This window comes from Paenibacillus ginsengihumi DSM 21568 (assembly GCF_000380965.1).
Taxonomy (GTDB): domain Bacteria; phylum Bacillota; class Bacilli; order Paenibacillales; family NBRC-103111; genus Paenibacillus_G; species Paenibacillus_G ginsengihumi.
Genome location: NZ_KB905551.1, coordinates 1 through 57,671, shown reverse-complemented (window position 1 = coordinate 57,671; position 57,671 = coordinate 1). Strand labels below are relative to the sequence as shown.

45 protein-coding genes (1 of these 45 running past the window's edge) are annotated in these 57,671 nt (G+C 58.1%); 33 read left to right on the top strand and 12 right to left on the bottom strand.

All coding sequences use genetic code 11. The features are described from left to right. Nucleotides 1-11, bottom strand: partial view of a formate dehydrogenase accessory sulfurtransferase FdhD gene (gene fdhD / locus F591_RS0103510; RefSeq protein ID WP_019533200.1) — the 5' end (the start) only. 1,030 nt of this gene lie to the left of the window's left edge; only the first 11 of its 1,041 coding nucleotides appear in the window; it begins with the start codon at nt 9-11; its stop codon lies beyond the left edge, outside the window. Continuing rightward, nucleotides 1-2,352: an FdhF/YdeP family oxidoreductase gene (locus F591_RS0103505; RefSeq protein WP_019533199.1), complete on the bottom strand. Its 2,352-nt coding sequence runs from the start codon at nt 2,350-2,352 to the stop codon at nt 1-3. The genes fdhD and F591_RS0103505 overlap by 11 nt, the downstream gene beginning before the upstream one ends. Nucleotides 2,353-2,866: 514 nt before the next feature. Here F591_RS0103505 and F591_RS0103500 point away from each other — a divergent pair. Beyond that, complete coding sequence (locus F591_RS0103500) at nt 2,867-3,556, top strand: metal-dependent hydrolase (protein WP_019533198.1); 690 nt, start codon at nt 2,867-2,869, stop codon at nt 3,554-3,556. A gap of 52 nt (nt 3,557-3,608) precedes the next feature. Further along, nucleotides 3,609-4,049, top strand: a complete 441-nt coding sequence (locus F591_RS0103495; protein WP_019533197.1) for a GNAT family N-acetyltransferase — start codon at nt 3,609-3,611, stop codon at nt 4,047-4,049. A gap of 307 nt (nt 4,050-4,356) precedes the next feature. Here the strand turns inward: F591_RS0103495 and F591_RS0103490 are convergent, their stop codons facing one another. Further along, entirely contained in the window at nt 4,357-5,949 is a 1,593-nt protein-coding gene (locus tag F591_RS0103490) for an LTA synthase family protein (protein ID WP_019533196.1), read from the bottom strand. Between the two features lie 356 nt (nt 5,950-6,305). Between F591_RS0103490 and ndk the strand changes: the two genes are divergently transcribed. The 7 genes from ndk (at nt 6,306) to F591_RS0103455 (ending at nt 11,901) form a co-directional block, all read left to right on the top strand. After that, nucleotides 6,306-6,758 (top strand): nucleoside-diphosphate kinase, encoded by a 453-nt coding sequence (gene ndk / locus F591_RS0103485; protein ID WP_026326346.1) that lies wholly within the window; start codon nt 6,306-6,308, stop codon nt 6,756-6,758. A 950-nt stretch (nt 6,759-7,708) separates the two neighbouring features. Next, entirely contained in the window at nt 7,709-8,509 is an 801-nt protein-coding gene (locus tag F591_RS0103480; RefSeq protein ID WP_019533194.1) for a hypothetical protein, read from the top strand. A 1-nt stretch (nt 8,510) separates the two neighbouring features. Further along, nucleotides 8,511-9,305, top strand: a complete 795-nt coding sequence (locus F591_RS0103475) for a hypothetical protein (protein WP_019533193.1) — start codon at nt 8,511-8,513, stop codon at nt 9,303-9,305. 14 nt (nt 9,306-9,319) lie between these two features. Next, on the top strand, nt 9,320-10,099 hold the full coding sequence (locus F591_RS0103470) for a hypothetical protein (protein WP_156829433.1): 780 nt from the start codon (nt 9,320-9,322) through the stop codon (nt 10,097-10,099). An 11-nt stretch (nt 10,100-10,110) separates the two neighbouring features. Next, the gene (locus F591_RS0103465) at nt 10,111-10,761 is read left to right on the top strand and encodes an ATP-binding cassette domain-containing protein (RefSeq protein WP_040741045.1); all 651 of its coding nucleotides are present in this window, start codon (nt 10,111-10,113) and stop codon (nt 10,759-10,761) included. Then, a complete protein-coding gene (locus F591_RS0103460) occupies nt 10,758-11,351 on the top strand; it encodes a DUF4352 domain-containing protein (RefSeq protein WP_019533190.1) in 594 nt (197 codons plus the stop codon). Before F591_RS0103465 ends, F591_RS0103460 begins: the two co-directional genes overlap by 4 nt. 16 nt (nt 11,352-11,367) lie before the next feature. After that, nucleotides 11,368-11,901 (top strand): DUF4352 domain-containing protein, encoded by a 534-nt coding sequence (locus tag F591_RS0103455; protein ID WP_019533189.1) that lies wholly within the window; start codon nt 11,368-11,370, stop codon nt 11,899-11,901. A gap of 4 nt (nt 11,902-11,905) precedes the next feature. On the opposite strand, the gene F591_RS0103450 is transcribed toward F591_RS0103455, so the two are convergent. The 4 genes from F591_RS0103450 to F591_RS0103435 all read right to left on the bottom strand — a co-directional run bounded on the left by F591_RS0103450 (nt 11,906) and on the right by F591_RS0103435 (nt 17,838). Next, nucleotides 11,906-14,209, bottom strand: coding sequence for a helix-turn-helix domain-containing protein (locus F591_RS0103450; protein WP_169445826.1), 2,304 nt, complete (start codon nt 14,207-14,209; stop codon nt 11,906-11,908). Between the two features lie 78 nt (nt 14,210-14,287). Continuing rightward, nucleotides 14,288-15,166 (bottom strand): carbohydrate ABC transporter permease, encoded by an 879-nt coding sequence (locus tag F591_RS0103445; RefSeq protein ID WP_019533187.1) that lies wholly within the window; start codon nt 15,164-15,166, stop codon nt 14,288-14,290. A gap of 18 nt (nt 15,167-15,184) precedes the next feature. After that, entirely contained in the window at nt 15,185-16,150 is a 966-nt protein-coding gene (locus F591_RS0103440; protein ID WP_019533186.1) for an ABC transporter permease, read from the bottom strand. Between the two features lie 80 nt (nt 16,151-16,230). Then, the gene (locus F591_RS0103435) at nt 16,231-17,838 is read right to left on the bottom strand and encodes an extracellular solute-binding protein (protein ID WP_019533185.1); all 1,608 of its coding nucleotides are present in this window, start codon (nt 17,836-17,838) and stop codon (nt 16,231-16,233) included. 437 nt (nt 17,839-18,275) lie between these two features. Here F591_RS0103435 and F591_RS0103430 point away from each other — a divergent pair, with 437 nt between their 5' ends. Next, complete coding sequence (locus tag F591_RS0103430; protein ID WP_019533184.1) at nt 18,276-18,608, top strand: hypothetical protein; 333 nt, start codon at nt 18,276-18,278, stop codon at nt 18,606-18,608. A gap of 349 nt (nt 18,609-18,957) precedes the next feature. Continuing rightward, nucleotides 18,958-20,073, top strand: coding sequence for an aminopeptidase (locus tag F591_RS0103425; RefSeq protein WP_019533183.1), 1,116 nt, complete (start codon nt 18,958-18,960; stop codon nt 20,071-20,073). A 1-nt stretch (nt 20,074) separates the two neighbouring features. Here the strand turns inward: F591_RS0103425 and F591_RS27295 are convergent, their stop codons facing one another. Then, nucleotides 20,075-20,950, bottom strand: a complete 876-nt coding sequence (locus tag F591_RS27295) for a helix-turn-helix domain-containing protein (RefSeq protein WP_019533182.1) — start codon at nt 20,948-20,950, stop codon at nt 20,075-20,077. A 134-nt stretch (nt 20,951-21,084) separates the two neighbouring features. Here F591_RS27295 and F591_RS0103415 point away from each other — a divergent pair, with 134 nt between their 5' ends. Beyond that, nucleotides 21,085-22,371 carry a Gfo/Idh/MocA family protein gene (locus F591_RS0103415; RefSeq protein WP_019533181.1) on the top strand — a complete coding sequence of 429 codons (1,287 nt, stop codon included), beginning with the start codon at nt 21,085-21,087 and terminating at the stop codon, nt 22,369-22,371. 326 nt (nt 22,372-22,697) lie between these two features. Beyond that, nucleotides 22,698-23,786, top strand: a complete 1,089-nt coding sequence (locus F591_RS0103410; protein ID WP_019533180.1) for an AbrB family transcriptional regulator — start codon at nt 22,698-22,700, stop codon at nt 23,784-23,786. Between the two features lie 417 nt (nt 23,787-24,203). Here F591_RS0103410 and F591_RS0103405 read toward each other — a convergent pair whose 3' ends face one another. Continuing rightward, on the bottom strand, nt 24,204-25,166 hold the full coding sequence (locus F591_RS0103405) for an MraY family glycosyltransferase (RefSeq protein ID WP_026326343.1): 963 nt from the start codon (nt 25,164-25,166) through the stop codon (nt 24,204-24,206). Nucleotides 25,167-25,421: 255 nt separating this feature from the next. Further along, entirely contained in the window at nt 25,422-26,270 is an 849-nt protein-coding gene (locus tag F591_RS0103400) for an AraC family transcriptional regulator (RefSeq protein ID WP_019533178.1), read from the bottom strand. Between the two features lie 232 nt (nt 26,271-26,502). On the opposite strand from F591_RS0103400, the gene F591_RS0103395 reads away from it, so the two are divergent. Beyond that, entirely contained in the window at nt 26,503-27,993 is a 1,491-nt protein-coding gene (locus tag F591_RS0103395) for a tagaturonate epimerase family protein (RefSeq protein ID WP_019533177.1), read from the top strand. A 112-nt stretch (nt 27,994-28,105) separates the two neighbouring features. Continuing rightward, nucleotides 28,106-28,375, top strand: a complete 270-nt coding sequence (locus tag F591_RS0103390; RefSeq protein ID WP_083935297.1) for a YdcF family protein — start codon at nt 28,106-28,108, stop codon at nt 28,373-28,375. A 129-nt stretch (nt 28,376-28,504) separates the two neighbouring features. On the opposite strand, the gene F591_RS27290 is transcribed toward F591_RS0103390, so the two are convergent. Then, on the bottom strand, nt 28,505-29,266 hold the full coding sequence (locus F591_RS27290; RefSeq protein ID WP_019533175.1) for an MgtC/SapB family protein: 762 nt from the start codon (nt 29,264-29,266) through the stop codon (nt 28,505-28,507). Nucleotides 29,267-29,590: 324 nt separating this feature from the next. Here F591_RS27290 and F591_RS0103380 point away from each other — a divergent pair, with 324 nt between their 5' ends. The 9 genes from F591_RS0103380 to rarD all read left to right on the top strand — a co-directional run bounded on the left by F591_RS0103380 (nt 29,591) and on the right by rarD (nt 42,113). Further along, nucleotides 29,591-30,946, top strand: coding sequence for a dicarboxylate/amino acid:cation symporter (locus F591_RS0103380; protein ID WP_019533174.1), 1,356 nt, complete (start codon nt 29,591-29,593; stop codon nt 30,944-30,946). Between the two features lie 204 nt (nt 30,947-31,150). Then, nucleotides 31,151-32,479: a TrkH family potassium uptake protein gene (locus F591_RS0103375; RefSeq protein WP_019533173.1), complete on the top strand. Its 1,329-nt coding sequence runs from the start codon at nt 31,151-31,153 to the stop codon at nt 32,477-32,479. Nucleotides 32,480-32,765: 286 nt separating this feature from the next. Continuing rightward, nucleotides 32,766-34,373, top strand: a complete 1,608-nt coding sequence (locus tag F591_RS0103370; protein WP_040741040.1) for an ATP-binding protein — start codon at nt 32,766-32,768, stop codon at nt 34,371-34,373. A 23-nt stretch (nt 34,374-34,396) separates the two neighbouring features. Continuing rightward, the gene (locus F591_RS0103365; RefSeq protein ID WP_019533171.1) at nt 34,397-36,079 is read left to right on the top strand and encodes a thiamine pyrophosphate-binding protein; all 1,683 of its coding nucleotides are present in this window, start codon (nt 34,397-34,399) and stop codon (nt 36,077-36,079) included. A 148-nt stretch (nt 36,080-36,227) separates the two neighbouring features. Continuing rightward, nucleotides 36,228-36,620, top strand: coding sequence for a carboxymuconolactone decarboxylase family protein (locus F591_RS0103360; RefSeq protein ID WP_019533170.1), 393 nt, complete (start codon nt 36,228-36,230; stop codon nt 36,618-36,620). A 31-nt stretch (nt 36,621-36,651) separates the two neighbouring features. Then, complete coding sequence (locus tag F591_RS0103355; RefSeq protein WP_019533169.1) at nt 36,652-37,728, top strand: lactonase family protein; 1,077 nt, start codon at nt 36,652-36,654, stop codon at nt 37,726-37,728. Between the two features lie 456 nt (nt 37,729-38,184). Further along, complete coding sequence (locus tag F591_RS0103350; RefSeq protein WP_019533168.1) at nt 38,185-38,430, top strand: hypothetical protein; 246 nt, start codon at nt 38,185-38,187, stop codon at nt 38,428-38,430. Between the two features lie 1,549 nt (nt 38,431-39,979). Continuing rightward, complete coding sequence (locus F591_RS0103345) at nt 39,980-40,876, top strand: ABC transporter ATP-binding protein (RefSeq protein WP_019533167.1); 897 nt, start codon at nt 39,980-39,982, stop codon at nt 40,874-40,876. 331 nt (nt 40,877-41,207) lie between these two features. Further along, nucleotides 41,208-42,113 (top strand): EamA family transporter RarD, encoded by a 906-nt coding sequence (gene rarD, locus F591_RS0103340; protein ID WP_019533166.1) that lies wholly within the window; start codon nt 41,208-41,210, stop codon nt 42,111-42,113. A 72-nt stretch (nt 42,114-42,185) separates the two neighbouring features. Here the strand turns inward: rarD and F591_RS27285 are convergent, their stop codons facing one another. Beyond that, nucleotides 42,186-43,067: an AraC family transcriptional regulator gene (locus F591_RS27285; protein WP_019533165.1), complete on the bottom strand. Its 882-nt coding sequence runs from the start codon at nt 43,065-43,067 to the stop codon at nt 42,186-42,188. Nucleotides 43,068-43,296: 229 nt separating this feature from the next. Between F591_RS27285 and F591_RS0103330 the strand changes: the two genes are divergently transcribed. The 9 genes from F591_RS0103330 (at nt 43,297) to F591_RS0103285 (ending at nt 57,600) form a co-directional block, all read left to right on the top strand. Beyond that, complete coding sequence (locus tag F591_RS0103330; protein WP_019533164.1) at nt 43,297-45,363, top strand: glycoside hydrolase family 65 protein; 2,067 nt, start codon at nt 43,297-43,299, stop codon at nt 45,361-45,363. 64 nt (nt 45,364-45,427) lie between these two features. Further along, nucleotides 45,428-46,747: an ABC transporter substrate-binding protein gene (locus F591_RS0103325; RefSeq protein WP_019533163.1), complete on the top strand. Its 1,320-nt coding sequence runs from the start codon at nt 45,428-45,430 to the stop codon at nt 46,745-46,747. A gap of 20 nt (nt 46,748-46,767) precedes the next feature. After that, the gene (locus F591_RS27280) at nt 46,768-47,847 is read left to right on the top strand and encodes a Gfo/Idh/MocA family protein (protein WP_019533162.1); all 1,080 of its coding nucleotides are present in this window, start codon (nt 46,768-46,770) and stop codon (nt 47,845-47,847) included. Next, on the top strand, nt 47,844-48,731 hold the full coding sequence (locus F591_RS29405; protein ID WP_019533161.1) for a sugar phosphate isomerase/epimerase family protein: 888 nt from the start codon (nt 47,844-47,846) through the stop codon (nt 48,729-48,731). The genes F591_RS27280 and F591_RS29405 overlap by 4 nt, the downstream gene beginning before the upstream one ends. Before the next feature lie 101 nt (nt 48,732-48,832). Further along, a complete protein-coding gene (locus F591_RS27270; protein ID WP_019533160.1) occupies nt 48,833-49,963 on the top strand; it encodes a DUF6807 domain-containing protein in 1,131 nt (376 codons plus the stop codon). A gap of 18 nt (nt 49,964-49,981) precedes the next feature. Further along, on the top strand, nt 49,982-52,429 hold the full coding sequence (locus F591_RS0103305) for a glycosyl hydrolase family 95 catalytic domain-containing protein (RefSeq protein ID WP_019533159.1): 2,448 nt from the start codon (nt 49,982-49,984) through the stop codon (nt 52,427-52,429). Between the two features lie 46 nt (nt 52,430-52,475). Then, nucleotides 52,476-54,947, top strand: coding sequence for a glycosylhydrolase-like jelly roll fold domain-containing protein (locus F591_RS0103300; RefSeq protein WP_019533158.1), 2,472 nt, complete (start codon nt 52,476-52,478; stop codon nt 54,945-54,947). Between the two features lie 229 nt (nt 54,948-55,176). Then, nucleotides 55,177-56,490, top strand: coding sequence for an ABC transporter substrate-binding protein (locus F591_RS0103295; RefSeq protein ID WP_019533157.1), 1,314 nt, complete (start codon nt 55,177-55,179; stop codon nt 56,488-56,490). A 309-nt stretch (nt 56,491-56,799) separates the two neighbouring features. Next, nucleotides 56,800-57,600 (top strand): polysaccharide deacetylase family protein, encoded by an 801-nt coding sequence (locus F591_RS0103285; RefSeq protein WP_019533155.1) that lies wholly within the window; start codon nt 56,800-56,802, stop codon nt 57,598-57,600. Nucleotides 57,601-57,671: the final 71 nt, after the last annotated feature.

Genomic DNA, 57,671 nt, shown 5'->3' with positions numbered 1-57,671 from the left:
TCACCCTGCATCGGTTTCCAGCTCCTCGATCCGCTTTTCCGCATATCTCGTGTCCTTATGAGCGTGGAATGTCTCCGCTTTCTCGACAACGACGGCGGTGTTGTATTCGGGAATGCCGGCGTGCTCCTCGTAGACGCCTTTGGGCAGCAGCATATTGCCTTCGGGCCAATGCACCTCGATGTTGCCCGGCGCCACATCGGCGAACCGCGCCCGGCCATGGAAAATGCCGCAGCGATTATAAGCGACCACGGCGTCGCCCTCGCGGATGAACAAGGCGCCGGCGTCCCGCTCGTTGATCAAGAGGTCGTACCGGTCGGCGCCGTTGAACGGGTCCGTCTCGGCGTAAATCATCGAGTTGAACTGCTTGCCGCGGCGCGTCGTCACGTAGAAATGGCCCTCCGGCTTGCGCAACTCCGGCACCTCGATCGGCAGCAGCCGCCCGCGCCCGTCATCGGTCGGACAGATGCCGCCTTCGCACAGCCAGGCGCCGCCCCACTGGAAGAAATCGCCGCGCTGCTTCAAATGCTGAATGCCGTCGTAATTCGGCGCCGCCACCGCGATCTCCTCGCGAATATGCTGCGCATCCCGGAAGCGGATCAGCTCGGCCTGCTCCGGCCGCACGCGGGCCGCCAGGTCGACGTAGATTTGCCATTCCGGGCGCGCCTCGCCGATTCGCGGCCCTTCGATTTCGGGCGAAAAGTACACCATCCGCTCCGTCGAGGTCGAGGTGCCGCCCCCCGGCTGCTCGTAGCGCGTCATGGCAGGCAGCACGATGACCGCTTCCCGGGCGTCGGCCAGCGTCGATGTATTCAGGATGATATCCTGATGCACGCGAATATCGATCTGCTCCAGGCATTGGCGGACGAAGTCCGGGTCTGGCATCGTTTCCAGGAAATTGCCTCCCGACGTATAAAACACCTTCAGCTTGCGCTCGTGATCGTCCGGCAGCAGCGCGTTCTCCAGCGTGACGCCGACGATATCCCCCTGCCATCGGGGCAGGGGGAAGCCCCAAAGAGCTTCGATGCGCGAAATATCAGGCTCGCGAAATTCGCCGCCGGGAAGGCTGAACGGATCGGCGCCCATTTCGCCCGAGCCCTGCACGCCGCTGTGGCCGCGAATCGGCATGAGGCCGCAATGCTCCCGGCCGAGAAAGCCGCGCAGCAGGGCGAGATTGGCGACCTGCGATACATTGTCCGTGCCGAAGCGATGCTGCGTGAGCCCCATGCTCCATACGAACACGGCCGAGCGGGCACCAGCGAGCAGCTTCGCCAGCTCCCGCATCCGCTCGCGCCCAAGGCCGGAGGAGCGCTCCAGCACGTTCCAGTCCTGCCGCAGAACGTGCTCCCGCAGCGCCTCGAAGCCGGTTGTATGCTCGCGGACGAAGGCGTGGTCGATCGCGGAGCCGGGCCGCTCCTCCTCCATCTCGAACCAATGCTTCATGATGCCGTTCATGAAGGCGATATCTCCGCCGATGTTCACCTGATAGAAGTCGTCGGCCAGCTTCGTCCCGAACAGCGCCGATTCGGCTACGGACGGAATCCAGTAGCGGTCCATCGCCGGCTCGCGATACGGGTTGATGACGATGATCTTCGTTCCTTGCCGCTTGGCCGCGTACATATATTTCGTCGAGACGGGCTGATTGTTGGCCGCTACGCTGCCCCAGAAGACGAGCACGTCAGTGCCGATCCAGTCCTTGTAGCTGCAGCTCGAGGCGCCGATGCCGACGGAGCGCTTGAGCGCGGTCTTCGAAGGGGAGTGGCAGATGCGCGACGCGTTATCGATATTGTTCGTGCCGATAAAGCGCGCCGCTTTGGCCGCTGCGTAATACGATTCGTTCGTAATGCCGCGGGCGGTGAGATAGAACGCCAGCTGCTTCGGGTCGATCTCGCGGATGCGGCCGGCGATTATATCCAGCGCCTCGTCCCAACCGATGCGGGAGAAACGCCGCTCGCCCTGCCTGCGAATCATCGGGTAAGGGATGCGGCCAAGCTTGCGCAGCTGCGTGCTGTCCATCTCCCGCAGCCGCCCGATATCTCCGAACAGCAGATCGTCCGGAATCGCCGGCATCGTATTCAGCCGCAGCACGTTCAGGCGGGTCGTGCACAGATGCGGGCCGTCCAGCGTGCGGTCGCGCAGTCCGGAGACGCCAAGCGCGCACCCGTCGCAGACACCCTGGGTCAAAATGCGGTAAGCGTAGGGCAGGTTATCGCGGTTATCCCAGACGACCTTCATCGTATCGCGGATATGATGCGGCTTGATCTGACCGAGCCCGAACGGGATGGCGCTCACCCAGAGAGACGGGTCCGGCTTCGTCGGCAGCTTGACCGGCCCGGTATGCTTCGTTTGTCCCATAAAGCGCTCACTCCGAATCCATTATAGTCATCATCAGTATAACTTGAAAGCGGCAACACTGACAATGAATTGACGGAGGCGAGGCACCGCGTTTTGCGCGAAATCGTGCGCCGTCCAGGCGGCGCACGCGGAGGAGGAAGGAGCGGGCGAAGCTGCACTTCGGTCGAGCTGCTTTCGATCGAAGCTGCACTTCGCTCGAAGCCGCACTTCGGTCGAGCTGCATTTCGGTCGAAGCCGCATTTCGGTCGAAGGCTGCACTTCGCTCGAAGCCGCACTTCGGTCGAAGGCCGCACTTGACCGGCAATCGGCCGGCCATGCCCGCCACAGTGCCCGTCCTGCACGATGCCGCCCCGCACGCAACAGCCTCATATGCCTGCCGCGCCTTTCGCCAGACTCAGGCCCGGCCTGCGCGTCCGCCCCGGCGAACGGTTGACTTTCCTCGAACGGGATCTCTATAATATTTTGGAAGGGAATGGATTAACTAAAAATCGGACAAACCGCGGGGTGAATGAGAATGGACATTTTGTATCACGGGCATTCATGCGTGCAACTGTCGGCGGGAGGTCGTTCGCTGATCATCGATCCTTTTATTTCGGGCAACAGTCTGGCCGTGACGAAGCCGGAGGATATCAAGGCCGATTACGTGCTGCTGACGCACGGGCATACGGATCATATTCTGGATGCGCTCACCATCGCCAAAAACAACGACGCGACGATCATCGCCACCTTCGAGCTGGCCACGTATATGAGCTGGAAGGGAGCGAAGACGTTCGCCGTCAATCTCGGCGGCAGCACTTCGATCGGATTTGCCGAGATTCAGATGATTCAGGCGTTCCACAGCTCGAGCATCATCGATGAGGCGGAGCAAAAGATTATTTACGCCGGCATGCCGGGCGGCTTCGTCATCCGTTGGGACGGCCGGACCGTGCTGCATACGGGCGATACGGGGTTGTTCTCCGATATGAAGCTGATCGGCGAGCGCAATAAGATCGATCTGGCGTTCGTCCCGATTGGCGGCGTCTTTACGATGGGACCGGAGGATGCCGTGCAGGCGGCCGAGTGGCTGCAGGCCAAGACAGTCGTGCCGATCCATTACGATACGTTCCCGCCGATTCGCCAGAATCCGCACGATTTCGTCGGCTTGCTTGAGAAGAAAGGCATGAGGGGCCTTGTCCTGAAGCCGGGAGACAGCACGACGCTGTAACGGGGCCAGGGCAAATGCCGCGAACTGGAACAAGGAAAAGAGGCGCGCAGCGATGAAAGCAGTACTGGCCGATACGCAGGAGCGGCTCGCGCAATGTCTGGCTGTTCGCAGCAAAGTTTTTGTCGACGAGCAGCAGGTGCCGCCCGATCTGGAACTCGACGACTACGACGCTTCGCCGAAAGGCTGCCGGCATTGGCTCGTCCTAGGTGGCAGTGAGCCTGCGGCTGCAGGGCGCTGGATTCCGTACGGGGATGGACGGGCGAAGCTGCAGCGAATCGCAGTGCATAAGCATTACCGGGGGCAAGGCCTCGGCAAGCTGATTGTGGAAGCGATGGAGCGGGACGCGGCAGAGCGGGGCTATGTCGAAGCGATTCTTGACGCGCAGGTTCAGGCGGAGCCGTTTTACAAGAAGCTTGGGTACCGTACGATTTCCGAGGAGACGTTCCTCGATGCGGGCATCGAGCACGTCCGGATGAGCAAGCGCATCGGCTGAAATCTTTCGTCAGAGGAACTTGGCACTCCCGTCCTATATACGATCCTAATGTAAGCGACGGCTCTTGTCCGCAGGTGCGGAACAAGGGCCCTTTGCTTCCCAATCAGGCAAAACAAGAAACGGCCAGCGGCGCTTTTTTTCGTTTTCTGCCAGACTGAGCAAGGCATGATAGTGTCTGTCCGATATTAGATTCGCCGCAAGTACAATCCGGCAGGAGCAGCGGCGGTTAAGCTTCGGACAATTTGCGTTCGCCGCCGCAGGCGCGCTGCTGCTCCGCGAAGGCCGGCTGATCGGCACGGGCATGACGCTATTCGTTCGACGATCGCGGCGAATACGGCACGGCCTGCAGCGCATACGGCTCCGATTCGTGCAGTGTCCGATTCTCCGAATCGACGACGCGCACCTTGAGCTCGAGCGAAGCGGTATCGCCGGAGGCGGCCCGGGGCAGCGCCGCGGTCAGCGTGTCCTCCGCGACCCATTCGGTGGAAAGCGGCTCGCCATTGCAGACGATGACGCTGCCGAGTCCGAAGCGCCCGCCTTTGACCGTGACCTTCCGCGACGCTTGTTCATCCCCGGGCGCACCGGCCGATGCCCGTTCCTTGAACGCCCGCTCGATGCGCGGCTTGCCGTAGCCGAGCACGTACGGCCCGCCGCTGCTGCCGCTCGGCCCCGCGCCAGCCGCCGCCCGTTCGGCCGCCAGCCGTTCGCTTTGCCTGCGGCTGTATTCCTGCACCAGCGAGGCGTCGATTCCCATCGACTCGTAGTAGGCCGGCGGCGGGATGACCGGCGTCGTATTGTACAAGGCGAGCAAATAGTCGCTGAAGTTGCTGCTGGGCATCCCGGCCAAATGCAGCACATACGGGCCGAGAAACGACGGGCTCATATACAGCTCCCGTTCGGCCGGCTGCGGCGTGTTCGGCAGCTCGTAATTGCTCCAGACGACGAACGGGACGCGGTGCATTTTGTCCAGAAAATCCGGATCGTCCTCGCCGCTCAAATAGCCGCTTTCGCGATATACCTTGTAGTTTTCCTCCAAATAGGGCAGGTGGTCGCCGAAAAAGACGATGACCGTCGGCTCTTTCGTCTGCCTGTAATGAGCAACCAGCTCCTGAAGCATCCGGTCTGCGCCGCTTAAGCCTTGCGCCAACGTTTCGGCGATGCCGATGGCAGCCTCGGACATTTCCCCCTGAACCTTGATCGTATTGCGCTCGAACTTGCCCGGCCAGAAGTGGTAATGGTTCTCCATCGTGCTGGCAAAGATGAAGTCGGGCTTGTCCGTCCGCGCGCTTTCCTCGATAATTCGCTTGGCTACGGCGTGGTCGCCGATATACGGCCCGACATACTCGTCGGGATTGAAAAATTCGAGACTGATGAACCTCCCGAAGCCGAGATGCCGGTTCACCTCGGAGCTGCGGGAGAACCAATGGTGAAACGCGCTGATCGCGGTCGTATCATACCCTTGACCGGCCAGGATGGACGCCAGTGACTCGGTCGGCTGGTTGATCTCTGTATTGTACGGAATGGCCCCTTCCGGAAAGAAACGCATCGACAGCCCTGTCAGCACCTCGAGCTCGACGTTGGCCGTGCCGCCGCCGAACATCGGGGACAGCATGGTGCCGTGCGGATATTTTTTCGTCAAGGAGCGGAAGAACGGGATCGGGTCGCGGCTGAACTGCAGCTTGTCCATGCGGGTCGGGTCCCAGAACGATTCGCTCAGGACGACGATGATGTTCGGACTGCGCGCCAGCTGCTCAGGCGTCCAGTCGATGGGGGAAGGCTCGTCGATGACCGGAGGCTTCTCCGGCGGCAATACGGAATCCCCGGCAGACGAGCGGATGATGACGATCAGACAGCATACGGCGGCCGCGACCGCCCAACGAAACCATTGCGGCATGTGCATGCTAGACGTCTCCTCGTGATCGATTTCAGCTATTATATCATGAGTATTTCCGCGATGACAGCGTTTGCGCGGGCGCGTGTATTCTATGGGGAAAAAGGGTATAATTAGAAGTTAGACGTCGATGACGAACGAGAATTTCGTCATCGGTCGTCGCCTGCGGCCGTTGAAAATTTGTCGGCGACTACCGTCCAATTTTCAAGGTGGACACCTATGACGAGCGAATCTTTATGTCATCGGACGTCGCCTGCGGCTGCTGGCAAAATCATCAAATGGTCAGAATGGCGCCTCCCGTCAGGAGGGGGGACAAGCCGAAGGAAACGCGGTTTTTAAACAACGGGATGGAGGTCATGGCAATGATGCAAAGAACGTTCATGATGGTCAAGCCGGACGGAGTGCAGCGGGGATTGATCGGCAAAGTGCTGCAGCGCTTTGAGGAGAAGGGGTTTCAAGTGATCGGCGCCAAGCTGATGCATATTTCGCGGCAGCAGGCGGAAGTTCATTACGGGGAGCATAAAGAAAAGCCGTTTTACCAGGAGCTGGTCGATTTTATTACGTCGGGCCCGGTCTTCGCATTCGTGCTGCAGGGCGAGGACGTTGTCGCTATCTCGCGCCTGATGATGGGCAAGACCAAGCCGTGGGACGCCGCGCCGGGCACGATTCGCGGCGACTATGCGCTTCATCCGGGCAACAACGTCATCCACGGCTCCGATTCGCCGGAGAGCGCGGAGAGGGAGATTGCGAACTTCTTCCGGCCGGAGGAATTGCTTGACTACAGCATGACGATGGAGCCTTGGATTCGGGGACAGTAGCCCCAATCAAACGCCCAGCGGATATCAACCCGAAAGCAGGCAGGTTCGGGGCATAGCCGCTGAGGCGTTTTTTTAACGTTGCTGCCGGCGTTCGCGAGCGGCGGATCGGGCTGCCGGGAATGGACTGCTTGACTCGCTAGCTTTCAGTACAATAGACGCCTCTCTGCCGAGCGATTCGTTTCGTCATCGGACATCACCTTACGGGTGTTAGCAAATGTTGTATTTTGTACAACAAAAACGGGGAAACAGGCCGCACTTGCGGCTCATTGTTGTAGAAAGTGCAACATTTCGAGCGATATTCTTCGATTTGAAGCCAATCTCGCCCAAATTGTTGCACAAAATGCAACATTTCCCTCATCTTGCTACGAAGGATACAGAAAATGTTGTATTTTTTGCAGGATTCGTTGCCTCATACGCCTGGTGAGGGGCAAACGCCCTGGGGGAAGCGGATCGCCTCATGCGCCTGGTGAGGGGCAAACGCCCTGGGGGAAGCGGATCGCCTCATGCGCCTGGTGAGGGGCAAACGCCCTGGGGGAAGCGGATCGCCTCATACGCCTGGTGAGGGGCAAACGCCCTGGGGGAAGCGGATCGCCTCATGCGCCTGGGGAGGGAGTACGACCTGAGGGGAGCGTAACTGTCTCTTGCGCTCGGTGAGGGAGTACGCCCTGAGGGGAAGCGGATCGCCTCATGCGCCGGGGCGCAAGGGGAGGGGGATCGCCAACGTGAAGTGTGAACGCCAACGCGGAGGTTCGAACGCCAACGCGAAGTCTGAACGCGAATGCGCGAAGCCCGGGGGCCGCCGGCCGAGTATTCCCGATTGCAGCAAGTACAGGTTTGCACACTAAAAAGAACCTCGACGGAGCGAGCATTTTTTCATTCCGTGAACGGGAACGAAATTCGGGCTGCGTGCGTCTATATTGTAGCTTACGGATGTTAGGCGGAGTGCTTGGATGAACATACTGCGTTTTGAATTGAAGAGATCTTTTTCTAGTCCGTGGTTTCTGATGGTTATTCTTATCGGGATCGTGTACTCGATATTGCATTTCGTGTTTCGGATTTATCCGTATCTTCCAACGAACAGCGCGATGCCTCTATCCGCGTTTAATGCGTGGTTTCCTATGAGGCCGAACGAATATTTCTCGGTTTCGCTGTATTTGCTGATGCCGATTCTTGCCGCTATGCCTTATGCAGACAGCTATTATACCGATCTCCATGATCACTACATGCGTCTGGTGACAACAAGGGTATCGAAAGGGCGCTACTTGCTTGCCAAAACCGCTGCTGTATTTTTAACAGGCAGCACGTCGTTTACTTTTATTATCGTACTGAATTTTATCGTCGTTTCCAGCTTTCTTCCCTTGGTATTTCCGCAATTTACGGACGGTACTTATACCGTTGGGGCGAACAGCATGTGGGGAGAACTATTCTATGAATCCCCCTTTCGATATATCGTTTTGTATACCATACTTAACTTTATGTTTGCAGGATTGTTTGCTGTGTTTTCTTTAGCGGTCTCGGCATGGGCAACCCATCGTTTTATGGCGTTGCTTGCTCCTTTCGTTCTGAATCTGTTTATTTTATTTTTATGCGATTGGACGGAGAAACTCTATGCCGCGCCTTTTTACTTTTTGCCGCCTGGACAGGCAGCCATGTTTGTCAATATAAAAGTCATTGCGGCCGTATTTGCCGGTGTTGCCGTTGTTTCCGGCATGATGCTGTATGCGGGGGCTTATCGACGTGAGGCGACTTAACATGTTTCGATACGAGATGAGGCGGATGTCGGGCGCTTATGCGCTCATCTTCTTTTTGATCTTTGTTCTATGTTATTTCAGCGATAAAAGCCTGATGAGGCTTATCGAACCGTTCGACAAAGGAATAACGGATGCGATTTACCGTATGTTTCAGCCACCTTTCCTATCCATGATCATTGCGCCTATGTTTGCCGTCGTCAATCTTGGTCTTGCCCTAAGGGAGAAAGACGGCAGCTATATCACAAGATTTCGCAGCCGGGCAGATTATTGGGCCAAAATCGTCTTTCAATTGGTTCAGCATTCCTTCTTCTATGCCGTTGCAGTGGTAGCAGTTTGTTTATTGGCTGCCGCGCTTACGATCCCATGGACGAATGAATGGACGCGTGAATCCGGATTCGTATTCTACAATGTCCAAAATACGATGCTTGAAGAGGTATGGAAGAGCGAGTCTTGGCGATTTTCCGTTCCGGTTGTCGTCATCATGGCCATTTTGACAGGGTGGATGACCTTTTTGGCGGCAGGCATAACGGTTCATGTCATTTCCATGCTTCTGAACAGCAAAATTTTGGCCCTTGGTTTGCTTGTTCTCATTGCGATATGCGATACTTATTTATCTTTTGTGTCTATTATATTCCGCTATTCTTTTTTATCTTTAACGTATTGGTTCGATTGGGTTACTTATCTGATCAGCGTTATTTATTTGGTCGTTTTTAGCTTTATCATGTATCTGATAGGCGGTTATATCGTTAAAAGCAGAGATTATTTGGCGCTTCATAGGTGGAATGCGGAAGAATAACGAGGATCGCGAGGTTGCATGCTTTGCTCGATTTTTATCGAATTTGCCGATGCGACATCGCCTTATTTTGGCGAATCAATCGAAAGGTGTATGGGATATGGGCAGTCCTATTGATTCTAATCGTTGGCGGATTGAATACAGGAAGCGATCATCATGTTTGGAGCGGGGTATTGGCTTTATTCGGAGGTTTTGATCCAAACGCTAAAAAAATCGCTTTCCTATGGCTTGTTCCCCAGCTGCTGGCCGCGATTTTGTCGGCCAATTACTGGGGCTTTAAACTGTCGCCGATTCCGGTATTTCATCTTGTTCGGACAGGCAAGCGAAGCTATTGGTGGTTAGCAGCCGTAGTGTCTATGATTTTCCATACAGCGATTTACTATATGGGTTCATTTGCGGTATTAGTTGGTATGAGTCTGTTCGTACATAGCTTTTCGAACGTGGTATCTTTTGGGGCGCAAATTGTAGATGCGGGATACTTATGCTTTCATTTGTTCGGTATGTTTGCAACGACGACGATGATGATCGTTCTGTTCCAAAGCTGGGTCAGCTTGTTAGCAGGAGTCATCCCGGCTTATATGGCGACCGTTATGCTGTATGCTGCGGCATTCTATGTTCCCAGTCGTTGGATGCCCACGGCGCATTCCAATCCGCGGGTTTACGAGGCGTTTGCAGGAAGCGAGTTGACTTTTGCCTTCAGCTACACCTATAACGCTGTCATCATCTTTCTATGGATAGGGATCGGTATAATAACCGTAAGCAGAATCGACTTTCTCGAAAAGACGGGCCGAAAGTGAGCGAGGGCGACATGAGCGGGTATATCGAAATTCGCAATCTTAGCAAAAAAATAAAGGGCCAAGCGGTCCTCTCGAACATTCATTTGCAGCTTGATCGGGGCAAGATATATGGTTTTCAAGGAAGGAACGGTTCCGGCAAAACGATGCTTTTCCGCGCGATCTGCGGCTTGATCCTGCCGACTGAGGGAGAAATATCGGTGGGCGGTCAAAAAATTGGAGAGGACGTTTCATTCCCTCCAAGCTTGGGCGTGCTTATCGAACAGCCGGGATTTCTTGGCGGCTATACCGGTTTCCGAAATTTGCAATTGCTTGCATCGATAAAGGGGAAAATTGATGATCAGGCAATCCGGGAAGCTATTCGCAGGGTCGGGCTGGACCCTGAAGATCGCAGAAAATACAGGAAATATTCGCTTGGCATGAAGCAACGGCTGGGCATTGCCCAGGCGATCATGGAGGATCCGGACCTTATTGTGTTGGACGAGCCGACCAACGCGATCGATGAAGACGGCGTTCATCTCGTCAAAGAGCTGCTTTTTGAACTGCGCGATAAGGGGAAGACGATTTTAATTGCCAGCCATTTAAAAGAAGAGCTTGATTTGTTAGTTGACGAAAAGTTCATCATGAGCAACGGCACGATTGCGGAAGGGAGCGCCGAAAAATGAAAGGCATCGCAAAAATTGGCGGGCTGCTTATCGCTGTCGCTTTGCTCGGGATCTCGGTATGGCTTGTGAACACGCTCATTCTCCAAAGAGCAGGAACGCTGGCGCAATCTTTGGAGAAATCCAAACCTGCCATAACGGCAGGGATTGGGGAGCCAATCGTTTCCGGAAACGTCCAGGTTACAGTGAACAAGGTCGATCTGTACGAAAAGCTGGACGGTTTTAACAATGAGCAAGATTATGATAATAATCGCAATCAATGGTGTCTTGTCGCATTTGCGTTGAATAATCAAGGGACTCAACCTGTGGAATTCAACCTTGCGCAGTTTGCATTGGTACCGGAGGAAGGAAATGTAAGTTATGACCTTATGAAAGATGCAACAAATTTTATTATGAAACAAGAATTATTTGAAACTAATAAAAAACAGAAAACAATCATTTCTCTGGAACCAGGAAAGCACTGGGCAGCGACACTGGCTTTTCGTGTCAACAAAAACGATAAAAAGGTGTACCTTGAAATCCCGATTCAGGAATTTGAAGGAGACAATGCCGATACCAAGAAGCGAATTCTCGTGATCGATTCTTCGCAATGAGGGGTGGGACTGCATAATGAAAAGCCGTATTTGGATTATTGCCGGGTGCCTCATCGCAGCCGCCGCCCTCTATGGATATCGGCTTTACGAAGTGAACAAGCATTTCGTGATTCATCCGGAAACCAAGCTTTACGCCATGGGCGAGCCTGTGCCCACCGGCGATCTGGCAACGACGGTTCAGGGGGTCTCGTTGTTCAAGGAATATGAAGGATTGTCGGCTCAGCCGGGGTTTGTCTTTGCCATTTTTGACGTATCCATTCAGAACATAGGGGATCAATCGGCAGCATACCGGCTCACGGATTACGTCCTTTACCGAAAATTTGATGTTTATGTCCTGGATTATGACGCACAAATCCAATTGAAGAGCGAAGGCAACTTCGAGAAATCAAAGATTGAACCCGGAGAAACGGTTACAGGGAAGCTCGTATACCAAATACCGGAAAACACGAAATCGCTGGAATTCAAGTATCCTGCCCGCGAGATCGAGCAGGAACGGTTTCAATTTTTGAAAGAAACGACAGTCGATTTTATGCAACTTAGGAACATGTAATTACCTACAGCGATTCCCGGTACTTGCCGGGCGTCGTTCCCTCATATTTCTTGAATACGCGAATGAACCCGATATCGCTGGCGTATCCGACCTTGCTCGCGATCTGCGCGAACGTCAGCGTCTTGTCCTGCATCAGCCGCTTGGCCTGCTCGATGCGGAACTTTGCAATGTAGTCGGACAAATTCATTCCCGTCTGCTTCTTGAAGAACGCTGACAAATATTGCGGCGTCAGTTGAAAGTGCTCGGCGATCATCGTCAGGCTGAGCCGGTCGTCGCCGTAGTGCTGCCGGATGAAAAGCGCGATGCGCTCAGACAGCTGCCGGCTGTGTGGGCTGCGGCTCGCATTCAAGTAATTGCACAAGGTCAGGAACCATTCGCGGACGAGGATCTTCATGTTCTCCACCGTCGCGCAGGCGGACAAGCTCCCGATCGGGTCGAACCGCTCGCCGAACACCTCGCGGTACAGCGGGTCCATCGGGTTGATGATTTTCCACAGCGTGCTGACCATGTTGTGAAACAGGCTGCGGCCAAGCTCGGGCGTGATGCGCCGCTGCTCGAAATGCGCGTGAAAGATGCTGCCGATCAGCTGATCGACGTGTTCCACGTCGCCGCTTTTGGTGAAATTGATCAGCTGAATTTCCGTTTCGATCGGGTAGTAGTAGTGGCGGTCCGCGTCGGCGATTTCGGCGAAGCGGATAATCGCGTCCTGGCCCCGGTACATTTTGTAATCCAGGGCGCCGAGCGCCTCGAGGTAAGACTCGTAAGCGCCGCTCGCTCCTTCATGCACGTCGCCGATCGCGATGGCGATCACCGTCTTGAACCGCCCCTCGATCACCTGCTTGAGCCGTACAGCGATCTCGTCCAGATCGCGCAGCGCCTCCGGCAGCCGTCCTGCGTCGAAGTTGACCAGCAGGGCGACGCGGCTTTGGTCCAGCTCGACCGCATAGCCCCAATGCCGCTCGCGAAGCAGATCGCTGCCGACATTGGACACGATAAAGCGGATCAAGGTCCGCTGCCGTTCCGAAGGATCGCTGCTGAAGCGGCTGAAATCGGCGATGTCGATCAGGACGACGGCGAAGTGCTCCGAGATCAGGCGAACATTCATAAACTGCAGCGAATCGTCAGTGATCCGGCCAGGATCGACGTGTCCGCGGATGAAGCGCGACAGGAAGTTCGCCTGGATGACCGGCGTCTGGAGGGACAGCGTCGTCCGCAGCTCCCGTTCTTCGCGCATCGTCATCCGGATCGTTTCGCGGATAAACTCGTATTCGTTGGCCGTCCGCGCTTCCGCCGCCGGCTTGGCCCGCTGCAGCGCGCGCACCGTATCGCGCAGCGGGGCGTAATTGCGGTGCAGCCAGAAGCCGATCGCGGCGGCACCGCCGAAGAGGCCGATCAGAAGCAGGGACAGCGTCGTTTGCTCCAGCGTGCGGACCTTTGCGAAGTACACCTGCTTGGGCATCACCAAAATATATTTCCATCCGTTCTGCTCCGATACGGTATATGTCAGCATTCGCTGTTCGCCCTCATCCTCATACTCGTAAGGCATGCCCTGCGTCGGCGCGCCGCCGCGGATGCGGTCCCAGGGCAGCGCCAGCTCGCGGTCCCCGGCAATGAGCCGGTCCTGATGATCGAGGATCAGGACGGAGCTGTCGTAAGCCGCTTCGATGTTCTCCAGCATGCTGCGAATGTGGCCCATATCGAGCATCAGGACAAGCGCGCCGCGAATCTCGCTCAGTTCGCCCACAGGCAGCGTCTGAACGTAGGTGATCGTATCGACCGTGCCGGTCGGCGTCTCGTAGCTGGCGGGCGCATAATCCTTGTAGTGCGGGGATGCGGTCAATTCGCGGCGCCAGTCGCCGAAAGAGACGTGCAGCGGACGATACAAGCGATGGTACAGCACGTCCGCCGTCGTCTTGGCCTTCGGCAGCAGCACCGTATCGTTCTCCTTGATATAGACGTAATAGTCGCGCACCAGATCGCTCATGTTCTGGAAGCGCGCCAAGTGATCGGCCATGAACTCGACGAATTTGTACGCTTCCGGCGTCCCGGCGATGTCGGGGTTGCTCATCAGCCACTGCAGCCGGGAGTTGAAGGCGAGCTGCTCGGACATCCGCTCGACGTTGCGCAGCTTGCCATCCATCACATCGCGCAGCTGTTCCAGCATCGCGTAGTTGGCGCGGCTGGCATGCTCCGTCATGATCGTTTTCGTTTTCGTATACAGCACGGAGCCGAGGGCGAGAGGGAGCAGGAAAACGGCTAAATAGGACAGCAAGAGCGTGGTGAAAGCGCTTCCGAATTGTATCCGCACAATAATACCGCCTCTCTCAAACAGTGTCGATGCTATATTATTTCCGAAAGCATTGCTGTTTTTCCTGCTCATCACCCTTTATTCTTTCAGCGCCCCGATCATGACCCCCTTGACGAAATATTTTTGCAGGAACGGATACAGCACGAGAATGGGGATGGTGGCGACCATAATCGTCGCGTACTTGATCGTTTCCCCGATCGGCATTTTATCGACGCCGGAGGCGTCCGTCATCATGCTATCCGTGCTGTTCGTAATGAGAATTTCACGCAAAATCAGCTGCAGCGGATACAGCTCGCGGTCGCGCAAATAAATCATCGCGCTGAACCATGAATTCCAATGGCCGACGGCGTAGAACAGGAGCATGACGGCCATGACCGGGATCGACAAGGGCAGGATGATGCGCCACATGATCGTCCATTCGTTCGCCCCGTCGATCTTCGCCGATTCCTCGAGGCTGACCGGCACGGCCTGGAACGAAGTGCGCATGATGATCAGATTCCAGGTGTTGATCGCGCCGGGAATGATGATCGCCCACGGCGTATCGACGAGCCCGAGATTGCTGACGAGCAGGAAGGTGGGGATGAGCCCGCCCTGGAAAAACATCGTGACGACGATCATGAACATGACCGCGTTCTTAAAAAATACGTTCCTCCGCGACAAAAAATACGCGCCAAGCGCCGTCATGAACAAATTGATGCACGTGCCAACGGTCACATAAAACAGTGTATTCCGGTATCCGCTAATAATGTTCGGGTTGGCGAACACGGACCGGTACGCGTCCAGGCTAAGGCCGTACGGCTTCCACAGCAGGCCGCGGTGCTGCGACAGCAGGCCCGGATCGCTGAGCGAGGAAAAGGCGACATACAGAAAAGGATACAGCGTCAGGAAGCAGAGCGCGACCATGAAGGCCGCATTGAGCGCGTCAAATGCCCGTTCGCCGATCGTCGGTTTTTCCATTGCACAGCTCCTCCTTCATTACCATAGTTTCGTCTCGCTGACCCGCTTGCTGATGCTGTTGGAGATGACGAGCAGGGAGAAGGCGATGACGGCGTTGAACAGGCCGACGGCCGTCGTGTAGCTGTAGCTGGCCTCCAAAATCCCCTTGCGGTAGACGAAGGTGGAGATGACGTCGGCTGTATCGTAGGTGAGCGGGTTGTACATGAGCAGTATTTTTTCGCTGCCGACGGACATCATCGAGCCCATTCGCAGAATAAGCAAAATAATGATCGTGGGCATAATCCCCGGAATCGTGATATGCACCATCTGCTTCCAGCGGCCCGCCCCGTCGACTTTGGCTGCTTCATACAAGGTCGGGTCGATGCTTGAGAGCGCCGCCAAATAAATGATCGAGCCCCAGCCGACCTGCTGCCAAATGCCGGAGGAAATATAAATAAAGCGAAACCAGCCCGGCTCGGACAAATACGACTTGGATTCGACGCCGAACACGGCGAGCAGCTGATTGACGATGCCGTCCCTGGCGAGAAAATCGACCAGCATGCCGACGATGACGACGATCGAGATGAAATGCGGCAGGTAAGTGATCGTCTGGACGATCCGCTTGAACCATTGCCGGCGCAGCTCGTTCAGCAGCAGGGCCAAAATGATCGGCGCGGGAAAGCCGAACAGCAGCTCGTAGATGTTGATCAGCAGCGTGTTGCGGATCAGCCGCCAAAAATAATAGCTGTTGAAAAACTCGATGAAATGGTCGAAGCCGACCCACGGGCTGGCCCAAATGCCGGCTCCGGGGCTGTAATCCTTGAAGGCGATTTGCAGGCCGTACATCGGCCCGTAATCGAAAATAAGGTAATAGGCGATGACCGGCAGCACCATCAGATAGAGCAGCTTGTTGCGTCTCAGATCGCGGCCGATCGTGACCAAGACGCTTTGCGAGGCGCGGGCCGTCCTGGCCGTTCCGGCAGCGGTATGTTTGACCGAATTCATAATATCCTCCTTTGCTTCATGAAAAGGACAGGGAGATGAGCGGATCATCTCCCTGGCATATGAACGATTCCCGCCGCCATCTACCGCTTGTTGTACCTCTCCAATGCGGCCTGCTGAATCTTGATCGCTTCCTGAATGCCCATGCTTTCGATCGTTTGGACATATTTGTCGAAGTTGTCCAGCGGCTCCGCGCCCATGATGAACTTGTTGAACATCTCATCCTTGAACGTATTCACGTCGTTCATGATCGAGGCGAACTTGCTGCTCTCGTCCGAGGTCGGCGTTACGGGAGGAAGCTTTCGTTCGTTCGTCGGCTCCGACCAGATCTCGATCGATTCCTTCTGCTCCGGCAGGGAGGCGTACTGCTCCATATAGCGTTTGTCCTGGACGAACGGCCCGTTGAAATTGGCGCGGACGTGACGGGCCATCGCATGCGCGACCGACATGTCCTTCGGCTTCAGCACCTCGTCCGTATAGACCGGATTGCCGTTTACCATATTGTAGGAGACGCCCTCCAGCCCGAAGTTGAACAGCATCTTGCCTTCTTCGCTGTAGGCGTAGTCGAGCCATTCCGCCGTCGCCTCCGGGTTCGGGTTCGAGGTCGAGATCGCCGCGGCGACGCCGCCGGAGAAATTGTACGTCTTGGCGCTCCACAGCTTCTTGTCGCCTTTGTTTACGACCGGGAACGGGGCGGCGGCCAGCTTGAAGCCGGGAATTTTGTCCTTGACGAGCGACGTGTAGTTGCCGATTCCCGAGCCTGTGCTCATCACGGTGGCGAACAGCTGGTTACCTGTTATTTTGGCGTCCTTCAGCTTGCTGTCGGTGACGGCGAAATCCGGATCGAGCAGCCCTTCCTTATACCACTGATTCATCACGGTCAAAAATTGCTTGTATTCCGGCTGGATCGGCCCGTAGTTCACCTTGCCGTCGACATGGTAGAAATCGTAGTTGACGCCGAACGAGCCGAGGAACGCGACCGATCCTCCCATATCGTTCTTGCTGATCAGCAGCGGAATTTCGTCGGCCTTGCCGTTGCCGTTCAGGTCGCTGTTCTTGACGGCGGTCAGCACGGCGTGCCAATCGTCGATCGTCTCCGGCATCTTCATGTTCAGCTTCTCGAGCCAATCCTTGCGCAGCGCAATGCCGTTGCTGACGAGCAAATAATCGTCGCCGCGCAGGAACGGGAAGCCGTAAATGCTGCCTTCGTCGGTCACGACCTGCTTGCGCCATTCCGGATGTTCGTTCAATATTTTTTGCAAGTTCGGCGCGTGCTTCTCGATAATATCGTTCAGCTTAATAATTTTGCCGTCCTTGATCGCTTTTTCCGGCCCGCCGGGATACCCGGTCCAGCCGTACTCGATGACGTCCGGCAGCTTCTTTCCGGTGATTAGCAGGTTGAATTGATCCTTCTCCTGACCGACCGGAGGATGCTGGAATTCGACCTTGACGCCGGTCCGCTTCTCCAGCTCCTTATAAACGGTCATGTCGCCGAAGCTTTTGAGCGTGGCGGCGACGTTGCTGGCCAGGCCGACCCAATACGTAAGCGATTTCAATTCTGGCGCTGCCTCATCCCCCGGCTTCTCTGTCCCTTGCCCCCCTGGACTTGCAGTGCTGCATGCGACGAGCGAGACGGATAATAGCGCCGACGTGCCCGCGGCGATCCATCTCTTCCGCTTGACGTTGTTCATACCTCTTGTACCTCCTTCGATTGAAGCTGCGGTTTCAGCGAAAATGGCGGCGCCTTCCGCAACCTTGCGAACGAGCCTTAAGCAGGCCCGGCGCCGGAAAGCGAGAGCGCTTTCTTCAAATTCGCTGCTTCTCCATTGTACAAAGGATACGCCGGATAGGAACCGTTTAGTTTTCAGACCGGTAATCCGGGGTTAAGATCGGCCGCAATCCGTTGTTAAGATGAGCTATCCGATTTTAAGATGCCGCGCGGATGAAGGGAAAAGCAGCGCTTTGTCCCCGTCTCGATCGGTGCGGCTTTCTCCGGGCAATAAGAGCGGACGGCACCGGTTTCTATGAATCTATCGAACTTTGTGCCAATTCACCGGGAGAATCGCCGCGGCTGCCGACTTCACCGCATCATAACTTGTACTATGCTCCGAGCAAGGGAGGTGAGCACATGAACTTCCAACGCATCGCGCAAATCTGCTTTCTGACGCGGATCGTTCCGAGACTGCTGCGGGTATGCGTAACGTTCTCGGGCAGAGGCGACCTTAACTTCCTGCGCCGTCTCGTTCGCCGCATCGTCCGTCTGAATCTCGTCCGCCTGCTGGCCCGGCTGATCGTGACCGGCCAGATCGGCCGCATCCGCAATTTGTTCGATCGTCTGACTCGCGGTCTTCGCGTCGTCGTTCGCCGGATTGACCGCCGTACGGTTGAAGTCAGCTTTATCCGTAACGGGCGGGTCATCGCCGTCCTGCGCATCCGGGTCTCCATCCGCAGAGTGCGCTAACCGCCTGCAGCCGTCTTGAGCAAGGCTTAAGAGAATACGGCTCCTTGCTCCCTGGTCCATGCCTTCTTCCCTGAATGGGGAAGAGGGCTTCTTTGTTGTCCTTGCAAGTGGCATAAAAAGATCCTAGGGAGCGTGCCTGCTTTGGAGCGTGCCTGCTTTGGAGCGTGCCCGGCTTTGTCGCGCAAAATGGTTCGGTTTCATCGTGCGAGCTCTCCCTTGATCCTTAAAACGCAAATGCGGCGCTGCCTGCTGCGCGGCGGAAGGGTTTGAAGTTTGGCCCGATTTTCGGTACAGTGGAAAGTGTATCCATTCTATACTGCCGCATGCAGCGGCTAAAGGGGATAAGCTGATGAGAGATCCGAGATTGAAGCAATTTGCCCGCAACCTGATCCGGTATTCGGTGGACCTGCAGCCGGGCGAAAACATTTTGATCGAGATGATCGGCCTGAAGGACCAGGAGCTGACCCGCTGCCTGGTCGAAGAGGCGTATGCGGCCGGCGGGCATCCGTTCCTGGAGCTGCGCGACCCGGCGGTTACCCGCAGCCTGATGCTGGGGGGCAGCGAAGCGCTGTACCGCTCGATGGCCGACATCGAGCTGCACCGGATGAAGCAGATGCACGCTTACATCGCCGTGCGCAGCGGGGACAATATCACCGAGACGTCCGACGTACCCGAGGACAAGATGCGGCTGTACATCCAGCACTACCAGCGGCCGGTCTTGAACCAGCGCGTCAATCATACCAAATGGTGTATCATGCGCTATCCGAACCCTTCCATGGCCCAGCTTGCCAATACGAGCACGGAAGCGTTCGAGGACTTCTACTTCAAAGTATGCCTGCTGGACTACAGCAAGATGTACGACGCGATGCAGCCGCTCGTCGAGTTGATGCAGCGGACAGACCAGGTGCGGATCACCGGTCCGGGCACGGATCTGACCTTCTCGATCAAGGGCATTCCGGCTATCGCCTGCGCCGGCAAAAACAATATCCCGGACGGCGAAGTGTTCACGGCGCCGGTGAAAACATCGGTCAGCGGCGTCATTGCCTATAATACGCCGACGGTGTATACAGGGGCTTCCTTCGAGAACGTGACGCTGCGCTTCGAGAACGGCAAGATCGTCGAAGCGACGGGGAGCGATACCAGGAAGCTGAACGAAATTCTCGATACGGACGAAGGCGCGAGATACATCGGAGAGTTCGCCATCGGCGTCAATCCGCACATCCGGAAGCCGATGAAGGACATTTTGTTCGATGAGAAGATCGACGGCAGCATCCATTTCACCCCGGGCAACGCCTACGAGGATGCGGACAACGGCAACCGTTCCTCCGTCCATTGGGACATGGTGCTCATTCAGCGGCCGGAATACGGCGGCGGCGAGATCTACTTCGACGGGCGGCTGATCCGCAAGGACGGGCGCTTCGTCGTGCCGGAGCTTGAGCAGCTGAATCCGGAGAACCTGATGTAGCTCACGGCCCGGGCGCGCGGCCGGGCGAGCCGTTCGGCGCGGCGGCCGACTTGCGGTACTGCAGCGGCGAGAGGCCGCAGACCGACTTGAACACGCGGCCGAAATGCGTCCCGCTCTCGAAGCCGACGCGCTCGGCCACCGCGGTCATCGGCAGGCGCGTCGCCATCAGCAGCTTCTGCGCTTCCCGAACGCGCATCCGGTGCACGTATTCCAGCAGCGTGAAGCCGGTCGCCTCCTTGAAAATATGGCACAGGTAATAAGGACTGATATGAAACCGCTCGGCCACGCTCTTCAGGCTGAGCGGCTCCATATACGTATCGTTAATGTACTGGACGATATCGGACACCTTGCGGTGAAGCGTCGTCGGATGTTCGGCGCGCTCCGATTCCGCCGGGGCGGTTTTGGCGGAATACCGGTACACCCACACCAGCAGCTCGGCCAGCAGCAGCTTCATGCAGCCTGCGGCGCCGGGCTCTTGTTTTTCCTGCTCCTGCCGCATTCTCTCCAGCAGCCCCTCCACATAATCCTTGTCCGCTTCGCTCAGCCGGATCAGCGGGTAATCGCCGAACGGGGCCAACAGGTCGAGGCCGATGTCCGCCATGTGCGCGCTCAAGCAGTCCGGGGCGAAGTTGATCAGCACCCGCTCGTGGCTGACGGTATACGCCTCGGTCGTCTTGTGCAGCACGTTCGGCTCGATCAGCACCAGATCGCCCGGCCGCACGTGGTAAGAACGGTCTTTAATAAAATAGAACCGCTCGCCAGAGCGCATGTAATAGATTTCGTAGGTGTTATGCGAGTGATTATGCGACATGTTGAACGTGCCCGAGCGGGAAACCGTCTCGAACTGAAATGGAGCGTCGGTCATGCCTGTACTCATACTGTGCACCTCCTTCCGAATCGATCGCAATATCTGTTGATAAAATAGAATGTAAGCAATAAAAGTGCTGTTTTCATCGGTTTATTGCGCTATACTCCTAATATATCACATATAGCGAAAGAGGAGGAACCCCTTTGACTAAGCGCAAAACGTACGCCCTTGTCGGCACCGGCGGCCGGGCCCAGTTTTTTTATTTGGCTGTTGCCCGCGATTTCAAGGAAACTTCGGAAATGGTCGCATTCTGCGATGTCAACCAGACGCGCATGAACTACGCCAACAAGCTTCTCGAGGAGCACGGGGCGAAGCCTGTCCCGACCTATAAAGCGGAAGATTTCGACCGCATGATCGAAGAAGTGAAGCCGGACACCGTCATCGTCACGTCGGTGGACCGCACGCACCATAAATATATTATCCGCGCGATGGAGCTCGGCTGCGACGTCATTACCGAGAAGCCGATGACCGTCGACGAGGAGAAATGCCAGGCGATTCTCGACGCGGTCAAAGCGACGGGCCGCAACCTGCGCGTCGCCTTCAACTATCGCTATTCGCCGCACAACACGAAGATTCGCGAGCTGATTATGGACGGCGTCATCGGCGACGTGCATTCCGTGCACTTCGAATGGCTGCTGAACACGAAGCACGGCGCAGACTATTTCCGCCGCTGGCACCGCGACAAGCGCAACAGCGGAGGGCTGCTCGTCCACAAGTCGACGCACCACTTCGATCTCGTCAACTTCTGGCTCGGCGCGAAACCGAAGACGGTGTTCGCATTCGGCGACCTGATGTTCTACGGCCGCGAGAACGCCGAGAAGCGCGGCGAAACGAAGTTTTATTCCCGCGCCTTCGGCAGCGAGAACGCCAAGGGCGATCATTTCGCCCTGCATCTCGACCAGAACGAGAAGCTGAAGGCGATGTACCTGGACGCCGAGCATGAAGACGGCTACTACCGCGATCAGAGCGTATTCGGCGACGGCATCAGCATCGAGGACACGATGGCGGTGACCGTTCGCTACGACACGAACGCCATGCTGACGTATTCGCTCTATGCCTACGCTCCGTGGGAAGGCTTCCGCGTCGCGTTCAACGGCACGAAGGGCCGCATCGAGATGGACGTCGTCGAGTCTTCCTATGTGAACTCCGGCGGCGATCAGGCGCTCGAAGGAGCGGTCAAAGGGAAGAAGATTTTGGTCCACCCGATTTTCGAAGCGCCTTACGAGGTGCATGTCGAAGAGAAGAAAGGCGGACACGGCGGCGGCGACCCTGTGCTGCTGAACGATCTGTTCGGCACGCCGGAGCCTGACCGCTTCAACCGGGCCGCCTCCCATGTGGACGGGGCGATGTCGATCCTCACGGGCATCGCCGGCAACCGTTCGATCCGCACGGGTCTTCCGGTGAACGTATCCGAGCTCGTCCGTTTTTAATTGCTGCAGCCGGCCGGTTTGCCGCTCCTTGCACGGGGCGCCAAGCCGGCCGGCTTCGTTGTCGGCCCTGCTGCGGCATGCACGGCCCGAATTTTCAATACTGCAGGCGACGATCGATGACGATAGATTTGTTCGTCATAGACGTCAAACTTGAAAATTTGGCGGCATGCACGGCCCGAATTTTCAACACTGCAGGCGACGATCGATGACGATAGATTTGTTCGTCATAGACGTCTATAATGGAATAACAGACTTATGCGCGTTATTTGAAGCGCCTTGCCTAGGCTTCATCAAAAGGGGCTTCAGGGGAAAAGAGGGATCGCACCATGCTCAAACTGCTTGAGACCATCGTCGTGACGGGCGTCGGCGGCGCGCTGTTCGCCTGGCTGCACGTGCCGCTCGCCTGGATGCTCGGCCCGCTGACTGCGGCGCTGCTCTGGACAGCCTTCGTTCGCCGGCCTCTGTATTGGCCGGCTTCGCTGCGCAATGCGGGTCTCGTCGCCCTTGGCTATGGCCTAGGGCTCTCCTTCACCGTCGACAGCGCCAGACAGATCGGCTCGCAGCTGCCGTTCATGCTGGGCGCCACTGCGCTGACGATCGCGTTCAGCCTGATCTTCGCCTTCGCGTTGTCCAGGGGCACGGGCATCAGCTTCCCGACGAGCGCCGTCGGCAACATTCCCGGCGGGCTGTCGCAGATGGTCGTGCTGGCCGAGGAGATCCCGGATGCCGACCCGGGCGTCGTGACGTTCCTGCAGACGATCCGGCTGCTGACCGTCATCTTCGTCGTGCCGTTCTTTGCCGTGCACGGCTTGTCGGACGGCGTCCGGCAAGGGGCCGCAGCGCTTCCGGTGGCGCCGGCGGAAGCAGCGGGGCCGCTCGCTTGGGCTGCCGGGCTGCCGCAGCCGGTCATGGCCGCCGGGGTGCTGGCTCTCGCGCTGCTGGCGGCTTGGGCCGCCGTCCGGCTCAAGCTGCCGACGCCGTGGTTTCTCGGCCCGATCATCGTCGCGGCCGCGCTGACCGCCGGCGGCGCGGAGCCGCCGCATCCGCCGAACGAGCTGATCCTGGCGGCGCAGTGGAGCCTCGGCATCCATCTCGGCCTTGGCATCCGGCTGAACGCGCTGTCTGGCTGGCGCCGGCTGCTGCCTTACGCGATCGTCAGCTCTGCCGCATTGATCGCCTGCTCCTTGGGCATCGCCTGGATCATGAGCCTGGCGCAGCCGGTCAGCATCGCCACCGGCTTCCTGAGCGTGTCTCCCGGAGGAATGACGGAGATGGGAGTCACGGCCGGCGCCGTAGGAGCCGACGTGTCAATGGTCGTTGCGTTCCAGATGTTCCGGATTCTCTTCATTTTGTTCCTCGTCCCTTATGCGCTTCGCTGGATGTTCTGCGGGCGGCAGACGCTTTCCGGCCAGTAGCGTGCTTTCGGCCAGCACTCCGGCCAGTAGCGCGCTACCAGGCAGTAGCACACTTCGGTCCGCAGCGCGTTTCCGGTCAGTAGCGTGCTTCCCGGCAGTAGCGCCTTTCGGTCCGCAGCGCGCTTCCCCTCCAGGGGAAAGCGTGAAAAGGCCTGAGCTGCGCCTCGCCGGCCTCGATCCGAACATCAGCTGCATAATCGGCATCAGCTCCCGGCCCTAGTCGGTAAGGGAATATTCGACCGGGAGGCACCATGCCGAAGCCGCGTCAAACGTGTCAACAATACATTTTAAGCAAATAAGAAATTCCACCTTATCCTGGCCGATTCTTAAACGTTGCCGGGCATAAGGTGGAATTTCGCGTTTATGCAAGCGTTATGTATGCACTCGCAGAGAAGGGGGGCGTCCGTCGCCCCTACACTAAACCTGCAGCAGCAGAAGAATGATCGAGCTGAGACTGAAGCACATGTTGAGCAGGCATAGGAACAGGACGACCTGCTTCGGGTTAAGGCCGCTGCGCAGCAAGCGGTAATGGGCCTGGGAGGCGTCCGCCTGGTAGATCGGCTTGCCGCTTAGCATGCGCTTGAACACGACGAACAGGTTGTCGAAGATCGGCACGCCGAGCGCCAGCACCGGCACGAACAGCGACAGCAGCGTCGCCTGCTTGAACGCGCCGTCGAGCGCGATCACGCCGAGCATGAAGCCGAGGAACGTCGCGCCGGCGTCGCCCATGAACACCTTGGCCGGCGGCTTGTTGTAGCGCAGGTACGCAAGCGCCGTGCCGACGAGGATGATGGCCATGATCGCGGAGTCGGATTGGTTCTTGGCGAGCGCGACGACGAAGAGCGTGGCCGCCGAGATAGCCGAAAGCCCGCCCGCCAGGCCGTCCATGCCGTCGGAAAAGTTGATGACGGTCGTCACGCCGAAGATCCATAAGATCGTCAGGATGAACTGCAGCCAGCTCCACAGGATGATGTCCTCGCCCGTGAACGGGTTGTTGAAGCCGTAGAAAACGACGCCGGAATAATAGACGAGGACGGCGGCCAGCAGCTGCACGAGCATTTTGGGCAGCGCGGGGAACTCCTTGCCGTGCGTCTTGTACCAGTCGTCGACCATGCCGATGATCAGAATGATGAGTCCTCCGCCCAGGATGCCGGCCGTCTTGAGCGACCAGTCTCCGATAAACAGCAGGTAGGTGGCGACGAAGCCGATGAAAATCGCGGCTCCCGCCGTCAGCGGAATCGGTTCCCGGTGCAGCTTGCGCTCCACGTCCGGCTTCGGCTTGTCCACGAAATCGATGCGGAACGCCAGCCGGCGAAGCGGCGGAATGAGCAGCAGAACGATAATGGACGACATCGCGAAGGCAGCAAAGTATGTAATCATAATCCCTCCGTGAGCGAACGTATCGAAGCTTGTCTGTATTTGGCAGTTGCTGTATTTCATGATATCACACCGTCGAAAAATAGCAAACTATCTTGAAAATTCGACGAAGCTTATCGGCGAATTTTCAGCACCGAAGGTGACGACCGATGACGAACAATTCGTACGTCACAAGCGTCCAGCCATCGGACAATGCGGCTGGAAGACTCCTGTTCGAACCTGTAGGCGCCGGAAAAAACGCCGAAACCGCATGTCGGCTCAGCGGTTCAGCTTGCGGTATTCGAGCGGCGTGAGCCGGGTGAGCTTTTTGAACATGCGGCCGAAATGGGCGATATTGTCGAAGCCGACCTTCTCGGCGATCTCGATAATTTTCAGCTCTGTCTCCTTCAGCAGCCGCTGCGCTTCCTTGATGCGGGTCGTGTTGACATATTCGACGAAGGTGAAGCCGGTCACTTCCTTGAAGGCGCGGCTCAAGTAATACGGGCTCATATAGAAACGCTCTGAGATGCTGGGCAGCGTCATCGTTTCGTGAAAATGATCGTTGATGTAGCGGACGATCTCCGATATTTTGCGGTGCAGGGGGCTTGCGTGCGGGGCGGCCGGCGCCTCCCTGCGCTCCGCCATCCGGCTGGCAAACAGCAGCAGCTCGGCCAGCAACAGCTTGACATACGTTTCGTAGCCGGTCGGCCTCTCCTTCAGCTCCTGCGACAGCTTGTTCATCAGCGTCTGCACGAATATTTGCTCCTGCAGCTTCAGGCTGAAAACATGCGACGGATGCTGGAAAGCGCCGAGCAGCGCCGGGTCGAAGTATGGATGCTCGGCACCGATAAACCGCTCGCTGAAATTGATGACGATGCGCTCGTGGCCGGGCTCGCCGATGTCGGACGTTTTGTGCACCTCGAGCTTGTTGATAAACACGAGATCTCCCGGCGAAATGAAATAAGTCCGGTCTTTAATGAAATAAGTCCGCTGTCCGGCCAGCAAAAAATAAATCTCATACGTCGAATGATAGTGATTGGTGCGCTCGAACGGCTCGGTCCGCTTGACGTGCTGCATATGAAAATCGCCTTCTTCGGCGCCGTAATGGAGCGTAACGGTTTCGCTCAAGGCGGCTCCTCCTTTGCCGCGGCGAAAGAATAAGTGTATCTCGCCGCAATTCGGTTGCTAATCTCGGTTGCTAATCATTGTAGCAAAATTTGCGCGGGCTGCACAGCAAGAAATGCATAGATATTGTTTATTGCAGCAAAATACGCGGAGAATATGATCATTTTTTGCGTTATGATAATGGGAGAATAATCGAAAGATCATTTTCTTGACATGGATGAGGAGGACTCCAAACATGGGCAAATACGCCGCATTGGCGCAAGCGCTTGCGCAGGGCAGTGTTAACGCTTCCGAAGGAGAAGTCAAAGTTTATCCGCAATCGCTGGCGGAGCACGGCAACACGAAGCTGGTCATGGTGAAGGACAACCATACGAAATATATTGCGGCCGCAGGCGAAGGCGAGCTGTACGACGCCCTGCAAGGACAGGTGGAGGACGGCGCCAAGCTGTGCCCGTTGACGCATGAAAACCGCCTTGTGCTGAACCGCTTCTTCGACTACACGGTGCCGCGCGCGTTCGGCACGCAAATCGCGACGATCGGTCTCGGCGACCGTCTCGGCATCGCTTCCCCGGGCCACATCAAGACGGTGAAGGGCCGCGATGTCCGTCCGATTCTCGCACAGCAGAGCATCCGCGAGCTGAACTTGACCGGCCGCGACTACAAGCAGGTTGTTGACGCCGCATGCTACGCCGTCTTCCAGGAAGGCTACAAGGACGGCTTCGGCGCCGACGGCGACCACCTGAAGGTGGAAGCGGACATCGAGATGGCGCTCGGCCTCGGCTTCACGATGCTGACGCTCGACTGCTCCGAGAAGATCGACAACACGGTGGAAGGCACATCGAGCGCCGAGCAGGAGGCGAAATACGCCGCGCTGCCCGCCTCCGTCCGCGAGCATTACGAATCCCGCTATTTGAATCAGACGTTCACTGTCGCCGGCAATTCGATTACGTTCGACCGCGAGACGCTGATCAAGAATGTGCTCATTTACGGCGCGGCGATCGATTTTATGGAGCATATTTATAATACCTACATTGTGAATGCGGGCCGCGAGATCGATTTCGAGATTTCCATCGACGAGACGCTGACGCCGACCGCTCCGGAATCGCATTTCTTCGTCGCCAAGGAGCTGTATGCCCGCGGTCTTACGATCTACAGCATGGCGCCGCGCTTCTGCGGCGAGTTCCAGAAGGGCATCGACTATATCGGCGACATCGCCCAGTTCGAGAAGGAGCTTGTCATTCATGCCGGCATCGCCGACGATTTCGGCTACAAGCTCAGCATCCACTCCGGCAGCGACAAGTTCAGCGTATTTGAGCTGATCGGCAAATATACGAAAGGGCGCTTCCACGTGAAGACGGCCGGCACGAACTGGCTCGAAGCCGTGCGCACGGTAGCCCAGGTCAATCCGTCCTTGTACCGCCGCATGCACCAGTATGCGCTGGAGCATTTCGAGGAAGCGACCGCTTATTACCACGTGTCGGCCGATCTCGGCAAAATCAAGCCGCTGGATCAAGTGTCCGATGCCGAGCTGCCGGAATACATGAACGAAGACAACGCCCGCCAGCTCATTCATATCACGTACGGCATCCTGCTGCAGGCCAAGGATGCGCAAGGCAACTCGCTCTTCAAGGACGAGTTCTACCGCACGCTCAGCGAGCAGGAAGAAGCGTACGAGGCGTCTCTGAAGAAGCATATCGGCAAACACCTCGATTTGCTCGGCAAATAATATCGCCAGGTAAACAGCCGGTCCGCTTATGCGGGCCGGTTTTGGTATATAATGGAGAGAGCTTGCGGTGACCGCAATCATTGGGAAGTCATGGGCGCCCGAGGAGGATGATATGGATTACATTGGGTTTAGTGACGCAAGGCCAATGTTGGAGCAGCTTCCTTACCCGTCGAACATCGGAGTGGCGTTAGGCGTCTCTTCGGAAGTGATTTTGGAAGAAGATCGGGCGACGAATACGTTTGGGAATGCGCGCTTTTCCTTGGAGGTTTTGCAGCAGCGAGGAATATCCCCCGGCAAAGCGGTCTTGGTATGCAAAAATTACCACGCGCGGGAGACGCCATTCTGTTCGCCGATGCGGCAGATAAATCAATCAAACGGTTGAACCGTTAGCTTCGTTTCAATTTTATAAGCGAAAGCGGGCTTCATAAACGTGTATAAAGAACGCTATGCCTGCCGCATTCAAGCGGTATGACATAGCGTTCTTTGCGCTTGGCGGGCGCAGCGGGGTCGATCAGCCGGCAGTGCCGCGGCCGTCCGGCAGACTGCCGTCGAACCCGCCCGATTCGACATGCACGACCATATCCAAAGCGTAAATCGCTTCGAGCGCTGCGAGCAGCTTCTCCGGCTTGGCGCTCTTCAGGCTGACGGCCAGCTTCATCTTCGGCGCCGCCTGCGGAAAGCTGATATCTTCCTCCACGGGATTCATTTTCAGATTGGAAATATGAATGTTCAGTTCGCCGAAGATCGAAACAATTTTTCCGAGCGCCCCGGGGGAGTCGAAGATCGTAATCTCGAGATCGTGATAGCGGCGGTGGCGCATCATGTATTTTTCGCCTTTGTTCAGCAGGTACAAGCTGACCAGCACGAGAAAGGTGCACATGAAGGCGCCGGTGAAAAATCCCGCTCCTACGCACAGCCCGATCGCCGCAACGGCCCAGATGGAGGCGGCTGTCGTCAGCCCTTTGATTACGTTGCCGTTCCTCAGTATCGCGCCGGCTCCGAGGAAGCCGATGCCGCTGATGACCTGGGCTGCAAGCCGGGCGGGGTCGACCCGCACATTCATTTCGTCGACGAACTCGGAAAAGCCGTAAATGGACATCAGCATAATGGTAGCCGAGCCGAGGCAGACCAGGATATGAGTCCGAAAGCCGGCCGCGTGATTGCTCCATTCGCGCTCGAAGCCGATCAGGCCGCCCAGCACCGCAGCCAATATCATTCGGACCATCAGGTCCAGTTGGGATATTTCCCACACGCTTCCGGTTTCCTGCAGCATGACAAGCCCTCCTTCTTCGCAGTTGCATTGCCGTCATTATATCTCACTCGGGTGACAGCTGTCGACTGCTTGTCGCCCGTTGAATGAAGGCAACCCGGTCCCCTTCGTTCAAGTTAATCATTTAATAAAGATCCAAAGCCGCCAGTCGTTAAAGGCCTATGCGAAGCTTACAATCATCGATGCCTGACAGGAAGGCGACCCGAAGATCGATGGGGCGGCAGCGGCAGCGAAAATCCGAGGATTGACGTCCGGTAGATTTAGGTTTACACTAAATCCGATTAAATCCATGAAATAACTATGATATTAAGAGGGGAAGGATGTCCGATGAACAACAATTTGGTGCAGGCGTTGCAGTCCAATGCGGTCAGCCTTGCGGTGTCGGCGGTCGTCATCGGCTTGCTGGTCGCGCTGGCGAGAAAAAGGGTCGCTTTCGGCTACCGTGTGCTGATCGCCATGGGGCTCGGTCTGGCGGCGGGCATCGTGTTCAACCGCTACCAGTTCGACGCGGCCAGCGCGAGCACGATCGGCACCATCTATGTGAATCTGATCAAGATGCTCGTCATTCCGCTCGTCGTTGCGGCCATTATTTCCAGCATCACGTCGGTATCCAATCTGGGGCAGCTGCGCAAAACCGGCCTCAAGACGATCTCGCTGTTCCTGATCACGACGGCAGTCGCCGCGCTGATCGGCATGCTGGTGGCGCTGGCCGTCGATCCCGGAGCAGGCATCGCGCAGGAGCCGCCCAAAGATTACAAGCAGCGCGAGGTGCCGACCTTTTCCCAAGTTATACTCGACCTCGTGCCGTCCAATCCGGTGAACGAAATGGCCGGCGGCAAAGTAGTGCCTGTCATCGTGTTCGCGATCTTCGTGGCGGTGGCGATCGTCCAGCTCGGCTCCAGAAAGCCGGAAACGGTGCGGCCGGTCAAGCAGTTCATCGATTCGATCACGCAAATCATGTTCCAGGTGACGAAATATGTCATCCGGCTGACGCCTTACGGCGTCTACGCATTGCTCGCGTCCATGGCGGCGAGGTACGGGCTCGACACGCTGCTGCCGCTCGTTAAGGTCATCGCCGCGACTTATGCCGCGCTGCTGCTTCATTTTATACTCACCTTCGGAGGACTCGTAACATTTGCCGCCAGGGTGAATCCGCTGAAGTTTTTCCGCAAGGCGTACCCGACCATAGCGGTGGCGTTCACGACCCGCAGCAGCTATGCGACCCTCCCGGTCAATCTGGAGGTCATTACGAAGCGGCTGCGCGTCTCGCAGAGCATCGCCAGCTTCATCGCTCCGCTCGGCGCGACGATCAACATGAACGGCTGCGGCGGCGTATGGCCCGCCGTCGTCGCGGTGTTCGTCGCCCGCGTGTACGATATTCCGCTCGGCCTGCCCGAGTATGCGCTGCTGGTGCTTGCGGCTGTCATCGCTTCCGTCGGCGTGGCGGGCGTGCCGGGTCCGGCGTCGATCTCCACGACGGTCGTGCTGACGGCGCTCGGGCTGCCGGTCGAAGGGCTCGGCCTCGTGCTGGCGATCGATGCGGTGGTGGATATGGGCCGGACGGCGGTCAATGCGACGGGAACGACCGTCGTTTCCCTGGTCGTCGCCGCTTCGGAGGGCGAGTTCAACCGCGAGGAATTCAACAACGACGTCGAGGAATCGTTGGAGAGCAGCGCGGCCTAAGAGGCAGCCGGCCCGCCGCGCCAATGCCGCAAGCCGGCTGCTCGCGCTGCCAAGGCAGCTTCAAAAGCAGATGCAAAAGCCCCCGTCTTATGATAAGATAAGTGAATCATTGGCATCTTGGAGAAAGGCGGGGGCCGGATTCGTTCGGCCTTCTTGCTGGCGGAGGGTTACTGTTTGCGCAAAGGTATACAATGGTTTAAGGGTATGACCCCGACGCAGTTTATATTCGTATGTTATATGGCGGCGATTATCGTTTCGACGCTGTTGCTGATGCTGCCGGCCAGCCGCAAGCCGGGCGTCGGGCTGTCTGCAATGGATGCCCTGTTCACGGCGGCGAGCGCCGTCAGCGTGACCGGACTGACGGTCGTCAACATTTCCGAAACGTACAGCTTCTTCGGCTCTGTGCTGCTGATGGTGATGATGCAGTTCGGCGGCATCGGCGTGATGGCGCTCGGCACGTTCCTGTGGATGCTGTTCGGCCAAAATATTACGCTCACGTACCGCAGGCTGATCATGATCGACCAGAATCGGCGCAATTTGTCCGGACTGGTGCAGCTGATGCGCAACATTCTGGTGCTTTCGCTATTGTTCGAGGCGAGCGGCGCGCTGGTGATCGGAACCTACTTTTTGGCGGCAGGATATTATACGAATGTCTTCGAAGCGTATTATCATGCCCTGTTTCATGCCGTATCTTCGTATACGAACGCCGGCTTCGATCTGTTCGGCAATTCGCTGCACTCGTTTTCGGGCGATTACTTCGTGCAGACAGTGACGATGATTTTGCTGTTTCTGGGAGCCATCGGCTTTCCCGTGCTGATCGAGGTTCGGGAATACCTCGTCCGCAAGGACAAAAATTTCCGGTTTTCATTATTTACGAAGCTGACGGTCAGCATGTACCTGATTCTCCTGGCGGTGGGAACGGCCGGCATCTGGATTGTGGAGAGCTCGGTTTATTTTGAAGAGATGCCGTGGCACCAGCAGCTGTTCTATTCGCTGTTCAATTCGGTCTCGACGCGCAGCGGCGGGATTTCGACGATGGATGTGGCGCAATTTACGACGCCGACCCAGTTTCTGCTGTCGATTCTGATGTTTATCGGCGCCAGCCCGTCCAGCGTAGGCGGAGGGATTCGCACGACCACTTTCGCCGTCATTATACTGACGCTGGTCGCTTACTCTATCGGCAGAAACGATGTGCGCGTGTTTCGGAGAACCGTGAAGCCGGAAGACGTGATGAAGAGTTTTGTCGTGTTTTCGGCGGGCGTCATTCTGGTCATCGGCTCGATTATGCTGCTCGACGCCGTGGAGCGCCAGCATTTTGCGCTGAACAAGATCATTTTCGAGGTATGCTCGGCATTCGGAACGGCCGGATTCTCGACAGGGATTACCCCTTATCTGAGCGGCCCGGGCAAAGGCATTCTGGTGCTGCTCATGTTTATCGGGCGGGTCGGCCTGCCGGTGCTGCTGTTCATCTTCCGCAGGAAGACGCTGAAGGACAAATATCATTATCCGAAAGAGGATCTGATTATCGGTTAGTTCTGCCGCGACAAATTTCGACCTCGTTCGGCGGCTGCTCTGGCGGACCGCAGGCGTGCGTCTATCCAATTTCATATCGTTGCGCGTTGCAATAACGCCTCCCCGCACCGAGAAAGGGGGAGGCTTTTTTTGTTTTTGCAAGCGCAAACATTTCGTTTTACCCGAGAAACATGTAATTTAATGGGAAGTTTTGTCGAATGTGCCAAATAGGGAAGGAATTCTGAAGCTTATGTAGAAGATTTTAGTGAAAAAGAAAGAACCAAAGGAGTTGGAGGTCAAGATTGTCGTGGAACCGGAATTTGTGACGAAATCTAAGATTCGTTGTATCGAGCGCGGCCTTGTACCCTATTCGCTCCCTGCGCCGGGAATCGCCTTGACGGGGATCAAGCTGGCTCAGCGACGGATCAAGTACAGCGAAGTGCTGTCTGTTATCCGCTTTTTCGGAGAAAAGATTTTGCAGCTGCTGGAAGGCGTCCCTCTGTTGATATTGTTTACCGATGACGAGGCGAATGTGCTTGAAATGTTCGGTGACGAGACCATGAAGGAGATCATCGAGCGGCTCGGCATTTTGGAGGGCATTCGTCTGAACGAAGAAAGCATGGGGACTAACGCCGTTGCCCTCGCTTTACAGCAGCAAAGTCCGGTTCAGACGGTCGGGGAAGAGCATTTCCACGAATTTTTGCACGGCTCGGCCTGCTATTGCGTCCCGTTTCATTTTCCGGAAATCAGCAATTTGTCGGGCTCCGTCGCCATTATGACTTCCAAGGAGCATCACAGCATGTTTCAATTAGCGATCCTGGCCAACATGGTCGATTCCGCTTTCCGCGAGCTGCTGCTCCGGCGAACGAACAAGACGCAGCATTTGCTCAATTCCATCATGATCAGCACCGTGAAAAACGGCGTCATCTTAACCGATAAATTCGGGAATATTACGCAGTTCAACCATTTTGCGGAGAAAATTACGAATCGGACGAGAGAGGAAGTCATCGGAGGCACGATCTTCTCGTTCGAGCAGTTCGGCAATCTGATCTACGATGTGCTGAAGAACGGCGCCAGCTTCGAGGATGTGGAATTGACCTTCACCAGTTCGCTGGATCACCGCATTGTATGCCTGTTCGACGCTATTCCGATTTTCGACGAACATGAAGATCTCGTCGGCGCCTATGCCCAGTTTCGCGACATTACCGACCGCTACGAGCTGGAGAAGCAGATCATCACGTCGGAGAAGTTCTCGGCCATCGGGAGGATGGCGGCAGGCCTGGCTCACGAAATCCGCAATCCGTTAACCTCCATCACAGGCTTTATTCAACTGCTCAAGCAGCGCCTTGTCCATCAGGAGCACGAGTACCGGTACATCGACTTGATTTATCAGGAGCTGCTCCATGTCAACAAGCTGGTCTCCGATTTTGTGCTCATGGCCAAGCCGAGCTCGCCGGACCGCAAGCAATGCGTCATTCAGCAGCTTATTCTCGATACGGTTCAGTTTATGGAAAGCCAGGCGATTTTGAACAACACGATTATTTTGCCTCAGCTTATGCCGGAAGCCGTGGAGCTGTTTATCGACCCTGCGCAAATGAAGCAGGTGCTTGTCAATCTCATTCAGAATGCCATCGATGCCATGCCCAAGGGCGGTATCGTCCGCATAGACATGAAGCTGTGCGAGGAGAGACAGAAGCTCAAGATCAGCATCAGCGACGAAGGGACCGGGATGTCCGACCAGGAGATGAAGCAAATCCTGAACCCGTTCTTCACGACCAAGGAGAACGGACTCGGACTCGGGCTGTCGGTCAGTTACCGGATTATCGAGAACCATAAAGGGGATATCGCGGTATCATCGCAGAAAGGGGTCGGAACGACCTTCGACATTTTGCTGCCGATGACCGTGAAATCATAAATAAAACCTGTGGAGGGATCCGTATGAAACCAAGCGTGGCATCTGTTCTGGCGCAGCAGTTGAAACGGTGGGGAGTCGATCATGTGTTCGGCGTTCCCGGCAAGGCAATCGTTCCATTGATTCTCGAACTGGGCAACCACGGCGTGAAGTATGTGCTCAGCCGGCATGAAGCGGGAGCCGGATTCTCCGCAGGAGGCTATGCTTATATGAAACGGTCGCTCGGCGTGGCGCTCGGAACGTCCGGCCCGGGAGGGACGAATCTGATTACGGCGGCCGGACAGGCCAAGGTGTATCACGTGCCGCTGCTCATCATTACCGGACACGCTTCGATGCGGGAGACGGGCAAGGGACTCGGGCAAGACTCCACCTTCTTCGGCGCTGACCTTGTCGAAATGTTCCGTTCGGTCACGCTGTTCAGCGCCCGGCTGGAGCGGGGGGACATGCTCAGAACGTATTTGGCTCATGCGGTCGAAAAAGCGATGACCGGCGTCCGCGGACCGGTGCATCTGCTCATTCCCCGCGACGTGATGCTCGAGGAGATCGAGCCGTTCGAGCTCGAGCTTCCCGACCCGACGCCGCATATGGTATCGGACCGGGTGCAAGAAATGCTTCCGCTGCTGAACGAAGCGAAGCGGCCGGTGCTGTTTCTCGGCAAAGGCGTGCACTTGTCGCGAGCTTACGAGGAGGTCGGCTGGCTCGCCGAACGGTGGGATTTGCCGGTCATGACGACGCCGGGAGGCAAAGGCTCCTTCCCGTCCCGCCATCCGCTCTCCCTTGGCGCGTACGGCCTCGGCGGAACGCCGGAAGCTGGCGAATACATGACATCGGGCATCGATCTCATGGTGGTCGTCGGGACGAAGCTGAGCGACATGTCCGTCCCCGTGCTGAAGCCGGAGCAGTATCCGAAGAACGTCATCCATCTGGATGTGGACCCGACCTTCATCGGCAAGTCGCTGCCGGTGCCGACGCTGTTCATCCAGGGAGACGCCAAGGCTAACCTGAGGAAGCTGATGGCGCTTGCGGGAGCGGGGGAGGAGCGGCCCTCCTACCTGGAAATTGCCGCCGCATCCGAGGCCAAGGAAATCGACAGCGAAGAGCTCTTGAACCCGGCGATCGGGCAGGACGGCGCCCATAACGGCGGGGGCGAGCAGATCACGGCCAAGGAAGTGATGGAGGTGCTCGGGCGCACCTTGCCGGATGACGCGATCGTCTTCGGCGACGACGGCAGCCACAGCTATCACGCCCTGCTTCATCTCGAGATTCGGCGGCCGGGCAGCTTCCTCTTCGACGACGTGTTTGCCTGCATGGGGCACGCGATCGGCTACTCTGTCGGAGCGAAGATCGCTGCGCCGCAGAAGCCGGTCATTTGCCTGACGGGCGACGGCTGCACGTTCATGCACGGAGCCGAAATATCCACAGCGGTCAATCAGGGGGCGGCTGTCATATTCGTCATACTGAACAACGGCCGGCTGGACATGGTCAATAAAGGCATGAAATACAATCTCGGCCGTACCGACGGCACCGTCTTCGACATTCCGATGGACGCGCGCAAATATGCCGAGGCGATGGGGGCGGAGGCCTACAGCTGCCGCACCGGCGCGGAGTTCGAGGACGCGCTCCGTCAGGCGCTGGCCGAATCGGTCACCGCGGTCATCGAGGTGCTGGTCGATCCGGAGGAAATTCCGCCGACCATGGCGCGCGGGTAAACGTAATGGGTAAACATCTAGGTAAACATCTGGTTGAACATCCGGATAAACTCTGGATAAACGTATGGATAAACATCTGGATAAACGTATGGATAAACATCTGGATAAACATATGGATAAACATCAATAGATTAAGGAGCGAGATGGGATGGATAAAATGAGCAAGGGCTTGGCCCAGGTGGAATTGATGAACGGCGAATTCGGCATGAACGCCGTGGAGAACGTGCGCCGGAAGTATCCGGAGCTGGCTCCGTTCGTCGTCGAATTCGGGTTTGCCGATGTTTATGCCAGACCGGGGCTCGATCTGAAGCAGCGGGAGATCGCCACGATCGCCACGCTGACGACGCTGGGCGATGCAGGCCACCAGCTGGAATTTCACCTGAGAACGGGTCTCCACGTGGGGCTCACGGAGACGGAGATTACCGAGGTGCTGGTGAACTGCATTCCGCAAATCGGCGTTCCCCGCGTCATGAACGCGTTCCAGGTGTGGGAGAAGGTGCTCGAGGAGAGGAGGGCTGCCGCTGCCGCCGGTTCTGCGTAAGTCATTTTAACGAAAAGAGGTGTCGACGCCCATGCCGCACGAACCGTCGCTTGTCTTGATAAGCTCTTATACGAACGAATCCCGCATCGGCATTCGGGTATGCTCGTTCGATCCGCAGGACGGCTCGCTCGCCGTTTTGCGGGAGTTCGATACGCTCCCCCAAGCGTCGTACCTGGCGTGCGATCCGGGGAATCGCCGCATTTATGCCGTCAGCGAAACGGCCGAGGGGGCAGGCGGGCGGCGCACCGGCTATGTCGCCGCCTGCGAGCTGGACCCGGAAACCGCTCGGCTCCGCGAGCTGAACCGGATGGCGACGCAGGGCGCGCACCCCTGCTACGTCAGTCTCGATTCCTCGCGACGGCTGCTTTATGTGGCGAATTATTCCGGAGCGAACGCCGCCGTCTTCGCGCTGCAGGCGGACGGCTCGCTCGGCCAGCTCGTGCAGCTGCTGGAGCATGCCGGCAGCGGACCGCTGGCCGCCCGCCAGCAGGAGTCCCATCCTCATGCGATCTTGACCGGGCCCGGGGAGAAGCATCTGTTCGTCCCTGATCTTGGCATCGACGAGATCGTCATCTACGGAACCGGGCAGCCGGGCGGAGCGTGGGAGAGGGTCGGGACATGCCGAAAGCGGCCGGGCTCCGGTCCGCGCCACCTGGTCTTTCATCCGCAGCTGCCCGTCGCTTATGTCGCGGGCGAACTCGACTCGACCGTATCGACGCTCGCTTACGATGCGGAGGCCGGCGCGCTCGCCGTCGTGCAGACCGTCTCCATGCTGCCCGAGGAAGGAGCTCCGGACAATACGGCGGCCGATATCCACGTGTCCCGGGACGGGCGCTATGTGTACGCTTCGAATCGGGGGCTCGACTGCATCGCGGTATACCGGACAGCCCCGGAGACCGGGACGCTGTCATTCGTCGCCCGCGTTCCGACGGAAGGCCGCACACCGCGCAATTTTGCCTTGTCGCCCGATGGGGGCTATCTGCTCGCCGCCAACCAGACGACGGGCGATATCGCCGTCTTCCGCCTGGACGCTGACGGCGTGCCGCAGTTCACGGGCAACCGGTGCGCCGTGCCGGAGTCGGCCTGCATCCGGTTTTACGGCGCGTAGAAGCCCGAAGCGGAGATTGCCGCTCGATTCGCGGAGCCATGCCCGTCCGCATCCTCTAACTCTGCGCTTGGCGGAAGTCCCGTCTGCGCACGGTTTGCGTGAGGGAGTCGTGTCTGCGTACGGTCCGCGTGAGGGAGTCGCGTCTGCGCACGGTTTGCGGGAGGCAGTCCCATCTGCGTACGGTTTGCGTGAGGGAGTCGTGTCTGCGCACGGTTTGCGGGAGGCAGTCCCGTCTACGTACCGGTCCGCGTGAGGGAGTCGCGTCTGCGCACGGTTTGCGTGATGGAGCGTCTGCGGGCGGCCGACCCCCTTTCGCGCCATCCGCCTATCCCGGCGTGAACGGTCGTCCGGCTTGCGACTCGCGGGCGGCATGGCAGCAAGGGCCATGAAGATATATAATAAGCTGGTAAGGTCTTACTGATCTTGCCAGCTTATTTTGCAGGCGGTGATGTTGGAATGAACGCAAAGTATGTAATGGGCCTTCTGTTTATCATGCTGGCGGGCCTCATCTATGCGATCGAGCGGGCGGCGAGCGTGATTTCCGGCAATTTGGAGGTTGCCGGCTTTTGGGCGGGCGGGAGAACCGGTCAGGTGCCCGTGCCGGAGCCGGCCGGTTTTTTCGACAATCCGTTCGCTCCGCTGTTCGTCGTTGCCGGGGTGATTCTGCTATTTTTCGGCTGGTATGAAGACAGAGGCAAGTGATCTCCGTCGCCAGCGAACATTGCCTCCTCTGCCGAATCACGCTGCGCATCGCCGCTGCTGCGGCCCGCACGCTTCGGGATGTCTTGCGTCCGAGTGCATATGGCGATATGGCGGAAAGAAATTCGCGCGAGGCTGGAGCTACAGTGGCGGGGAGTTTTCAGGTACCTGCCGGCAAAGAAGTCTCTTTATTTACATAGGGCTTTCTGGGCTTGGTGAAACAAATCAGCCCTGGAGCATCATGAACATGGTGAGCGGTCTGCGGCCAAGGACGAAAAGGAGCCAGGTCTGAGCGGGATCAAGGAAACTGCAGCATTCCGGGGATGCGGAGAGCGGAGAACGGCGCACGGAATAATGGCCTGATTGTCTGCGCGGGAGGCCATGGAAGAATGCCATAACCTGCGGCTCGCTTCTAGATCGGTGCAAACAATCGTCGTCGGCACTTGCGATCGGTGGACCCGAGCTGCCGGGAATGGATTGCTCGCTTCCGTACCGCGGCAAAGGCGGGTCGCTCGCTTCGATAGCCTGCGTTTAATGTGAGGCTTTAGCTCTAACGCAAGCTACAGAGCTTATTTGCCTCGAAATGATCGAATTGAAATTGTAACGCAAGTGAGCAGCCTTATTCGGCAATTTTGGCTATCAGATTCAGCGTTTTTGACAAAATAGCGTTACCCAGTTGCGTTACATTTTAAACAAGGTACGATTCAGCAAAATAGCGTTTGTCACAAGCGTTAGAGATGAGATGGTGGTCCAGAAACTTCCTCGGGAATGTAATTGAAGCACAAAGGCTGACTGATGAGCGGTATTCGTTCCCTATAGATGCCCGGATAGGCGTCCAGCGCGAAATAGGGCTGGCTCCGCGTCCCAGGAGCTGGCGCGGCACCATCAGATGGTGAAAATGGACCGTGCACCTCAGGCAATTTTCAAGAAAGTCCGCAAATGTTGTATTTTGTACAACAAAAACGGGGGCATAAACCCGATTTACGGCACAATGTTGTAGAATGTGCAACATTTCGGGCGATGAGCTTCGATTTGAAGCCGATCTCTCCTAAATTGTTGCACAAAATACAACATTCTCCTTCCTAATGCACGAGGAATACGGAAAAAGTTGCATTTTTTGCAGGATTCGCCGCTCATGTGCCCGGGGTGGGGCTGTGCTGACGTGGGGGCCGAAGACTCACGCGGGCTTCGAGGGCTGATGTGAGGCCCGAATGCACACGCGGGCTTCGATCCAACACGGAGTTCGAGCCTCAACACGGACTTTCAACGCTAACGGGAAATTGGACCGCTAACGCGGAGTTCAGGGACCGCAGGCCGAGCATCCTCAGCTGCAGCAAAGTAGAGGCTTGCACAATGAAGAAGGCTTTCGCCGAAAACAAGGTCTTTCTTGCTTAGACGACGACCGATAACGAGGCCGTCTTTCGCCAGAAGCGCCCAATTTATGGATTGACAACTGAAGTGATAATCATTATCATGAAAACAAGGTGAAAATGATTATCATTATCTTGCTTGTCAATAACCATATATTAATCGGCAGGGAAGGGGAACATCAATGCCTCGATTATATACGAAGCAATTGGATATCGCTTACGGAGACAGCCTTATCGTCAGCGGTCTGAATTTGAGCATTCCCGACGGTAAAATTACGGCGCTCGTCGGGGCGAACGGCTCGGGCAAATCGACGATCCTGAAGACGATGGCGCGGATTATGAAGCCGAAGAGCGGCAGCGTCTTTTTGGACGGCAAGTCGATCGCGCAACAATCCACCAAGGATGTCGCCAAACAGCTGGCGATTTTGCCGCAAAACCCGACGGCGCCCGACGGGCTCACCGTATCGGAGCTTGTCTCCTTCGGCCGCTTTCCGCATCAGAAGGGCTTCGGCACTATGTCGGCCGAGGACAAGGAGCATATCCGCTTCGCGCTAACCGTTACGGGGATGATGGAATTTGCCGACCGGCCGGTCGATCGGCTGTCGGGGGGACAGCGGCAGCGGGCCTGGATTGCGATGGCGCTTGCGCAGGGGACCGATATTTTGTTCCTTGACGAGCCGACGACGTTCCTCGATATGGCCCATCAGCTGGAGGTGCTGAAGCTGCTCGAGCGGCTGAACCGCGAGGAGGGCCGGTCCATCGTGATGGTCGTTCACGATCTGAACCATGCGACCCGTTATGCGCATCATGTCGTCGCAATCAAGCGCGGGACAGTCGTCAGCGAAGGAAGCCCTGCGGAGGTCGTTACGCCCGACGTGCTGCGCGAAGTATTCGGGATCGAAGCAGATATCGTGCCTGACCCGCGCACCGGCGTTCCGCTCTGCCTTCCGTTCGAGCTCGCTGGCCAGCCGTACAGCGCGTCGCCATACAAACGGGGCGAAGCAGGCCCAGGAGAGGGAGGCGCTGTCGGCAAATCGGAGGAAGAGCCGAAGATTGCGATGGCAGCCGGATCAAGATAAAAGCCCGCGATCAAGGCAAAAGTGCGTGAATGAGATAAAGTTACGCGATCAAGGCAAAAGTGCGTGAATGAGGTAAAGTTACGCGATTAAAGCAAAAGTACGTGAATAAGGTGAAAATCCGTAGATGATTCAGCCAGCGAATAAGGCCGCTTCCCGGACGCGAACCCGTTGGCTCGAACAGTGCGCAAGCCTCCAAACTTCCGTTTAGGAGGCTTTTTTTGTTTGTTGAACGAGTAAGCCGCGGTAATGGAGGACGAATGGCAGACGATTCAGACCATTTGTGATATAATCCATCGAAGCAGACATTTCATACAGAAGAAGGGATTTTGCAATGAACGCCGGTTTTATGTATGCCGTCTTGGCTTATCTGGTATGGGGGCTGCTGCCGCTCTACTGGAATTTGTTTCATTCGGCCTCCGCTTGGGAAATATTGGCGCATCGCGTCGTATGGTCGTTCGCTTTCGTGGCGCTGCTGTGCATCATCGGCAGACGGTGGAAGGAAGCGCTGGCGGCGCTGGCCGACCGGAAGAAGCTGGCGGTGATCGGGGCAGGCTCGCTGCTTATCAGCACCAACTGGGTGCTTTTTATTTGGGCGGTCAACAACGGACATGTCATCGATACGAGTCTAGGCTATTACATTAACCCGCTGATCAATGTGGCGCTGGGCATCGCCTTTTTGAAGGAAAGGCCGGGCATCGGCCAATGGCTGGCCATCGGCATCGCCTTGATCGGCGTCGTCGTGATGGCCGCGCAGCTCGGCAGCGTGCCCTGGATTTCGCTGGCGCTGGCGGCGTCGTTCGGGCTGTACGGACTGACGAAAAAAGCGTTCTCCCTCGACCCGATGATCGCGCTCATCGGCGAGACCGCCGTCGTCCTGCCGCTGGCGCTGCTCTACCTGCTGTTCATCCACAGCACAGGAACGGCGACGGCCGGCAGCCTGCCTGCGCCCCGCCTTCTCGCGCTGCTGCTCGCCGGGGTCGCGACGGCAACGCCGCTGTTCTGGTTCGCGCAGGCGGCCAAGCGGCTTTCGCTCAGTACGGTCGGCTTTATTCAATATATCGGCCCGACGCTCACGCTGCTGCTGGGCATCGTCTTTTTCAAAGAATCGTTTACCGGCGCGCATATGATCAGCTTTTCGCTCATTTGGCTAGCGTTGATTATTTATACCTGGACCTCCCTGCGAAAAGGAAAGAGGGCGCTGCCGGCAGCAAATACCGCGATCGGGGAGCGGGCTTGAAGCGCGGGACGATGAAGGCGCGCGGCGATGATCGAAGCGGCAGGACGAGGGGCTTACGAGACACAGGTAACGTCAATGCTCGTCCAACACTGCCATCGTCTCGCCGTGCTTGCGGTACTCCTGGGGCGTCATGCCTGTCCGCTGCCGGAACAGCGAATGGAAATATTTCATATCCTGATAGCCGACGGCCCCGGCGATCTGCTGGACGGTCATGCCGGTCGTCTTAAGCAGCTCGCAGCACCGCTGCACCCGCAAGTTTTGCACATACGAGATGAACGAAACGCCGGTTGCCTGCTTGAACAGCTTTTGCAGGTGACTTTCGCTGAGGAAAGAATACTCCGCTACCTGCTTCAGCGTAATATTGCCTTGATAATTGCGCTTGATGTAGCGGATCGCTTCCTGCACCTTGCTGCGGCTGTTGACGGACGCCGTCGAGTTCAGCAGAGCGCGATGCAGCTGCGCAATCAACTGGATGAACAGCGCCTGGACGACGGCCTCGTATCCCGGTTGCCGCTGGCGGTATTCCGACAAGAGCGATAGGAAAAGTTCTGTGAAAGCGCTATTTTTATCGTAATGGTGAAACCAGGGCCTGCTCAGCTTCGACGGGCAGTACAGCGCGTCGTGCAGCTCCGTGCCGGGAGGAGGGAAGTCGCCGAACGGCTTCAGCGCCTCGAGCCGGAAGACGCAGTTGATGATGCCGAGCGAACGAACCTTGTCCGGCGAGGTCGGCCGATAGACGTGAGATGTTCCGATCGGCAGCAAATAAATATCGCCGCGCTTGACGCGAACGACGGTATCGTTAATAAACTGATAACCGGTCCCTTCAACAACGAAGCTGATCTCGATCGCGTCATGGGTATGCTGGGGAATATTGAACGCTTCGAACGCCCGGTTGACGAACACGTTCATGCCTGGCCGAAAACGCTGATGCGAGAGAAAAACAGGCTTATCCATAACCCCTCCAAGCACCTCCGATATGCTCCATCTCCAATTTGCAGCATGCTTGACTATCATTATATCGCTATCTCTCCCATAAAAAAAAGGTATATCCCCTATAAATATAAAGTGTTTCCCCCATATCGCGAAAACAGGACCTGTTATAATGAAATTACTGTCGGGAAAACGATCAGCGCGCACAAGCCGTGTGCAGCGCCAGAAGAGATGACGAGGAGGACTTATTCCATTGAAAATAGACCGTAAATCGCTGGTCAGCCGGCATCATCCGGTGATCCGCGGAATCGAACCATTATCCCCGTTGTCCGTCGGCAACGGCGAGTTTGCTTTTACGGCGGACTTTACTGGTTTGCAAACGTTTCCGGAACGATACGAGGCGCCGCTCGGCACGCAGACGCAGTGGGCCTGGCATTCCTCCGGGGGCAAGAACGTCTGGACGCTCCAGGATGTTCGCATGCAGTATCGCGACGAGGCGAAGCAGAAGGGCGGCTATCCCGTTCACGCCGAGGACCGCGAAGAGCCTTACCATTGGCTGAGGCAAAATCCGCACCGCCTGCAGCTCGGGCAGATCGGCTTCGTGTTCACGTCGAAGGAAGGAGAGCGCTTGACCGCGGATGCGGCGACGGACATCGAGCAGACGCATGAGCTGTGGACCGGCGTGCTGTACAGCCAATTCCGCATTCAGGGACATCCGGTGAAGGTGCGGACCGTCTGCCATCCGGATGCGGACCAGCTCGGCGTCGCCGTGGAAAGCCCGCTGCTCGCCGAAGGCCGATTGGCTGTATCGATCCGCTTCCCGGCGCCGGGCATGACGTCGCGCAGCTGGGATAAGACCATTGCGCTGAATTGGGAGGGCGACGACACGCACCGCACCGAATGCAGGCATGCGGCGGAGCGGACCGCGCTGTTCGAGCGCGCGATGGACGACGACGGCTACCGCATGGCTGTGCGCTGGTCGCAGGGCGAGCTGGCGCAGGAAGGGACGCACGCCTTCGCGCTGCGGCCGGCGGGCGATTCCGACAAGCTGGAGCTGGTCGTCGCCTTCGCGCGGCGGGAAACGGAGCCTGCGCTGACGTCGCTTGAGGAGACGCTGCGCGCAAGCGCCGCCCATTGGGAGCGGTTTTGGCAGGGAGGCGGCGCCGTGGAGCTGGCCGGCAGCCGCGATCCGCGGGCGCACGAGCTGGAGCGCCGAATCGTGCTGTCGCAGTATTTGACGGCGATCCATTCCGCCGGCTCGATGCCGCCGCAGGAGACGGGGCTGCTCTACAACAGCTGGTTCGGCAAGCCGCATCTGGAGATGCACTGGTGGCACGCGTTTCATTTTCCGCTGTGGGGCAGGCCGCAGCTGCTGGAGCGCAGTATGGACTGGTACAACGCGATTTTGCCGAAGGCGCGGGAGCTCGCCGAATCGCAAGGCTATACCGGCGCGCGCTGGCCGAAGATGATCGGCCCCGAAGGCGATCAGAGCCCTTCGCCGATCGCGACGCTGCTCATCTGGCAGCAGCCGCACCCCATCGTCATGGCGGAGCTGCTCTATTTGGCGAAGCCGACGGAGGAGACGCTGCGGAGATACGGCGACATCGTGCTCGAATCGGCGGAATTTATGGCCTCCTTCGCCGAATGGGACGAGGCGGGCGGGCGCTACGTGCTGGGGCCGCCGCTGATCCCGGCCCAGGAGCTGCATAAGGCGGCGGAGACGTGGAACCCGACCTACGAGCTGGAGTATTGGCGCCACGGTCTCGAGACGGCGATGGCCTGGGCGGAGCGGATGGGCAGGGAGATTCCGGCCCGCTGGAAGGACGTGTGCAGCAGGCTGTCGCCGCTGCCCGTCAAGGACGGCGTCTATCTCGCTCACGAGAATTGTCCGAATTCGTATTCCGATCGCAACAACCGCGATCATCCGTCCATGCTCGGCGCCCTCGGCATGCTTCCCGGCAAAATGGTCGATCCCGAGACGATGCGCCGCACGTTGCTGCGCGTTAAGGCATCGTGGCAGTGGGAGACGACGTGGGGCTGGGACTACCCGATGGCGGCGATGACTGCCGCGCGGCTCGGGGAAGGCGAACTGGCCGTCGATATGCTGATGATGGATGTCACGAAGAATACGTACCTTCCGAACGGACACAATTACCAGCGCCCGGGCCTCCTGGCTTATTTGCCGGGCAACGGCGGACTGTTGACCGCCGTCGCTATGATGGCCTGCGGCTGGCAGGGCGGGCCCAAGAGCCACGCGCCAGGCTTCCCCGCCGACGGCAGCTGGAAGGTGCGCTGGGAAGGCTTGAACGCCTGGATGTAGTCTGGTGCTGTACTTGGAGAGTACAGCGAATTGAAGAGTACAGCCACTTGGGGAGGTCAGGGAGATGAATAAGGCGTCGGCGGCATTATCGGGCACGATCCTTGCGATGTTTCTCGCCGGCTGTTCGAACAGCGATTCGGCATCGCCGAATCCCGGGGAACCGGACGGACAGCCGCAAGCGACAGGCGGAGAACCGGTGGAGCTCACCATCTATTCCGCGGGCGGGACGAACAACGACGAGTTCGAGAAAAATTACGCGGAATTTATTCGCCAGAAGTTCCCTCATATCGCGATCAAGTACATTAATCCGCGTGAAGGGGAAGGCAGCAAGCTCGAGAATCTGATTTTGGCGGGCGTCAATATCGATCTCTACTACGAATCCATCGGCACCTTTTTCTCTACCTTGCCCAGGAATCAGGCGCAGTACGACTTGACGGAGCTGATCAAACAGCACGGCGTCGATTTGAACCGTTTTGAACCGACGCTCATCGATGCGCTTCGGCAGAACGGCAACGGCGAAATCTGGGGCTTGCCGGTTACGACGAACGGCATGTCGCTTTACTACAATAAGGAGTTGTTCGACAAATTCGGCGTGCCTTACCTGAAGGACGGCATGACCTGGGAAGAAGTATACGCTGTCGCAGCGAAGCTGAACCGAAGCGATGGGGGCCAAAAAATCGTCGGCCTGGCCGTTTCCCCTAGCCACAGCATGCGAATGAACGCGTATTCCTTGCCTTTTGTCGATCCGGCGACGCTGAAATCGACTTACAGCGATGAGCGGTGGCGGCGAATACTCGAACCGATCCTGAAGCCGGCGGAGGATTCGCTGTATCGCTCCAAAATGGACGATTTGGGCGGCAAGCTTCCTTATTCCGCAGAGTGGCTGAAGACGCAGGAGCTTGCCATCCTCGGGGTATTTTCCGATTGGCAGGTCGTAAGTCCCAATCCGGTTCCGTTCGATTGGGATATGGCGGCCTATCCGACGATGGAGGATCAGCCGGGGGTCGGCAGCCAGCAGTACCCGGTTTATTGGGCCATACCGTCGTTCGCGCAGCACAAGGAGCAGGCCTTCGAGGTGCTCAAGTACCTCGTATCCGACGAATACCAGCTCGAGGTGTCCAAGCGCGGCGGACTCACGGTGCTGAACAATCCCGAGATTCGCAAGGCGTTCGGCCAGAACAGCATTCACAAGGATAAGAATTTGGCCGCCGCTTACTACAACAAGTTCGCGCCGATCTCTCCGAAGACAGCTTTCGAGAAAACGGCGGAAACGGCGCTGACGAGTAAGCTGCCCGACCTCGCCGCAGGCCGGATCGACCTCAATACCGCCCTTCGCCAGGCTGAGGAAGAAGCGAACAAAGCGATCGAGGCGGCAAGCCCATAACGACGGAGGATTGGAAGCAGATGACAGAAAAAATTGGCTATGGCGTATTCGGGCTCGGCGTAGGCCGCAGCCACGTGTCCGGCGCGCTGAAGGCGGACGGCTGCGCGTTTGTGGCCATTTGCGATATTCACGAGGCGACGCTGCATCGGGTAGGAGACGAATACGGAATCGCTCCCGAGAACCGCTATACGTCGTTCGACGAGATGCTGAGGCGGCCGGACATCGCCGCCGTCAGCATTTGCACGCCGAGCGGGATGCATCGCGACCACGCGATCAAGGCGATGAAAGCCGGCAAGCATGTCTTGACGGAGAAGCCGCTCGAAATCCGCCTGGAGCGGATCGACGAGATGCTGGCCGTCGCCGAGGAAGAGCGGCGGCTGCTCGGCTGCGTATTCCAGAGCCGCCTGGCGCCCGCTTACCGGTTCGTCAAGGAGACGATCGACAGCGGCCGCATGGGCAAGCTGATCACCTGCAATTTTCATTTGAAATGGTACAGAGAGGACAGCTACTACCGCAAAAACGGCGGCTGGAGAGGCACGTGGGCGATGGACGGCGGCGGCGCGATCATGAACCAGACGGTGCACACCGTCGATCTGATGCAGTGGCTGATGGGCCCCGTGAGCTCGATCTTCGCCAAGACCGGCACGTATACGCATGACATTGAGACGGAAGATACGGCCGTGGCCGCCGTCACCTTCGAGAACGGAGCGATCGGCACGCTGATCGGCACGACCTGCGCTTATCCGGGGCTTGAGGTATCGGTGCAGATTCACGGCGCCAAAGGCTCCATCTACATGAGCAATCAGCGGATCGTCCTGTTCAAGATGGCGGACGACGACAGCGATTTCAGCGAGGAGAAGCGGGTGCTGGAGCTGTACGGGCCGAACCGCCCGAAGGAGGCGGACGCGCAGGCCGGAATCAAGACGGGGCATGCCGGTCAAGTGCAGGATATGATCGACGCCGTCATACAAGGGCGGCCCCCGCTGATCGAGGGTCGGGAAGGCCGGGCCGCGGTCGAAATTATTCAGGCGTTGTATGAATCGGCAAAGTCCGGGCGCGAAATTTCGCTGCCTTATCAACCGGAGGTGGTTGGCGTATGAGCCAGACCCAACGCGAAGCCCGTCTGCCGCTTGGCTGCTGCCTGACGGCAGGCACGTTCATGCCGCAGGGCGGCACGGCGGCCGCAGCGGTTAGCGAATCCGATCCGGCGGCGCGGCTGGCCGCGGAAGTGGAAGCGATATGGCGGGAAGGCTACGACTTTGCGGAGCTGACCGTCGGCTCGCTGACGGCGTTATCCGAGGAAGCGTTCGTCCGCTGGTGCGCATGGCTGCGCGAAACGGGCCGTTCGATTCCCGTATTTAACAGCTTCATCCCGCCGGCGGTCCGGCTGACGGGGCCGGACGCCGATCCGGCAGCGATCCGCAGCTATGTGGAGCTGGCGATGAGCCGGGTAGCCGCTTCCGGCGGCGAAGTGATCGTCTTCGGCAGCGGCGCGGCCCGCACCGTGCCGGACGGTTATCCGCTTGAGCAGGCGATGGAGCAGATCAGGCAGTTTCTGCGCCTGTGCAACGAACTGGCCGAAGGGCATAACCTGCAGATTGCCATCGAGCCGCTGAACCGGGGAGAGAGCAATATAATCAATACGGTTGCGGAAGCGCTCGAGCTGGCCGATGCGGTGAATCTCCCCCGCATCCAGGTGCTGGCGGATGCATACCATATGACCCTGGAGCGCGAGCCCTTTGGCGTCATTTTGCGCGCCGTTGCGAGCGGCCGCCTCATTCACGTCCATTATGCGGAGCGGGACCGCGGATTTCCGAACGGCAGCGCGTCCGAGCCGGTCGACCTGGAATCGCTGCTGCGGGCGCTCGAGGAAAGCGGCTACCGCGGAAGAGTCTCGGCGGAATGCATGTCGGCCGCCGGGCCGAACAGCCGCAAGGAATCGCTGGCCTATGTCCGCTCGATCTGGTCGCGCATCGCGAATTAGACGTCTCTGACGAAGCGTTTTTCGTCATTGGCCGCGAGCGGCTCTTGACCCCATGTTGAATAAAAAGACGCCCAATAAATACGACAGAGGAGAACCTGAATATGTCCGAATTGTTCAAGCTTACTGTGCAGGCCGGCCGGCACGACCGCGAGAATTGTCCGGTGGCGTTCGGCTTGCCGGCCGATTCGCCGCAGCTAAAGGGAGCCGGCGACAGACCGCTGCGGATGATTGCCGAAGACGGCCGCTTGATCCCGGTGCAAAGCGAACTGAAGGATGGCCAGTTCATTCTGCATTGGATCGTCGATCGGCTGCCTGCGGGCGAGACGCTCGCCTTAACCGTCGCTTCCTCTGAGGGGGACGCGGCAGAAGGCCAGGGTGGAGTACGGGTGGTCCGGAAAGAGCACCGGTTCGATGTGGAGATCGACGGCGCCTACTTCACTTCGTACGTGACCGATCCGGAGCTGGCGAAGCCTTATCTCGGCCCGATGATGGGGCCGTATGGCGAGAGCTTTACCCGTCTCGATTTCGAAACGACGGAGCATCCGCATCACCGTTCTGTCTGGTTCGCCATAGGCGACGTGAACGGCATCGATCTGTGGAACGAGCCGAAGGACAGGCACGGCAAGCAGCGGGTTCTCGGCTCCGTCGAAGCCGCCGATGGCCCGGTGCTGGCGCGGCTTGTGTCGAAGCAGCAGTGGTGCAGCTTTGCCGGCAAGCCGCAGCTGGAGGAGACGCGGACGATGACGTTCTACCGGACGCCGTCCGGCGGCCGCATCGTCGACATGGATTCTGTGATGACGGCGCTCGGGCGCGTCGAATTCGGCGCGACCAAGGAGGCCGGCCCGCTCGGCATTCGCGTCGCGGAGTCGATGAAGGCGGAAAGCGGCGGGACAATCGTCAACGCTTACGGCTCCATCGGCGAGGCGGAATGCTGGGGCCGGCGCGCGCCGTGGTGCGACTATTACGGCCAGGTCGGCGGGCATACGCTCGGCATCGCCGCCTTCGACCATCCGGACAACGTCGATTACCCGACGTACTGGCATGTGCGCGATTACGGGCTGCTGGCCGCCAACAACCTGTACTTCCTGGGCGGCAAGCTGCTGCAGAAGGGGCAATCGATCGCGTACCGGCACCGGATGTACTTTCATGAAGGCGACGCGGCCGTCGCGAAAGTGGCCGACAAATATCAGGACTACATTCATCCGCCGAAGGTGGCGCTGATCAGTCCGTAACGGCAAGGAGAGAGCAGCATGAAAGACGACAATCGCAGCGGCGGGTCCGCGCGCGGGCGCAATCGGCTCGTGCTCCGGACGCCGGCCTCCTGGTGGGGCAATGCGTGGCGGGAAGCGCTGCCTTCGGGCAACGGGATCGTCGGGGCGGCAGTATACGGCGCCGTTAGCAGCGAGACCGTGCTGATCAATCACGGCGAGCTGTGGTATGGCGGCAAGCCGGGCGAGCTGCCCGACGTCAGCCACACGCTGCCCGAGGTGCGGCGAATGATGGATCAGGGCCAATACCGCGAGGCGAGCGCGCATCTGGCCGAGACGCTCGGCAGGCTCGGCTACGAATCGGTGCGCGAGACGCCGCTGCCGCTGGCCGATCTGAACATTCGCCGCCCGGTCGACAGCGGGTTTCGCCGGTACCGGCGCACGCTCGATATGGAGAGCGGCGAAGTGTCCGTCCGCTGGGAGGAAGGCAGCGACGCGTACGAGCGCGCGCTGTTCGTCTCCCGCAAGGACGATGTAATCGTCTGCGAGCTGCGCGGCAGCCGCAAGGGCTCCGTCGCTGCCGAGCTGGAGCTGAAGCCGCATCAGAAGGGCGAGGCTGCCTCGCCGGGCATTCCGAAATGCGTGGAGGAATCGGCGGCCGTGTCGACGGCCGTGTTGGCGGCAGACGGCTATATCCGCTACGCCGCCAAGAACGACGACGGGCTCGATTTCGGAGCCGTGCTTCGCGTCATTCCGCAGGGCGGTACGATGACGGCGGGCCGGGATAAGATCGCGGTCAGCGGAGCGGATTCCGCGCTGCTCTTGATCAAGGTATTCGTCAAAGGCGAGCGCGAGCGGGACTGGCTGCGGCTGGAGCGGGAGCTGGCCGCTATCGGGCAGGCTTACGCGGAGCTCATGCAGCGGCACGCAGCGGTTCACGGCCCGCTGTTCCGGTCGGCGGCGATTCGCCTTCAGGACGAGTCCGAGGCGGACCGATCCAACGAGGAGTGGCTGCTGGAAGCCTATGAAGGCGAGCTTCCGCCAGGCCTTGCCGAGACGATGTGGGCTTACGGCCGGTATTTGTTCATCTCCGGCACCCGCGAGGACGGCCTGCCCATTCCGCTCTACGGGCTGTGGTGCGGCGATTACAAGGCCGTCTGGAGCCATCTGATGGCGAACGAAAATGTGCAGATGATGTACTGGCACACCGATGTCGGCGGCCTGTCCGCGTTGGCGCTGCCCATGTTCCGCTATTACGAGGAGCGAATGGAGCAGTTCCGGGACAACGCGCGGAAGCTGTTCGGCTGCCGCGGCATCTTCATTCCGGCCGGGACGACGCCGGGCAATGCGACGCCGTTTCAGGTCGTGCCGGTCATCCTGAACTGGACCGGCGCTGCCGGATGGCTGGCCCGTCATTTCTACGATTATTACCTGTTCACCGGCGACGAAAGCTTTCTCCGCGAACGGGCGCTGCCCTTTATGCGGGAAGCTGCGCTGTTCTATGAAGATTTCTTCGTCGTCGCTGGCGACGGCAAGCTGCTGTCGTATCCGTCGGTTTCGCCAGAAAATACGCCGGGCAACTTCATGCCGGAAAACCATACGTTCGGCGGCGTAGGGCACCCGATGCCTTCCGCGATCAACGCTACGCTCGACTTCGCCATCGCCAAGGAGCTGCTGACGCAGCTGATCGAGGGCAGCCGGATCGCCGGCGTTTACGCGGGCGAGATCGGCCGGTGGGAGGAGATGCTGGCGCGCATCCCGGAATATCAGATCAATGAGGACGGAGCCGTCAAGGAATGGATGCATCCGGATTTTCAGGACCGTTACCGGCACCGGCATATCTCCCACATTTACCCGGTGTTTCCGGCGCATGAGATTACCCGGGAGAAGGACGCCGCGCTGTTTGTGGCGTTCGCCGAAGCGGTGCGCCGCCGGCTCGTGATCGGCATCGGCGATCAGACCGCCTGGTCGTTCGCCCATCTGGCCAACATTTACGCGCGCATGGAGGAAGGGGAGCTTGCGCTGGAATGCTTGTCGCTGCTCGCTCGCTCGTGCCTGCTGAACAACTTCTATACGGTGCATAACGATTGGCGGCAGATGGGCATATCCTTGAATTATCGGCGAGCTCCCGTGCAAATGGACGCCAATCTCGGCTGGGTCTCGGCCGTGCAGGAAATGCTCCTGTACGTCTCGCCCGGCACCGTCAAGCTGCTTCCTTCGCTGCCGCAAGCCTGGAACGCGGGGGAGGCGCGCGGGCTTCGCTTATGCACGGGGAGCATCGCTTTCGCGTGGAACCGGGATCAGGGGCGGCTCGTGGCCGAGCTGAAGGCGGAGCGGAAAACCGAGCTTGTTCTGCGCCTGCCCGCATGGGCCGGCGAGTGGACTTGGGAGGCTGCAGGCGAGGCGGAGGCGCAGGCCGCCGGGCCGCATCGCGCAGTGATCCGGATGGCGCCCGGCAGCCGGCTGACGATTGCCGCCGGATCGGCATAAACGACAACCAGATCGGCATATACGACAAAAGAAAGGAGAGTGAACGATGGAAGCTTCAGCTTTGCGCCAGTCATTTTTGCATCCGGACGACGAGTTTACTCCTATTCCTTTCTGGTTTTGGAACGACGACTTGACCGCGGAAAAGCTGGTTGCGCAAATTCGCGATTTTGCCGACAAAGGAGTGATGGGCTTCGTCATTCACCCGCGGATCGGCATTCCGGAGACGATACCTTATTTGTCCGACAAATATATGGATTTGGTGGAGGCGGCCGTCAAGGAAGCGGCTTCGCTCGGCATGCAGGTCATCCTCTATGACGAGGCGATGTACCCGTCCGGCTCGGCGCAAGGCCGCGTCGTGCGGGACAATCCCGAGTACGCCAGCCGCGGGCTGCGCATGCTGGAATTCGACTGGAGCGAGGCGGTCCGGCTGTCCGACGTGCTGCGTCCGGGCGATGTGCTCGTATCGGCGCAGGCGGTGCCGATGGGAGAGGAGCGCATGCCGCAGACGGAGGAAGCGGCGCTGCTTGCCGCGGAGGACGGCCTCATCCGCTATGACGCCCCGGCGGACCGGCAAGGCGCGATACTGCTGTTCGTCGAGACGTATTCGGGAGGCACCATCCGCGGCATTCATTTCGGCGAGGACGACGGAGAGCCGAACGCTCCGGCTTCGGCAGACCTGATGAACCCGGAAGCGACCGCCAAGTTCATCCGGATTACGCACGACCGTTATTATGAGCGGGTAGGATCGTACTTCGGGACGACGATTCGCGCCATGTTCACCGACGAGCCGGATATTCTCGGCCGCCGCCATGCGAAAGGGCTGCGCGCCTGGACGAATCATTTTCTCGACGATTTTGTCCGCGCAGGCGGCCGCGAAACGGAGCTTTCCCTGCTATGGTTCGATACGCCCGAGTCGTTCTTCGTCCGGCGGACGTACCGCAGGGCGGTCAACGAGCGGCTCTCCAGCTCGTACTACAAGCCGCTCAGCGAGTGGTGCGAGGCGCACGGCATTGCGCTGACCGGCCATCCGGCCGCAAGCGATGATATCGGGCTGCTCGAGCATTTTCAGATCCCCGGGCAGGACGTCGTCTGGCGCTGGGTCGCTCCCGAGAACGGACTGGCGCTGGAAGGGAAGCACAGCACCGCCGCCAAATGCTCCTCCGATGCGGCGAGACACCGCGCAAGACGCCGCAATCTGAACGAATTTTTGGGCGTGTGCAGCCCCGGCGGAGGCTGGGCGCTGAGCGGCGGCGACATGAAATGGTACATCGACTGGCTGGCCGTCCGCGGCGTCAATCTGCTATGCCCGCATGCTTTCTATTACTCCATCGACGGGCCGCGCCGCTTGTTCGAGCGCCCGCCGGATGTCGGGCCGAACAATATATGGTGGCCGCATTACCGCCAGTTCGCCCAGTATATGAAACGGCTGAGCTGGCTGATGACCGACAGCGTCAACGTGACTCCGATCGCGGTGCTGTGCCGCGAAGACGAGCTGCCGTGGCGCCTGACGAAGCCGCTCTATACGGCGCAACGGGAGTTCAACTACCTGGAAGAGCGTCTGCTCATCTCCGATTGTCTGCTTGAGGAAGGGCAAATTCGCATCGCCTCCCAGACGTATTTGGTGCTGCTGATCGAGGACGAGACGCGACTGGAGCCGGAAACGCGGCGGGCCGTGGGCCGCTTCACGGCGCAGGGCGGGCTGGTCATTTGCCTGGATGCGGCGACGGGACCGACCGGGGAGGAATTTAAGGCGGCCGACCGGATAGTCGACCCGGAGCAGATCGTCTCCGTGCTGGACCGCTATGTTCGCAGGGATATCGAGCTGCAGCCGGCCGCGACGGATATTCGCGTCAGCCATGTCGTGAAGGAAGGCAGCCACTTCATCTTGCTGGTGAACGAAGGGGAGGTGGCGTACGAGGGCGAGGCAACGGTTCGGGTCACGGGCCGGGCGGAGCTGTGGGATGCGTGGGAAGGAACGATATCTCCGGCGCAGGTCGCGCTCGCGGAAGAAGGCATGAAGCTGCCGATTCGGCTGGAGCGGAGACAAAGCCTGATCGTCCGCATCGATCCGGGCGAAGCGCCTGAATTGCGGCAGGAAGAGCCGCGGAGCGCGGCCGAACCGGCCGCGGTCATCGCCCTGACGGACGGCTGGCGGATCGGGGAGACCGGCGGCGAGCCGCTGCCCGGAAGCCTCGGCTCCTGGACGCAGCTCGAGGGGAAAGAGCATTACTCGGGTACGTTCACCTACCTGCAGACGATTGAACTAACGAAAGAGCAACTGTCCCGCAAAGCGGTGCTCGATCTCGGCGACGCCTTCGAGCTGGCTGAGGTATGGGTGAACGGCCGGGCCGCCGGCGTCCGGATGTGGAAGCCTTATACGTTCGACATTTCTTCCTTGCTGAAGGAAGGCGACAACGAGCTGAGGATCGACGTGACGAACAGTTTGGCGAACCGTTACGACAAGGTGACATTGCCGTCGGGACTGCTCGGTCCGGTTACCGTCTCCTTGACGCCGTGACCGCCGCCGCTGGCTGACGTGCGGAGCTTTGCGCGGCCGTCGGCAGCCAGCGGCTGTTTATAGACATATTTTGCATGAAAGACAGGCTGCGGTGTTATCCCCGTTGAGATGCCCTATGACGAACGAATCGTTGCATCATCGCTCGTCACCTGCGGTATAGAAAATGCGCCGAAGGGTTTCGTCGCATTTAGGGATAATCTATTAATTTATTATGGTGGGGGAATGTAAAATGAAACGTCACTGGTTCAAGCCTGCAGTTGCCGTGCCTGTCGCATGCTCCGTATTTTTGGGGGCTTGCGGCGGAGGAGGCGGCGGAGAGAACAAGCCTGCTGCCGAAGCTGGCCAAGAAAATGAAATCGCTAACCTGGTTGTTTTTTCCACGAGCGGAGACTCCGTGGAAAGCTGGAACGAACGTTTTGGCAACGCTTTAAAAGAAAAGTTCCCCAATTATACGATCAAGTACATTCAGAGCCAAAAGGATTACGGCATCAAGGAACTGCTGACCTCCGGCGAGACGATCGACATCTATTGGGATTCTATCGGCGGTTTTGCCTCGACGCTGCTTGACAACGGCCTCGAATTCGACATGACGGAGCTGGTTAAGAAGCACAACATCGACTTTGCCAAGATCGAGCCGACGGTTGCGGATTCCGTCAAGCTGATTTCGCCGGATAAAATTTATGGGATTCCGGTCTTCAACAACAACATGGTGCTGTATTACAACAAGGATATTTTCGATAAATTCGGCGTGCCTTACCCGCAGGACGGCATGACCTGGACGGAAGCGAGCGCGCTTGCGGCGCAGCTGACCCGGTTCGATCAGAAGCAGTATGTCGGCCTGTCCTCCTCCGAGACGCATATGCTGTCGATGAACCAGCTGTCGATTCCGTTTGTGGACCAGGCGACGGAGAAGGCGACAATCTTCAGCGACGAGCGTTGGAAACAGCTTTTTGACACCGTTTTCGTCGGGCCGAGCAAGGCGGCGGGATACACCGATTATATGAAGGAGCATAAAGATAAGCTGCCTTATCGCATCGAATTTTTGCAGGATCGGGACCTGGCGATGTTCGCCTGGCTGTCCTCCATCGTCTTCGTATTCCCGGATGAATTCAAGGCGATGAACTGGGATATGGTATCGCTTCCGACGTTCGAATCGAACCCCAAGCTCGGATCGCAAGCTTATCCGACGTATTTTACGGTAACCTCGATGTCGAAGCAGCCGGAGCAGGCGATGAAGGTGATCGCTTACCTGCTGTCTGAGGAAATGCAGACGAAGCTGTCCAAGCAAGGCGTCATGCCCGTGTTGAACGACGATGCGGTGATTAAGGCTTACGGACAAGAAAGCGTATTCAAGGACAAAAATTTGGCGGCGTCGTTCTATAACGATTTTGCGCCGATTCCGTTCAAATCCCGTTACGATAGAACGCTGCTGACGCCGTATGCGAAAACGGTGCCGAAAGTCGTGCTGACTGGCGATTACAACACGATTTTCCGGGCGACCGAGGAGGAGACGAACAAGAAGATCGAGGACGCGAAGAAATAAGCGCCGACGGCAAGAAATAAAGCGCAGCATTGGAGAAGGGGCTGTCTTCCGGCTTTCATTTGGGAGGCAGTCCCTTGCTATTGCTTGGCAGCCATCGTGAGACGCCGTGCCTGCGCTGCCTGTTCAGGCTTGTGTGAGCCCAGGTGGGCTAAAAATGCCCGCTCCCGCAGGGAGGCGGCCTGCCCGACCGGAAGGATTTGGGCGTTCTGGCGGCGAAGTACATAAGGCGAGCGAACAGACGGCTGCGGGAGAATACGATTATTCCGGAGACGGCGGCAATCATATATATCTAACTGAGGTGAATCGATCATGCCTAAAATATTGATGACGTTTCCGCAAGGCAAGCATAAAGTGCTGACAATGAGCTACGACGACGGAAGAAGAGCGGACGTGCGGCTGGCCGGGCTGTTTAACCGGCACGGCATCAAAGGAACGTTCCATATTAATTCCGGCATGTTTGGCACGAATGACCGGCTGACGGTGGAGGAAGCCGTCAAGGTTTACGAAGGTCACGAGGTATCGGCGCACACCGTTACGCATCCGACGATCGCCCGCTGCCCGAAGGAGCTGCTGGTGAGCGAGATATTCGAGGACCGCAAGACGCTGGAGCGGATATTCGGCTATACCGTCAGAGGGATGTCTTACCCGAACGGATCGTACAGCGCGCAGATCAAGGAGATGCTGCCGCATCTCGGCATTGAATACGCGCGCGTCGTGCAGACGACCGGCCAATTCGGCATGCCTGACGACTGGCTGGAGTGGAAGCCGACGTGTCACCATAACCGCGATCTGATGAAGCATGCGGAGCAGTTCGTCGCGCTGAACAAGACCCAATATTTGTATATGATGTATGTCTGGGGACACAGCTACGAATTCGACAACGACGACAACTGGGAACTGATCGAGCAGTTCTGCGAATTTATCGGCGGCCGCGACGACATCTGGTATGCGACAAATATCGAAATCGTCGATTATGTGAAAGCGTTCCAGCGGCTGCGCTTCTCCGCCTCCTGCGAGTTCGTGCACAACCCGTCCGCCCAGTCCGTATGGCTGAGCGTGGATCAGCGGATCATCGAGGTGAAGGGCGGCGACCAGCTTCGGCTGGCGTAAGGCAAAGCGAGGCGGCCAGGTACGGCTTGTGTACAGTAAAAGCGAGGCGGCCAGGTACGGCTTGTGTACAG

Coding starts and splice junctions, on each gene's coding strand:
- F591_RS0103390 (WP_083935297.1), top strand. CDS start 28,106: ATGGATTACATTGGGTTTAGTGACGCAAGGCCAATGTTGGAGCAGCTT.
- F591_RS27295 (WP_019533182.1), bottom strand. CDS start 20,950: ATGAGTACAGGCATGACCGACGCTCCATTTCAGTTCGAGACGGTTTCC.
- F591_RS29405 (WP_019533161.1), top strand. CDS start 47,844: ATGAGCCAGACCCAACGCGAAGCCCGTCTGCCGCTTGGCTGCTGCCTG.
- F591_RS0103300 (WP_019533158.1), top strand. CDS start 52,476: ATGGAAGCTTCAGCTTTGCGCCAGTCATTTTTGCATCCGGACGACGAG.
- F591_RS0103490 (WP_019533196.1), bottom strand. CDS start 5,949: ATGCACATGCCGCAATGGTTTCGTTGGGCGGTCGCGGCCGCCGTATGC.
- F591_RS0103360 (WP_019533170.1), top strand. CDS start 36,228: ATGGATAAAATGAGCAAGGGCTTGGCCCAGGTGGAATTGATGAACGGC.
- F591_RS0103325 (WP_019533163.1), top strand. CDS start 45,428: ATGAATAAGGCGTCGGCGGCATTATCGGGCACGATCCTTGCGATGTTT.
- ndk (WP_026326346.1), top strand. CDS start 6,306: ATGCAAAGAACGTTCATGATGGTCAAGCCGGACGGAGTGCAGCGGGGA.
- F591_RS0103455 (WP_019533189.1), top strand. CDS start 11,368: ATGAAAAGCCGTATTTGGATTATTGCCGGGTGCCTCATCGCAGCCGCC.
- F591_RS0103285 (WP_019533155.1), top strand. CDS start 56,800: ATGCCTAAAATATTGATGACGTTTCCGCAAGGCAAGCATAAAGTGCTG.
- F591_RS0103350 (WP_019533168.1), top strand. CDS start 38,185: ATGAACGCAAAGTATGTAATGGGCCTTCTGTTTATCATGCTGGCGGGC.
- F591_RS0103475 (WP_019533193.1), top strand. CDS start 8,511: ATGTTTCGATACGAGATGAGGCGGATGTCGGGCGCTTATGCGCTCATC.
- F591_RS0103365 (WP_019533171.1), top strand. CDS start 34,397: ATGAAACCAAGCGTGGCATCTGTTCTGGCGCAGCAGTTGAAACGGTGG.
- F591_RS0103410 (WP_019533180.1), top strand. CDS start 22,698: ATGCTCAAACTGCTTGAGACCATCGTCGTGACGGGCGTCGGCGGCGCG.
- F591_RS0103500 (WP_019533198.1), top strand. CDS start 2,867: ATGGACATTTTGTATCACGGGCATTCATGCGTGCAACTGTCGGCGGGA.
- F591_RS0103380 (WP_019533174.1), top strand. CDS start 29,591: ATGAACAACAATTTGGTGCAGGCGTTGCAGTCCAATGCGGTCAGCCTT.
- F591_RS27285 (WP_019533165.1), bottom strand. CDS start 43,067: ATGGATAAGCCTGTTTTTCTCTCGCATCAGCGTTTTCGGCCAGGCATG.
- F591_RS0103440 (WP_019533186.1), bottom strand. CDS start 16,150: ATGAATTCGGTCAAACATACCGCTGCCGGAACGGCCAGGACGGCCCGC.
- F591_RS0103495 (WP_019533197.1), top strand. CDS start 3,609: ATGAAAGCAGTACTGGCCGATACGCAGGAGCGGCTCGCGCAATGTCTG.
- F591_RS0103345 (WP_019533167.1), top strand. CDS start 39,980: ATGCCTCGATTATATACGAAGCAATTGGATATCGCTTACGGAGACAGC.
- F591_RS27270 (WP_019533160.1), top strand. CDS start 48,833: ATGTCCGAATTGTTCAAGCTTACTGTGCAGGCCGGCCGGCACGACCGC.
- F591_RS0103355 (WP_019533169.1), top strand. CDS start 36,652: ATGCCGCACGAACCGTCGCTTGTCTTGATAAGCTCTTATACGAACGAA.
- F591_RS0103375 (WP_019533173.1), top strand. CDS start 31,151: ATGACCCCGACGCAGTTTATATTCGTATGTTATATGGCGGCGATTATC.
- rarD (WP_019533166.1), top strand. CDS start 41,208: ATGAACGCCGGTTTTATGTATGCCGTCTTGGCTTATCTGGTATGGGGG.
- F591_RS0103425 (WP_019533183.1), top strand. CDS start 18,958: ATGAGAGATCCGAGATTGAAGCAATTTGCCCGCAACCTGATCCGGTAT.
- F591_RS0103465 (WP_040741045.1), top strand. CDS start 10,111: ATGAGCGGGTATATCGAAATTCGCAATCTTAGCAAAAAAATAAAGGGC.
- F591_RS27280 (WP_019533162.1), top strand. CDS start 46,768: ATGACAGAAAAAATTGGCTATGGCGTATTCGGGCTCGGCGTAGGCCGC.
- F591_RS0103305 (WP_019533159.1), top strand. CDS start 49,982: ATGAAAGACGACAATCGCAGCGGCGGGTCCGCGCGCGGGCGCAATCGG.
- F591_RS0103395 (WP_019533177.1), top strand. CDS start 26,503: ATGGGCAAATACGCCGCATTGGCGCAAGCGCTTGCGCAGGGCAGTGTT.
- F591_RS0103405 (WP_026326343.1), bottom strand. CDS start 25,166: ATGATTACATACTTTGCTGCCTTCGCGATGTCGTCCATTATCGTTCTG.
- F591_RS0103445 (WP_019533187.1), bottom strand. CDS start 15,166: ATGGAAAAACCGACGATCGGCGAACGGGCATTTGACGCGCTCAATGCG.
- F591_RS0103460 (WP_019533190.1), top strand. CDS start 10,758: ATGAAAGGCATCGCAAAAATTGGCGGGCTGCTTATCGCTGTCGCTTTG.
- F591_RS0103480 (WP_019533194.1), top strand. CDS start 7,709: ATGAACATACTGCGTTTTGAATTGAAGAGATCTTTTTCTAGTCCGTGG.
- F591_RS27290 (WP_019533175.1), bottom strand. CDS start 29,266: ATGCTGCAGGAAACCGGAAGCGTGTGGGAAATATCCCAACTGGACCTG.
- F591_RS0103505 (WP_019533199.1), bottom strand. CDS start 2,352: ATGGGACAAACGAAGCATACCGGGCCGGTCAAGCTGCCGACGAAGCCG.
- F591_RS0103430 (WP_019533184.1), top strand. CDS start 18,276: ATGAACTTCCAACGCATCGCGCAAATCTGCTTTCTGACGCGGATCGTT.
- F591_RS0103295 (WP_019533157.1), top strand. CDS start 55,177: ATGAAACGTCACTGGTTCAAGCCTGCAGTTGCCGTGCCTGTCGCATGC.
- F591_RS0103435 (WP_019533185.1), bottom strand. CDS start 17,838: ATGAACAACGTCAAGCGGAAGAGATGGATCGCCGCGGGCACGTCGGCG.